General features: G+C 66.4%; 40 protein-coding genes and 2 pseudogenes (1 of these 42 running past the window's edge). 26 read left to right on the forward strand and 16 right to left on the reverse strand.

Features of this window, described 5'->3' with window-relative positions; genetic code table 11:
* The 5 genes from C8J40_RS07930 to cobA all read left to right on the forward strand — a co-directional run.
* On the forward strand, positions 1–1,372 hold the 3' portion of the coding sequence (locus C8J40_RS07930) for an MFS transporter (RefSeq protein ID WP_132896535.1). It extends 11 nt beyond the left edge of the window; only the last 1,372 of its 1,383 coding nucleotides appear in the window; its start codon lies beyond the left edge, outside the window; it ends in the stop codon at positions 1,370–1,372.
* Positions 1,373–1,410: 38 nt separating this feature from the next.
* Complete coding sequence (nirB, locus tag C8J40_RS07935) at positions 1,411–3,912, forward strand: nitrite reductase large subunit NirB (RefSeq protein ID WP_132896536.1); 2,502 nt, start codon at positions 1,411–1,413, stop codon at positions 3,910–3,912.
* Positions 3,909–4,247, forward strand: coding sequence for a nitrite reductase small subunit NirD (nirD, locus tag C8J40_RS07940; protein WP_175518279.1), 339 nt, complete (start codon positions 3,909–3,911; stop codon positions 4,245–4,247). The genes nirB and nirD overlap by 4 nt, the downstream gene beginning before the upstream one ends.
* A gap of 155 nt (positions 4,248–4,402) precedes the next feature.
* Positions 4,403–6,988, forward strand: coding sequence for a nitrate reductase (locus tag C8J40_RS07945; protein ID WP_132896665.1), 2,586 nt, complete (start codon positions 4,403–4,405; stop codon positions 6,986–6,988).
* Positions 6,978–7,769, forward strand: a complete 792-nt coding sequence (gene cobA / locus C8J40_RS07950) for a uroporphyrinogen-III C-methyltransferase (protein ID WP_132896537.1) — start codon at positions 6,978–6,980, stop codon at positions 7,767–7,769. The genes C8J40_RS07945 and cobA overlap by 11 nt, the downstream gene beginning before the upstream one ends.
* A gap of 190 nt (positions 7,770–7,959) precedes the next feature.
* Here the strand turns inward: cobA and C8J40_RS07955 are convergent, their stop codons facing one another.
* Entirely contained in the window at positions 7,960–9,288 is a 1,329-nt protein-coding gene (locus C8J40_RS07955; RefSeq protein WP_132896538.1) for an amidohydrolase family protein, read from the reverse strand.
* 34 nt (positions 9,289–9,322) lie between these two features.
* On the opposite strand from C8J40_RS07955, the gene C8J40_RS07960 reads away from it, so the two are divergent.
* Positions 9,323–11,506 (forward strand): penicillin acylase family protein, encoded by a 2,184-nt coding sequence (locus C8J40_RS07960; RefSeq protein WP_132896539.1) that lies wholly within the window; start codon positions 9,323–9,325, stop codon positions 11,504–11,506.
* A 39-nt stretch (positions 11,507–11,545) separates the two neighbouring features.
* Here the strand turns inward: C8J40_RS07960 and yghU are convergent, their stop codons facing one another.
* Positions 11,546–12,424 carry a glutathione-dependent disulfide-bond oxidoreductase gene (gene yghU / locus C8J40_RS07965; RefSeq protein WP_132896540.1) on the reverse strand — a complete coding sequence of 293 codons (879 nt, stop codon included), beginning with the start codon at positions 12,422–12,424 and terminating at the stop codon, positions 11,546–11,548.
* Between the two features lie 197 nt (positions 12,425–12,621).
* Complete coding sequence (locus tag C8J40_RS07970; RefSeq protein ID WP_132896541.1) at positions 12,622–13,092, reverse strand: nucleoside deaminase; 471 nt, start codon at positions 13,090–13,092, stop codon at positions 12,622–12,624.
* Between the two features lie 224 nt (positions 13,093–13,316).
* On the opposite strand from C8J40_RS07970, the gene C8J40_RS07975 reads away from it, so the two are divergent.
* Genes C8J40_RS07975 through pelF form a run of 8 tightly spaced genes read left to right on the forward strand, consistent with a single transcriptional unit; the run spans position 13,317 to position 25,622 of the window.
* Positions 13,317–16,712 (forward strand): cadherin domain-containing protein, encoded by a 3,396-nt coding sequence (locus tag C8J40_RS07975; protein ID WP_132896542.1) that lies wholly within the window; start codon positions 13,317–13,319, stop codon positions 16,710–16,712.
* Positions 16,713–16,736: 24 nt separating this feature from the next.
* Positions 16,737–18,134 (forward strand): exopolysaccharide Pel transporter PelG, encoded by a 1,398-nt coding sequence (pelG, locus tag C8J40_RS07980; RefSeq protein ID WP_132896543.1) that lies wholly within the window; start codon positions 16,737–16,739, stop codon positions 18,132–18,134.
* Positions 18,131–19,027: an endo alpha-1,4 polygalactosaminidase gene (locus tag C8J40_RS07985; RefSeq protein WP_243693269.1), complete on the forward strand. Its 897-nt coding sequence runs from the start codon at positions 18,131–18,133 to the stop codon at positions 19,025–19,027. Before pelG ends, C8J40_RS07985 begins: the two co-directional genes overlap by 4 nt.
* The gene (locus tag C8J40_RS07990) at positions 19,024–20,751 is read left to right on the forward strand and encodes a hypothetical protein (protein WP_132896544.1); all 1,728 of its coding nucleotides are present in this window, start codon (positions 19,024–19,026) and stop codon (positions 20,749–20,751) included. The genes C8J40_RS07985 and C8J40_RS07990 overlap by 4 nt, the downstream gene beginning before the upstream one ends.
* A complete protein-coding gene (locus tag C8J40_RS07995; protein WP_132896545.1) occupies positions 20,748–22,223 on the forward strand; it encodes a hypothetical protein in 1,476 nt (491 codons plus the stop codon). Before C8J40_RS07990 ends, C8J40_RS07995 begins: the two co-directional genes overlap by 4 nt.
* Positions 22,220–23,188, forward strand: a complete 969-nt coding sequence (locus C8J40_RS08000) for a hypothetical protein (protein ID WP_132896546.1) — start codon at positions 22,220–22,222, stop codon at positions 23,186–23,188. The genes C8J40_RS07995 and C8J40_RS08000 overlap by 4 nt, the downstream gene beginning before the upstream one ends.
* Complete coding sequence (locus C8J40_RS08005; protein ID WP_207901163.1) at positions 23,185–24,111, forward strand: hypothetical protein; 927 nt, start codon at positions 23,185–23,187, stop codon at positions 24,109–24,111. The genes C8J40_RS08000 and C8J40_RS08005 overlap by 4 nt, the downstream gene beginning before the upstream one ends.
* A complete protein-coding gene (pelF, locus tag C8J40_RS08010) occupies positions 24,084–25,622 on the forward strand; it encodes a GT4 family glycosyltransferase PelF (RefSeq protein WP_132896548.1) in 1,539 nt (512 codons plus the stop codon). The genes C8J40_RS08005 and pelF overlap by 28 nt, the downstream gene beginning before the upstream one ends.
* A gap of 304 nt (positions 25,623–25,926) precedes the next feature.
* Here the strand turns inward: pelF and C8J40_RS08015 are convergent, their stop codons facing one another.
* From C8J40_RS08015 to C8J40_RS08035, 5 genes and pseudogenes are all read right to left on the reverse strand, one after another.
* Complete coding sequence (locus tag C8J40_RS08015; RefSeq protein WP_132896549.1) at positions 25,927–27,522, reverse strand: TolC family protein; 1,596 nt, start codon at positions 27,520–27,522, stop codon at positions 25,927–25,929.
* On the reverse strand, positions 27,512–28,885 hold the full coding sequence (locus tag C8J40_RS08020) for an HlyD family type I secretion periplasmic adaptor subunit (RefSeq protein ID WP_132896550.1): 1,374 nt from the start codon (positions 28,883–28,885) through the stop codon (positions 27,512–27,514). The genes C8J40_RS08015 and C8J40_RS08020 overlap by 11 nt, the downstream gene beginning before the upstream one ends.
* Complete coding sequence (locus C8J40_RS08025) at positions 28,882–30,627, reverse strand: type I secretion system permease/ATPase (protein ID WP_132896551.1); 1,746 nt, start codon at positions 30,625–30,627, stop codon at positions 28,882–28,884. Before C8J40_RS08025 ends, C8J40_RS08020 begins: the two co-directional genes overlap by 4 nt.
* Before the next feature lie 380 nt (positions 30,628–31,007).
* Positions 31,008–31,526, reverse strand: a pseudogene (locus C8J40_RS08030) (hydantoinase B/oxoprolinase family protein); the annotation flags it as partial.
* Between the two features lie 10 nt (positions 31,527–31,536).
* Positions 31,537–33,581 (reverse strand): annotated as a pseudogene (locus tag C8J40_RS08035) (hydantoinase/oxoprolinase family protein).
* A gap of 75 nt (positions 33,582–33,656) precedes the next feature.
* On the opposite strand from C8J40_RS08035, the gene C8J40_RS20725 reads away from it, so the two are divergent.
* On the forward strand, positions 33,657–33,815 hold the full coding sequence (locus C8J40_RS20725) for a hypothetical protein (RefSeq protein WP_243693270.1): 159 nt from the start codon (positions 33,657–33,659) through the stop codon (positions 33,813–33,815).
* 23 nt (positions 33,816–33,838) lie between these two features.
* Complete coding sequence (locus C8J40_RS08040; RefSeq protein WP_243693271.1) at positions 33,839–35,011, forward strand: aldehyde dehydrogenase family protein; 1,173 nt, start codon at positions 33,839–33,841, stop codon at positions 35,009–35,011.
* 309 nt (positions 35,012–35,320) lie between these two features.
* Here C8J40_RS08040 and C8J40_RS08045 read toward each other — a convergent pair whose 3' ends face one another.
* A complete protein-coding gene (locus C8J40_RS08045; protein ID WP_132896553.1) occupies positions 35,321–36,223 on the reverse strand; it encodes an SDR family oxidoreductase in 903 nt (300 codons plus the stop codon).
* Positions 36,224–36,319: 96 nt separating this feature from the next.
* Here C8J40_RS08045 and C8J40_RS08050 point away from each other — a divergent pair, with 96 nt between their 5' ends.
* Entirely contained in the window at positions 36,320–37,156 is an 837-nt protein-coding gene (locus tag C8J40_RS08050; RefSeq protein WP_132896554.1) for a helix-turn-helix transcriptional regulator, read from the forward strand.
* A gap of 161 nt (positions 37,157–37,317) precedes the next feature.
* Here C8J40_RS08050 and C8J40_RS08055 read toward each other — a convergent pair whose 3' ends face one another.
* Positions 37,318–38,169 carry an alkaline phosphatase D family protein gene (locus C8J40_RS08055; RefSeq protein ID WP_132896555.1) on the reverse strand — a complete coding sequence of 284 codons (852 nt, stop codon included), beginning with the start codon at positions 38,167–38,169 and terminating at the stop codon, positions 37,318–37,320.
* 18 nt (positions 38,170–38,187) lie between these two features.
* Here C8J40_RS08055 and C8J40_RS08060 point away from each other — a divergent pair, with 18 nt between their 5' ends.
* From C8J40_RS08060 to C8J40_RS08080, 5 genes are all read left to right on the forward strand, one after another.
* Positions 38,188–38,373, forward strand: a complete 186-nt coding sequence (locus C8J40_RS08060) for a hypothetical protein (RefSeq protein WP_132896556.1) — start codon at positions 38,188–38,190, stop codon at positions 38,371–38,373.
* Between the two features lie 488 nt (positions 38,374–38,861).
* A complete protein-coding gene (locus C8J40_RS08065) occupies positions 38,862–40,082 on the forward strand; it encodes an MFS transporter (protein WP_132896557.1) in 1,221 nt (406 codons plus the stop codon).
* Positions 40,083–40,227: 145 nt separating this feature from the next.
* On the forward strand, positions 40,228–40,545 hold the full coding sequence (locus tag C8J40_RS08070) for a twin-arginine translocation signal domain-containing protein (protein WP_132896558.1): 318 nt from the start codon (positions 40,228–40,230) through the stop codon (positions 40,543–40,545).
* A gap of 25 nt (positions 40,546–40,570) precedes the next feature.
* Complete coding sequence (locus C8J40_RS08075) at positions 40,571–40,975, forward strand: cupin domain-containing protein (protein ID WP_132736742.1); 405 nt, start codon at positions 40,571–40,573, stop codon at positions 40,973–40,975.
* A 23-nt stretch (positions 40,976–40,998) separates the two neighbouring features.
* Positions 40,999–41,907: a LysR family transcriptional regulator gene (locus C8J40_RS08080; protein ID WP_132896559.1), complete on the forward strand. Its 909-nt coding sequence runs from the start codon at positions 40,999–41,001 to the stop codon at positions 41,905–41,907.
* Between the two features lie 325 nt (positions 41,908–42,232).
* On the opposite strand, the gene C8J40_RS08085 is transcribed toward C8J40_RS08080, so the two are convergent.
* The gene (locus C8J40_RS08085) at positions 42,233–44,713 is read right to left on the reverse strand and encodes a PAS domain S-box protein (protein WP_132896560.1); all 2,481 of its coding nucleotides are present in this window, start codon (positions 44,711–44,713) and stop codon (positions 42,233–42,235) included.
* 83 nt (positions 44,714–44,796) lie between these two features.
* The gene (locus C8J40_RS08090; RefSeq protein WP_132896561.1) at positions 44,797–45,369 is read right to left on the reverse strand and encodes a TetR/AcrR family transcriptional regulator; all 573 of its coding nucleotides are present in this window, start codon (positions 45,367–45,369) and stop codon (positions 44,797–44,799) included.
* A gap of 346 nt (positions 45,370–45,715) precedes the next feature.
* Here C8J40_RS08090 and C8J40_RS08095 point away from each other — a divergent pair, with 346 nt between their 5' ends.
* Positions 45,716–46,828, forward strand: coding sequence for an alkene reductase (locus tag C8J40_RS08095; protein WP_132896562.1), 1,113 nt, complete (start codon positions 45,716–45,718; stop codon positions 46,826–46,828).
* Between the two features lie 204 nt (positions 46,829–47,032).
* Here C8J40_RS08095 and C8J40_RS08100 read toward each other — a convergent pair whose 3' ends face one another.
* Positions 47,033–49,507, reverse strand: coding sequence for a PAS domain-containing protein (locus C8J40_RS08100; RefSeq protein ID WP_132896667.1), 2,475 nt, complete (start codon positions 49,505–49,507; stop codon positions 47,033–47,035).
* A 618-nt stretch (positions 49,508–50,125) separates the two neighbouring features.
* Positions 50,126–51,742 (reverse strand): M28 family peptidase, encoded by a 1,617-nt coding sequence (locus C8J40_RS08105; protein WP_132896563.1) that lies wholly within the window; start codon positions 51,740–51,742, stop codon positions 50,126–50,128.
* Positions 51,743–52,003: 261 nt separating this feature from the next.
* On the opposite strand from C8J40_RS08105, the gene C8J40_RS08110 reads away from it, so the two are divergent.
* Together C8J40_RS08110 and C8J40_RS08115 are read left to right on the forward strand one after the other, a co-directional pair.
* Positions 52,004–53,119, forward strand: coding sequence for a helix-turn-helix transcriptional regulator (locus tag C8J40_RS08110; protein WP_132896564.1), 1,116 nt, complete (start codon positions 52,004–52,006; stop codon positions 53,117–53,119).
* Between the two features lie 462 nt (positions 53,120–53,581).
* A complete protein-coding gene (locus C8J40_RS08115) occupies positions 53,582–53,968 on the forward strand; it encodes a hypothetical protein (protein WP_132896565.1) in 387 nt (128 codons plus the stop codon).
* 258 nt (positions 53,969–54,226) lie between these two features.
* Here C8J40_RS08115 and C8J40_RS08120 read toward each other — a convergent pair whose 3' ends face one another.
* Entirely contained in the window at positions 54,227–54,682 is a 456-nt protein-coding gene (locus C8J40_RS08120; protein WP_132896566.1) for a phosphate-starvation-inducible PsiE family protein, read from the reverse strand.
* Positions 54,683–54,766: 84 nt separating this feature from the next.
* Positions 54,767–55,321 (reverse strand): fasciclin domain-containing protein, encoded by a 555-nt coding sequence (locus tag C8J40_RS08125; protein ID WP_132896567.1) that lies wholly within the window; start codon positions 55,319–55,321, stop codon positions 54,767–54,769.
* Positions 55,322–55,794: 473 nt separating this feature from the next.
* Between C8J40_RS08125 and crtI the strand changes: the two genes are divergently transcribed.
* Entirely contained in the window at positions 55,795–57,459 is a 1,665-nt protein-coding gene (gene crtI, locus C8J40_RS08130; protein WP_132896568.1) for a phytoene desaturase family protein, read from the forward strand.
* The last annotated feature ends 212 nt before the right edge of the window (positions 57,460–57,671 follow it).

Here is a 57,671-nt window from a genome sequence, read left to right on the forward strand (position 1 = left end):
ATCACCAGGTATCGACATCGCCGCGCCGAAAGCCACCAGGATCGACCTGTTCAGCGCCGCCACGCCGCAGATGCGCGCGTTCCATGTGACGTGGCTCGCGTTCTTCGTGTGCTTTTTCGCGTGGTTCGCCGCCGCGCCGTTGATGCCGCTGATCAAGGCCGAGTTCGGCCTCAGCAAGGATCAGATCGCCAACATCAACATCGCCGCGGTCGCGGTGACGATCCTGGTGCGGCTGGTGGTCGGGCCGCTCTGCGACCGGTTCGGCCCACGCCGCACCTATACGTGGCTGTTGCTGCTCGGTGCGATCCCGGTGTTCGGGCTGGCGTTCGCGCAGACGTACGAGACGTTCCTGTTCTTCCGCCTCGCGATCGGCGCGATCGGGGCGTCGTTCGTCATCACGCAATATCATACGAGCGTGATGTTCGCGCCCAACGTCGTCGGCACCGCCAACGCGACCGTCGGAGGCTGGGGCAACGCGGGCGGCGGCGCGGCGCAGAGCCTGGTGCCGCTGGTCGTCGCGGCGTTGATTGGACTCGGCGTCGAGCACGCCTGGGGCTGGCGTGCGGCGATGTTCGTGCCCGGCGTCGCGATGGTCGCGATGGCGTTCGTCTATGCACGCTACACGCAGGACACGCCGCAGGGCGACATCGTCGATCTGCGCGCGGCGGGGATCGAGCTTGATGGCGGCAAGGCGACCGGGATGGCGATCTTCCGCCGCGCCGCCGCCAATTACCGGACCTGGATGCTTGCTGCGACCTATGGCGCGTGCTTCGGCGTCGAGATCTTCATCCACAACATAGCGGCCAGTTATTACGTCGACCGGTTTAGGCTTTCGCTGACTAGCGCAGGGCTGGCGGCGGGGATATTCGGTGGGCTGGCGCTGTTCGCGCGGGCGCTCGGCGGGATCGCCAGCGACCGGATCGCGCTTAGAAAGGGCCTCGACGGCCGCGCGCTGCTGTTGTTCGCGCTGATGCTCGGCGAAGGCGTCGGACTGGTGCTGTTCGGGCATGCCGGCAGCGTCACGCTCGCGATCCTGGCGATGACGATGTTCGGGCTGTTCACGCACATGGCGTGCGGCGCGACCTATGCGCTGGTGCCGTTCATCGACCGCAAGGCGCTGGGGGGTGTCGCCGGGCTGATCGGCGCGGGCGGCAACATCGGCGCGGTCGCGGCGGGGTTCCTCAACAAGGCCTCGGCCACCCCGCAGCAATGCCTCATCATACTCGGCTACGTCGTCGCAGGCACCGCGGTCTGCGCGCTCGCCGTCCGCTTCTCCGCCACGCACAAATCGGACGAGCGCGCGCTGCTCGACGCGGCGCTCGACGCACGCCGCACCAGCGACCGCTCGGTCAACGGCGCGCTCCCCGCATGACCCTCCCTTCCCCGGCTCCAACCCGACTGGACGATCTGATGGAACACCAGACTATCACCCCCGACACCCCCTTTTCCAAGAGGCGCGAGCATCTCGTCGTGATCGGCAACGGCATGGCCGGCTGTCGCGCGGTCGAGGAACTGATCGCGCGCGATCCGACCCGCTACCGCGTGACGATCTTCGGTGCCGAGCCGCACGTGAACTACAACCGCATCATGCTGTCGCCGGTGCTGGCGGGCGAGAAGACGTTCGAGCAGATCGTCATCAACGATCACGCCTGGTACGCGACCAACACGATCGAACTCGTGACCAGCGACCCGGTACAGGCGATCGACCGCGTGGCCAAGACCGTCACCGCGCGCTCCGGGCTGACGGTATCGTACGACCGGCTGCTGATCGCGACCGGCTCCGATCCGTTCATCATCCCCGTCCCCGGCAAGGACCTCCCCGGCGTCATCTCCTTCCGCGACATGGCGGACGTCGATCACATGCTGGAGGCTGCGGGCAAGGGTGGCGCCGCGGTCGTCATCGGTGGCGGACTGCTCGGGCTGGAGGCGGCACACGGCCTCACGTTGCGCGGGATGAAGGTCACGGTGATCCACCTGATGCCGACGCTGATGGAACGGCAGCTCGACGAAGCGGCAGGGTGGTTGCTCAAGTCGGCGCTAGAATCGCGCGGCCAGGTCATCCTCACCGAGGCGAACACCGCCGAGATCGTCGGCGATACCCGCGTCGAGGGCGTGCTGCTGAAAGACGGCACGCTGATCCCCGCGAGCCTCGTCGTCATGGCGGTCGGCATCCGACCCTCAGTGGCGCTCGCGCGTGACGCCGGGCTCGATATCGGCCGCGGAATCAAGGTCGATGACCACATGGTCACCAGCGACCCGTCGATCCTCGCGGTCGGCGAATGCGTCGAGCATGACGGCAACGTCTACGGCCTCGTCGCGCCGCTGTGGGACATGTGCCGCGCTCTCGCCGACGGATTGGTCGAGCAGCACAGCGGCTATCGCGGATCGGTGACCTCGACCAAGTTGAAGGTCGCCGGGCTCGACGTATTCTCGGCGGGCGATTTCTCCGGCGGTGCAGGCGCAGAGGACATCGTCCTGCGCGATGCGTCGCGCGGCATCTACAAGCGCGTCGTGGTCAAGGACGACCGGATCGTCGGCGCGGTGCTGTACGGCGACACGACCGATGGCGGCTGGTATTTCGATCTGCTCAAGCGCGGCGAGGACATCTCGGCGGTGCGCGACATGTTGATCTTCGGCCAGTCGTTCGCCTCGGGAGGAGGCGCGGCGGACCCTAAGGCGGCCGTTGCGGCGCTCTCCGACGATGCGGAGATCTGCGGCTGCAACGGCGTCACCAAGGGCAAGGTCGTGGCGTGCATCGGCGCCGGCAATACGACGCTCGACGCGGTCCGCGCGACCTGCAAGGCGTCGGCATCGTGCGGATCGTGCACCGGCCTCGTCGAGACGCTGCTCGCGGTCACGCTCGGCGACGAATATTCGGGCGAACGTTCGGTGAAGACGGTGTGCAAATGCACCAGCTTCGGCCACGACGACGTCCGCCGCGAGATCGTCGCGCAGGGCATGCGCTCGATCCCCGAAGTGATGCAGAAGATGAGCTGGTCGACCCCCGACGGGTGTTCGTCGTGCCGGCCTGCGCTCAATTACTACCTGCTCTGCGCGCTACCGGGCGACTACAAGGACGACCAGCAGAGCCGCTACGTCAACGAGCGCGTGCATGCGAACATCCAGAAGGACGGCACCTATTCGGTCGTGCCGCGTATGTGGGGTGGCCTCACCAACCCGCGCGAGTTGCGCGCGATCGCCGATGTCGTCGAGAAATACGACGCGCCGATGGTCAAGGTAACGGGCGGCCAGCGGCTCGACATCTTCGGCATCAAGAAGGAGGACCTGCCCGCGGTGTGGGCCGATCTGAACGCCGCGGGGATGGTCAGCGGGCATGCGTACGGCAAGTCTTTGCGGACGGTGAAGACGTGCGTCGGGTCGGACTGGTGCCGGTTCGGGACGCAGGATTCGACCGGGCTCGGCGTGAAGGTCGAGCGGATGACCTGGGGCAGTTGGATGCCGCACAAGTTCAAGATCGCGGTCAGCGGCTGCCCGCGCAACTGCGCCGAGGCAACGATCAAGGATTTCGGCGTGGTCTGCGTAGACTCGGGTTACGAACTGTCGGTCGGCGGAAATGGCGGGATCAAGGTCCGCGCGACCGACTTCCTGTGCAAGGTCGCGACCGAGGAAGAGGCGATGCATTACTGCGCCGCGTTCATTCAATTATACCGCGAGGAAGCGCGCTATCTGGAGCGGACCGCGCCGTGGATCGAGCGGATCGGGGTCGAATATATCCGCGAGCGGATCGCCGAGGATCCCGAGGGCCGCGATGCGCTGGCGGCACGGTTCCTGTTCTCGCAGCAGTTCACGCAGGACGATCCGTGGGCGGCGCGTGCGGCGGGTGAGCACCGTGAGCAGCATGCGCCGATGGCGCGGTTTACGCCTCTGGATGCAACGCGAGAAATGGCATGATCGGCGAATGGCTTGATATCGGCTGGGTCGACGAGATCCCGGTGCGCGGCAGCCGCACGGTGCAGGTTACCGGCGGCGACGACATCGCGGTGTTCCGCACCGGTGACGGCAAGGTGTTCGCGCTGGCCGATCGCTGTCCGCACAAGGGGGGACGGTTGTCGCAGGGAATCGTCCACGGCGGCGCGGTGGCGTGCCCGCTGCATAACTGGCGGATCGCGCTGGATACGGGCGAGGCGCTGGGCGAGGACAAGGGGTGTACGCCGGTCATTCCGGTGAAGGTGTCGGGGGGGCGGGTGCTGCTCTGCCGGACGTCGACGATGAAGGCGGCCGCGTGATCCTCCCCGGCACGGGGAGGGGGACCGCCGCAGGCGGTGGAGGGGGGCCTCCACGAAGCAAGACGCCTGCGGAAGGGACTCCACGAAGGGGGACGCCTGCGGGAGCCCCCCTCCACCATCCTTCGGATGGTCCCCCTCCCCGTGCCGGGGAGTATATCCGCACGACCTGCGCGTATTGCGGCGTCGGGTGCGGTATCATCGCGACGCCGACCGGCGAGCGGTCCGTCACGATCAAGGGCGACCCCGATCACCCCGCCAATGCCGGCAAGCTCTGCTCGAAGGGCACCCATCTCGGCGAGACGGTCGGGCTCGAAGGCCGCCTCCTCACCCCGATGATTGGCCAGCGCCGCGCATCCTGGGACAAGGCGCTCGACCTCGTCGCCAAACGCTTCCGCGACACCATCGCGCAGCACGGGCCGAACAGCGTCGCGTTCTACGTCTCCGGGCAACTGCTCACCGAGGACTATTACGTCGCGAACAAGCTGATGAAGGGCTTCATCGGCTCGGCCAACATCGACACCAATTCGCGGCTCTGCATGGCCAGCGCGGTCGCCGGGCACATGCGCGCGTTCGGCGAGGATATCGTCCCCGCGAGCTACGACGATCTCGACGTCGCCGACCTGATCGTGCTGGTCGGATCGAACACCGCCTGGTGCCACCCGATCGTCTATCAACGCATCCGTGCGCGCTGCGACGCCGGCGTGAAGCTCGTCGTGATCGACCCGCGCCGGACCGAGACCGCGGACGAGGCCGACCTGCACCTCGCGATCCGCCCCGGCACCGACGTCGCGCTGATGAACGGATTGCTCGCGTGGTGCCGTGACGCAGGCGTGGTCGATTACGACTATCTCGCCGCGCACGTCGCCACGCCCGACGCGTTCTGGGACCAGATCGGCGAGGGCAGCGACCTGTGGTCCGTAGCGCGAACCTGCGACGTTTCGCCGCAGGATCTCAGGCGCTTCTTCGAACTGTTCGCCGCGACGCCCCGCACAGTGACGATGTTCAGCCAGGGCGTGAACCAGTCGCTGTCGGGCACCGATCAGGTCAACGCGATCACCAACCTACACCTCGCGACCGGCCGCATCGGCAAGCCCGGTGCCGCGCCGTTCTCAATCACCGGCCAGCCCAATGCGATGGGCGGGCGCGAGGTCGGCGGGCTCGCGTCGAGCCTTGCCGCGCACATGGACTTCGCGCCTGAGAACATCGCCCGCGTCGGCCGGTTCTGGGCCGCGCCGAACATGGCGACCAAACCGGGGCTGAAGGCGGTCGACCTGTTCCGCGAGCTCGGCAACGGCCGGATCAAGGCGCTGTGGGTGATGGCGACCAACCCCGCGGTGTCGATGCCCGACGCCGGCCATGTCCGCGAGGCGCTGGCGGCGTGCCCATTCGTCGTCGTTTCGGACGTAATCGAGACGACCGACACCTCGGTCCACGCGCATGTCCGTCTCCCCGCCGCAGCGTGGGGCGAGAAGGACGGCACCGTCACCAATTCGGACCGTACGATCAGCCGCCAGCGCGCGTTCTTGGTGCCGCCCGGTAAAGCGAAGCCGGACTGGTGGATCGTCACGCAGGTCGCGCGGCGGATGGGGTGGAAGACGGCGTTCCCCTATGATCGCCCCGCCGAAATCTGGCGCGAGCATTGCCGGCTGTCGGCATACGAGAATGACGGCGCGCGACTGTTCATGCTCCCCGGCCATGCCGCCAAGGGCAATGCCGAGTATGACGCGATGCCGCCGTTCCGCTGGGGTGGCACGCCATTTGCGAACGGCCGTTTCTCGACGCCCGACGGACGCGCGTGGCTGGTGCCGGTCATGCAGAAGCCCGTCGTCGCCCCGCTCGCGAAATGGCCGATGACCCTCAACACCGGCCGCTACCGCGACCAGTGGCACACGATGACCCGCACCGGCCTGTCGCCGAAGCTCGCACGGCACCGTGAGGAGCCGCTGGTCGAAATCCACCCCCATGATGCCGAACGGCTCGGAATCGTCGATGGCAGCCTCGCGCGCGTGTCGACGCCGCAGGGAGAAAGCAGCTTCCGCGCGAGCGTCGCCCTGACGCAGCGGATCGGCGAACTGTTCGTGCCGATCCACTGGACCGACCGCACGGCGACCGGTGGGCGGACCGGCCTGCTGCCCCGCCCGCTCGCCGATCCGATCTCGGGCCAGCCGGGCTTCAAATCGACTCCCGTGCGGATCGAGCCGGTGGCAACCGAGTGGCGCGGCTTCGTCGTCGTCCGAGGCGAACTGGCAAGCCGCCCGGACTGCCTGTGGGCGACACGCGTCGCGGTGCCGGGTGGAACGACATGGGACATGGCCGGCAACGGCGACGCCGCAGCGCTCGACGCGCTGCTGCCAAAGGGCCAGCGGGTCGAGGCTGTCGATGCAGCACGCGGCAGTCGACGGATAGCGATCCTTGATGGCGGCAGGCTCGCGGCCGTCCTGTTCGTGACGCGCGACGGCACACTCCCGCCCCGCGACTGGCTCGTCGCGCAACTGAGCGAGGACGTTGCCGCCCCGACCCTGCTCGCCGGCCGCGCACCGGGCGTGCAGATCGACCGCGGGCCGATCGTCTGCGCGTGCTTCGACGTCGGGTTGAAGACCATCCTCGCCGCGATCGCCGACCAGCAGCTCGCCGACGTACCTGCGATCGGGGCGGCACTGAAAGCCGGCACCAATTGCGGATCGTGCCGCCCCGCCCTCGCCAAACTCCTCGTCACGCAAGGATCAGCAAATGTCGCATGATTTCCCGCCCGGTTCGGTCTGGCTGGTCGGTGCCGGCCCGGGCGATCCCGACCTCCTCACGCGCAAGGCCGAACGCCTGCTCGCGGCGGCCGACATCGTCTTCTACGACGCGCTCGTCGGCCCGGGCGTCCTCGCTCTCGTTCCGGCGGGAACCGAGATGGCAAGTGTCGGCAAGCGATCGGGGCGCCATTCGAAGGATCAGGTCTCGATCAACGTCCTGCTCGCCGACGCTGCGCTCGCAGGCAAGCGCGTCGTCCGGCTCAAGGGCGGCGATCCGTCGATCTTCGGCCGCTCGACCGAGGAGCTCGACCACCTCGCCGCCAGCGGCATCACCGTTCGCATCTGCCCCGGCATCACCGCCGCCAGCGCCGCCGCGGCCTCGGGCGGCGCCTCGCTGACGTTACGCGGCCTCGCGCGGAAGCTCACCTTCGTCACCGCGCACGCCCGCGCGGGCGAAGCGCTCGATCTCGACTGGACCGCGCTCGCCGCGCCCGACGCTACGATCGCCGTCTATATGGGCCGCGCCGCCGCCGGCGAAGTGTCACGCGAACTGATCGCCGCCGGGCGCGCGCCCGACACGCCGGTGATGGTCGCGGTCAACGTCTCGCTGCCGACCGAACGTATCCTGCGCGGGCGACTGTCGGCGCTGGCGTTCCTGGTGGAGACGATCAGCGACAACGATCCCTCGCTGCTGCTGATCGGCGATGCATTGGCAGTATCGTCGATCGCGGCCGTAAACACGATGGCGCAAACGCGGGGCTTCGAGGTTGGGGTGGCATAAGGCCGAAGACGCAAGCTTGTTGGCCAGCGAACATGTGCTCGCCCTAGTCTGGAGCGAACCGCTGCGAGTTTGCCGGAGGCTATAAGTTTCGCGCCACGCTGGCATATCGACGTTGTCGGCGGCAGTATGATGCTGTTCCTAGGGTTCAACGGCATCCGCCGCGCGGTTGCCCCTCCTCGACGCCATACGCTCATTCACCGTCTGATCCCGGATGGAGAGACGGTTGCGCATCGTTCGAGGACGGGTCCGGGACGATGGTGCCGCCCTTCATGACCATCCGAACGCGACGGAGCGCGGCTATATTTAACGTCGGATCGCCCGACACCGCAACCAGATCCGCCAGCAAGCCAGGTTTCACCGTACCTCGCGTGTCGCCAAGATGGAGCGACCGCGCGTTGCCGGAGGTCGCGGCCATCAGGACCGCCGCGCGGGGCATCCCCGCCGCTACCAGCAATTCCATCTCGCGCACGTTCTGCCCGTGCGCGAATACCCCCGCATCGCCGCCGACGCAGATCGGGACGCCTGCCTCGAGCGCCAGCTTGAGGCTTGAACGACTGAGTGCGACGGCGGGCGGCGCTGGTTCGCTACCGTTCCAGCCGCGATAGCGTGCGGTCGCGTCGGATGCGGCGAGTGTCGGACACAGCGCGATGCGCTTGGTCGCCATGTCTGCGAAGATCGCGGGCGTACCGCCATAGCCGTGCTCGATGGTATCAACGCCCGCGGCGACCGCGCGCCGCATACCCTCGGCGGTCGCGGCATGGACGGCAACCGGGCGACCCGCATCGTGCGCCGCCGCCACCGCCGCCGTCATCTCGGCGAGGCTCAACGTCGCACGGCTCTCCTCGCCGGGTCGCCAGCGATAATCGGCATACAGCTTGACCCAATCCGCACCGGCCGCGATCTGGCGGCGCACCGCGGCCACCATCTGGTCGACGCCCGACACTTCCTTGGCCCCCTGCGGCACCGCGACGCCTGGCTCGAAACCCTTCGGACCATAGGCGCCGAGCGCGACGATCGCGCGCGTCGCGACCGATAGTCGCGGGCCCGGCACGATGCCCTGGTCGATCGCCGCCTTCAGCCCGACGTCCGCATAGCCGGCGCCCTCCGTGCCGAGATCGCGTTCGCTGGTGAAGCCGGCGAGCAACGTCGCCTTTGCGTTCGCAACGGCGCGCGCGGTGCGGAGCGCGAGCGGCTCGTGCAGGACCTGATCGTCCCAGCTCGTCTCGTTATACGGATGCAGGAACAGATGCCCGTGCCCCTCGATCATGCCGGGCATCAGCGTATCGCCGGCAAGCTCGATAGTCTGCGTGTCGGTGGGCACCGGTAGATTGGGACCGACTGCGACGATCCGGTCGCCCGAGACGAGCACCTGCCAGCCGGCATGGACGATACCATCCGCGCCATCGAAAACGCCCGCGGGTTTCAGCAGCGTCGATCGGGGGTTAGACGCCGGCACCGCGGCTGCGGGTCCGAGCAGAACCGCCGCGGACGTCAGCACTATCGTCGTCAGCCACCGCATGGTCTTTCCCTCGTTCCCGCCTTACGCTGCCACCATGGATAAGCTCCTTCGGCGTGCGCGCAATCCGGTGATCCTGTTGGCCCTGCTGACGGCTGCGCCCAGTCCGCCACCAACCGACATAGCGCGGTGGCAGGTGCAGGCCGCGCGCGTCACGATCACGCGCGACGACTGGGGGATCCCGCATATCCGTGGGCGATCCGACGCGGATGCGGTGTTCGGGCTGATCTACGCACAGGCCGAGGACGATTTCGCGCGGATCGAGGCGAATTACCTGACCGCGCTCGGGCGTAGCGCCGAAGCAGACGGCGAGGACGCGGTCTGGGCCGATCTTCGCCAGCGGCTGTTCGTCGATCCTGCAGACCTGAAGCACCAATATGCTGCCAGCCCCGTCTGGTTGCGCGCGCTCATGCAGGCCTGGGCGGACGGGCTGAACTATTATCTGGCGACGCATCCGCAGGCCAGGCCGAAGGTCCTCACCCGGTTCGAACCATGGATGGCGCTGAGCTTCACCGAAGGCAGCATCGGCGGGGATATCGAGCGGATCTCGCTCAGCGATCTGAAGACGTTCTACGGCAAGCCCACCCCGCCCTCGCCGGAGGAACGCGGCATGGTACCCCGAGAGCCGTCGGGGTCTAACGGCATCGCGATCGCACCCCGCCTCACCGCGAACGGCCGCGCGCTGCTGCTGATCAATCCGCACACCAGCTTCTATTTCCGCTCCGAAGCGCAGATGACTAGCGACGAAGGGCTGAACGCGTATGGCGCCAGCACCTGGGGGCAGTTCTTCGTGTACCAGGGCTTCAATGCCAAGGCCGGCTGGATGCACACCTCCGCGACGGTCGACAATATCGACGAGTTCGCCGAACGGATCGCGCGGACCGGCGAGCGCTATGCCTATCGCTACGGCAGCGAAGTCCGCCCGGTCACCACGCACACCGTCGTCCTGCGCTATCGCCGGGCCGACAGCGCGATGGGGGAGCGGCGCTTCACCACCTACGCCACGCATCACGGGCCGATCGTCGCGATCAAGGCCGGGCGCTGGATCGCGACCGCGTTGATGTGGAAACCCGTCCCCGCGCTCGAACAAAGCTATCTGCGGACCAAGGCGACCGATCTGGCAAGCTATATCGCGGTCGCCGAGCGGAAGGCGAATTCGTCGAACGACACGCTGTTCGCCGACGATAAGGGCGAGATCGCATTCCTGATGCCGCAGTTCATGCCGATCCGCAGCGACCGGTTCGATTACACGCGTCCCGTCGACGGCAGCGATCCCGCGACCGACTGGCACGGGCTCCACACGCTCGCCAGCCTGCCGAGCGTCGCCAACCCGCGGACCGGCTGGGCGCACAACACCAACGACTGGCCGTGGAGCGCGGCGGGGCCGGACAGCCCCAAGGCGGCGGACTATCCGAAGTACATGGACCAGGTCGGCGGCAATGCGCGCGGCGTTCATGCCGACCTGCTGCTGACCGGCAAACGCGGTTGGACCCCGGACACACTGCGTGCCGCGGCGTTCGATTCCTATCTGCCCGCCTTTGCGCGATTGCTCCCCGGTCTGGTCGAGGCGTGGGACGCACTGCCTGCCCACGATCCACGGCGGGCGTCGCTCGCGGAGCCGATCGCGATGCTGAAGCAATGGGATCACCGCTGGAGCTACGACTCGGTCGCGACCAGCCTCGCGGTGTTCTGGGGTGACCAGTTGTGGCGCGAAGTCGGCAGCTTCGCCCAGGCCGAGCGGTTGAACGTGCCCGACTACATCGCCGCGCGCGTGTCGCCCGAGGCCAAGCTTACCGCGCTGTCCGCCGCGGTCGATCGCCTGACGCACGACTTCGGCGACTGGCGCACGCCGTGGCAGCAGATCAACCGATTCCAGCGGCTCGACGATGCGATCCAGCCGCATTTCGACGACGCGCGCGCCTCGATCCCGGTGCCGTTCACCTCGGCACAATGGGGCAGCCTGGCGTCGTTCGGCGCCAAGCCCTGGCCCGGCACGAAGCGTTATTACGGCACCAGCGGCAACAGCTTCGTCGCGGTTGTCGAGTTCGGCCCGCGGGTGAAGGCAATGGCGGTCATGGCCGGCGGCCAAAGCGGCGATCCGGCATCACCTCACTTCGCCGATCAGACGCAGCGCTATGCGGAGGGCAGACTGCGCCCGGTCTATTTCTATCCCGACGACCTCAAGGGACACGTCGAGCGCAGCTACCGACCCGGCGGGTGACGTCGCGCCTTTCCGGCCACTACGTCACCGCGCCTGAATTTACGTCGGAGTGGCGTCGAGCTTGTCCTGTGTCCGTGTGTCGAAGTCGCCGGCATCGTGGCGTTCGTGGAGCTGGCTGGCAGGATCGCCCATCACGCGGTTGACCATCCGGCCGCGCTGGACCGCCGGTCGCGCGCCGATCAGGTCGGTCCAGCGCAGGACGTTCTTATAGTCGCTCACCTGAAGGAACTCGGCAGCATCATACACCTGGCCCGTCACCAGCGCGCCGTACCAAGGCCACACCGCCATGTCGGCGATCGAATAGTCGTCACCACCTACATATTCGCTCTCGGCCAGCCGGCGGTCCAGCACGTCGAGTTGGCGCTTAACCTCCATCGCGAAACGGTCGATCGCATATTCGATCTTCACGGGAGCATAGGCGTAGAAATGCCCGAAACCGCCCCCCAGCATCGGCCCTGCCCCCATCTGCCAGAACAGCCACGACAGCACTTCGGCGCGCTTGGCGGCATCGGTCGGGAGAAACGCACCGAACTTCTCGGCAAGATAGAGAAGGATCGATCCGGATTCGAACACGCGGATCGGCTCCGCGCCGCTGCGGTCGACCAAAGCGGGGATTTTCGAGTTAGGATTGGCCGCGACGAAGCCGCTGCCGAACTGGTCGCCGTCCATGATCTTGATCAGCCAGGCGTCGTATTCGGCACCCGTATGACCGGCGGCAAGCAGCTCCTCGAGCATCACCGTCACCTTGACGCCGTTGGGCGTTGCCAGCGAATAGAGCTGGAGCGGGTGCTTGCCGACGGGCAGGTCCTTGTCGTGCGTGGCGCCGGCGATCGGGCGGTTGATGCTGGCGAACCGGCCTCCGCTCTGCTTGTCCCAGGTCCAGACCTTGGGCGGCGTGTAGTCGGCGGTCTCGGTCATTCTGGCTCTCCGCTATCTCTACTCTGCGTCGGCGAAGTGCGCCGTTGTGCGGCTATGCGCAAGGCCCGAGCCGACGTCGCTCGGTCGAGCGTGGCTTGCTAGAGCCGTAAGGTATCAGCCGCGTCCGTAACGTGAATGTTCGAATACCCCATCGTCACTCTCGGTCCCCCTCTTCGCACGCGATCAGCGATCTCGGGTCAGTTGCCCGCACGTGCGTGGAGCGTACGGACCTCGTCGGCGAACGCTGGCACCGGGCCCGCGACGACCGCATCGGGTACGACGTCGGTGATCCGCAGCGGCACGATGCCGAGCGATGGCTTGCCGAATTCACGCAGCCATTCATTCAGCTGGATCGTCGACGTCGCGTAGACGATCCTTCCCATCCCCACGAGCCCATGCGCCGCCGCGCACATCGCGCAATGCTCACCCGAGGTATAGACCACGGTCTGTCGCCGCTCCTCCGGCGACAGATGCTCGGCGGCCCAACGCGCGATCGTGAACTCGGGATGACGCGTCGGATCACCGCCGCCGGTTCGGTTTCGGTCCTCGAACAGCACCTCGCCGTCGCGCGACACAAGGATCGAGCCGAACGGCTGGTCGCCCGCGTCTACGGCTTCGGTCGCCAGCTCGACGCACCGCCGCAGATGGCTCATGTCGATATCGTTCATTCCATTTCCTCAAAGCTCATTGTGTCGACGCCTTGCAAACGTTCAGCCCTCCATCTGGCTGCCGAGTTTGCAACGGCCAATCCCGTACCACGCTGATACAGGTTCGGTGCAAACTGACCATCTAAGCTGTTCGAAAGGCTGGCTGTATTCGCTAGGGCACGGTCAGTTTCATGGCGGGCAGCCTCAGCCCGGCCGTGAGGCCTGTGGCGAAACGGGGACGAACGATGGCGAACGCAGCACCGATAACGGTCGATGGCAACCTGAACGACTGGACCGCCGGCGACCGCATCGATCGCGGGCTCGGCACCGGATACGCGATCTATGCGCGCAGCGACGGCGCGGACTTCGCGTTCGCGATCACCGCCCCCACCGCGATCGGCGCGAACACCACCGCGTGGCTTAACACCGATCGCAACGCGACCACCGGCTACCAGGTGTTCGGGTTTGCCGGTGGCGCCGAGTACAACGTCAACTTCGCGGCCGACGGCACGGTGTCGCTCTACAGCGGCGCAGCGGGTGAGACCCTCGTCGCGAGCGGTTTGCAGGCGGCATGGTCGGCGGATCGCTCCACCGTCGAGTTCAAGGTGCCCAAGGCGGCGATCGGCAATCCGCAGGCGATCGACACGATCTACGACGTCAACGACACCGCGTTCCTGCCCGGCAGTTATTCGAACCCCGCGTTCACCGTCTTCAACGACACCGGCATCGTCGCCGATCCGTCGCACCGGATCGCGATCGTCTGGTCCGATTCGACCGCCAACGCCTATTTCAGCAAGACCGCCTATTCGCAGCTGTTCATGGCCGCGCAGAGCCAGGCGATGCAGGCCGGCGTGCCGTTCGACATCCTGACCGAAGGCGACCTGACCAGCCTGGCGACACTCGCCAAGTACGACACGATCGTCTTCCCGTCGTTCCGCAACGTCGAGGCGGGCAAGGCAGACCTGATCGCGCAGACGCTGGAGCAGGCGACCAAGCAGTTCGGCATCGGCCTGGTCGCAGCGGGCGAGTTCATGACCAACGGCGCCGACAATACCGCGCTCGCTGGCGATTCATATTCGCGGATGAAGCTGTTGTTCGACGCGACGCGCGTGACCGGTGGATTCCCCGCCGACGTGACGGTGAAGGCGAGCGATGCGTCGCACCTCGTGCTCGACGGCTACAGCGACGGCCAAGTCATCCGCCAATATACCGGCGTCGGCTGGAACGCGTTCACCAGCGTCAGCGGCACGGGCACGACGATCGCGACCGAGACGGTCAACGGCCAGACCTACAGCGCCGCGATCGCCACGCAGACCGGCGGGCGCAACGTGCTGTTCTCGAGCGAAGCGGTGATGGCCGACGACACCCTGCTCCAGAAGGCGATCGACTATTCGGTGCACGGCGACGGCCTGTCGGTCGGGTTGCAGATGACCCGCCAGACCGGGCTGTTCGCGTCGCGCGTCGACATGGACCAGAGCAAGCAGATCGAAGAGGTCAATCCGGCCGGCACCGCGCCCGGGATCTACGACAAGTTGCTGCCGATCCTGACCGAGTGGAAGACCGCATATAATTTCGTCGGCAGCTATTACGTCAATATCGGCAACGATCCGGCAAACGGCGAGGCGACCGACTGGGCGGTATCGCTGCCGGTGTACAAGGCGCTGCTCGATGCGGGCAACGAGATCGGCACGCACAGCTACACGCATCCGATGGACACCAACCTGCTGACCGATGCGCAGATCGCATTCGAGTTCGGCCAGTCGCGCGCCGAGCTGGAAAAGCAGCTGAGCGCGTATCTCGGCAAGACCGTAACCGTCGGTGGTGCCGCGGTACCGGGCGCACCCGAGCAGATCGCGACCAGCCAGGAGATCCTGAAATACGTGACGTATCTCAGCGGCGGCTATTCGGGCGTCGGCGCGGGCTATCCCAACGCGATCGGCTATATGACGCCGCAGAACGCCGCCGACGACAAGGTCTATCTGGCGCCGAACACGTCGTTCGACTTCTCGCTGATCGAGTTCCAGAAGAAGACCGTCGCCGAGGCCAGCGCGACCTGGGCGAAGGAATTCGGCGCGCTGACCGCGAATGCCGATGCGCCTGTCATCGTGTGGCCGTGGCATGACTATGGCCCGACGATGTGGGCCAGCGACGGCGCCACCAGCCTGTACACCAAGCAGATGTTCACGACCTTCATCGCGCAGGCCGCCGCCGCCGGCGTCGAGTTCGTGACGCTCGCCGATCTCGCAGGGCGAGTCAGCGCGTTCCAGAATGCGACGATCACCTCGACCGTGGTCGGCAACACGATCACCGCGACGGTCGGCGCGACCACCGGGACCTTCTCGCTCGACGTCGATGGCCAGAGCAACGGCCAGGTCATCAAGAACGTCGCCAACTGGTATGCCTATGACGCGGACACGGTGTTCCTGCCCAAGGCGGGCGGCACCTATGCGATCACGATGGGCGCGGTCGCCGACGACGTCACGCACATCACCGCGCTGCCGATGCGCGCGACGCTGACGTCGCTGAGCGGAGACGGCCGCGATCTCGCGTTCACGGTCGAGGGCGAGGGCAAGGTCACCGTCGACCTCAAGGCGCCGGGCACCGACTGGACGACGCTGAGCGGTGGCAAGATCGCGAGCCAGATCGGCGAGATCCTGACGATCGACCTCGGCGCGATCGGCGTCCACGACGTCAAGATCGGCCATCAGGCCAATGTGGACCCCGTGCTAACCTCGTTCGGCGGCGGCACCACGGGCGCGCTGTCGATCGCGGAGAACGGCACCGCGCTGACCACGATCACCGCGACCGACGCGAACATCGACTGGGGCGATTCGATCAAATATTCGATCGGTGCCGGCGGTGATGGCGTCAATTTCTCGATCGACGCGACCACCGGCGTGCTGAAGTTCGTCACCGCGCCCGATTACGAGGCACCGACCGACCTCAACCGCGACAATATCTACGGCGTGACGGTCGTCGCGACCGACGCACGCGGCGCGATCGACACGCAGACGCTGACGATCGGGGTGACCGATATCGTCGGGATCACCAAGACCGGCACGATGGTCGCCGACACGATCAACGGCACCGGCGAGCAGGACGTGCTCGATGGCGGCTGGGGCAACGACGTGCTCAACGGGCTAGGCGGCAATGACAAGCTTACCGGCGGGCTCGGCAACGACACGCTCAACGGCGGTGCAGGCACCGACACGCTGATCGGTGGCGACGGCAAGGACATCCTCCACGGCGGCGATGGCAACGACATCCTGATCGGTGGCGACGACATGGACACGATGACCGGCGGCGCGGGCGCGGACATCTTCCGCTTCGAGGTGAAGGGCGACAGCCTGACGTCGTCGTCGCGCGACGTCATCACCGACTTCGTCGTCGGGCAGGACAAGATCGACCTGTCGATGATCGACGCCAACAGCTCGCTGTTTGCGCGCGGCGACCAGGCGTTCAGCTTCATCGGCACGACCGCGAAGTTTTCCGCGCCGGGTCAGCTACGCTACAGCTACCAGATGATCGGTGGGAAGGAATTCACCGTCGTCGAAGGCAATACCGACAGCGGTTCGGCCGCCGATTTCTCGATCGCGCTGACCGGCCATCATGTCCTGACTGCGAACGATTTCTTCATGTAGTTCGCGACATAGGCCGGCAGTGTTATGGCGGGCATAGGCTTCCAATTAGCGAAAACCGCGCGTGAGGGCGGCGTCGGCGGGATCGTCGGCGCCGCCGCGTTCGGCGCGGTGATCAGCGCCGGGCCGTGGCTGATCACCGCGGTCGCGATGGCGTTGCTCAACCACTGGTCGGGCACGCATCTGGGCACTGGCGGCGCGCGGACCGTGCAGACGATCCTGGTCTACGCGTTCAGCCTGTCCGCGCTCGCCGCCGCGCCGGTCGGCATCCTGGCGACGCGGATGGTCGCGGATCGCATTTTCGCACGCGATGCAGGCGGCGTGTCGGGGATCATGCTGGTCGCGCTCGCGGTCGGCGGCGCGATCGCGCTGGGCGTCGGCGCGGTCGTGTACGGCATGCTCGCGCGGCTTCCCCTCGGCGAGGCGGCGCTCGCGACGCTGATCCTCGCGTGGCTGACGCAGGTCTGGATCGCCGCACCGCTACTCACCGCGCTTCGCCGTTACCGCGCGATCCCCCTCGCCTATCTGCTCGGCATCGGTTTCGCGACACTACTGCTGGCACTGTTGCCCAAGCTCGACGTCGTCACCGTGCTCGCCATCATCGCCGGCGGCATCGGCCTGACGCTGGCGGCGATCATGGTGGTGATCCGCCGGCATTTCTCCGCCCCGCCCGTCCTGCCGACGCGCGATGCGATGACGCCGCGGCTCGCCTGGATCGTCGCTACGGCCGGGGTCGCCGGGGTCGCGGCGATCTGGATCGACAAATGGTTGTTATGGCTAGGGCCCGACAGCCTCCGCGCGATCGGCCTGTTGCGGCTCAATCCGATCAACGACCAGGGCAGCTTTCTCGGGCTGCTGACGATGGTGCCCGGCCTCACGCTGCTGCTGATCGTGACCGAAACGCGCTTCGATCGCGCGTTCGGCGACCTGATCGTGCGGTGTACCGGCACCTCGACGCTGCAACGGATCGAGGAGGCGCGCAGCGAGCTCGCGCGGACGATGTTCGACGGGCTGCGGATCATGCTGCTGGTGCAGGCGCTGGTCGCGGCGCTCGCCTGGGTGTTCGCGGTGCCGCTGTTCGACCTGATCGGGGCGGACGCGCGCGCGATCTTCGCGTTTCGCCAGACCTCGCTCGGTACGGTCTTTCACCTCGTCGTGATCGCGGCGACCGTCGTGTTGGCCTATTACGACCTGTTCGGCCGGATCCTGCTGACCTGGAGCGCCTTCGCAATCGGCAGCGCCATCGCGACACTGCTACAATGGCATGCGGGGTTTGCCGCGTTCGGCTGGGGCTATATGGCGGGTGCGGTGGTCGGAGCGTCGGTCGGCATCGCGCTGGTCGCCGAAGCCACGGTGAGCCTCACCTATCTGCTGTTCGTCGGCAACAATCCCTCGGTCGTGGGGCACGGAGGGCGTCTGTTATGACGGGATCTGATGAGATGGCACGCCGGACGATCTTGCAGCGAGTGCTCGCGATGGGAGCGATCGGGCTGACGATCGGCGCGCGATCGCGGTCGCAGGCGGCACCGAGACCGTCCCCGGACACGGCGCTACGCTGGGGCATCGATTACGGCGCCACCACCGATCCCGCGCTGGCGCGGGCGTGCGCGCTGCTGGTGCTCGAGCCGCATCATGCCCGGCCGATCGCACCACTGCGAGGCCCCGGCAGCATTCTGCTCGGCTATGTCAGCTTCGGCGAGGTCGAGCGCAGCCGGCTGTATTTCGCCGCGCTCGACAAGGCCGGCGCGCTCAACGCCGCCAATCCCAACTGGCCCGACGCACGGCTCGCCGACTTGCGCCACCCGGCATGGCGTGCGGCGGTGCTCGACCGCCTCGTCCCCGCGATCCTGGCGCTCGGCTATGACGGAATCTTCATCGATACGATGGATAACGCCGAAGCGATGGAACGGCAGGATCCGGTCGCCAACACGGGCATGGTGGCGGCAGGTGCGACGCTGATCGCCGCCGTGCGCGCGCGCTTTCCCAAATTCCGCATCATGCTCAACCGCGGCTACGCGCTGCTGCCCGACGTCGCGCCCAAGATCGATTATCTGCTTGGCGAGGCGATGGCGTCGCGGTGGAACTTCGCTGCCAAACGCTATGAACTGCTCGGCGAGTCGGACTGGGCGTGGCAAGCGGGTCGCCTGCGCGCCGCGCGAGCCCGGAACCCGGCGTTGGCGTTGATGACGCTCGATTACTGGAATCCTGCCGATACGACGCAGATCGCGGCGTTATATGCGCGTGAGCGCGCGGCGGGGTTCAGCCCCTATGTTGCGACGCTCGCGCTCGACCGCCTGATGCCGGAACCGACCGGATGAGGATCGACCGCCGACGCGGACGTCTCGCGATCGTCCTGCCCGCGCTGGCGGGGCTTGGCCTGCTCGCGGGCGGGTTGATGCTGCTACCGAACGCGCGCGAGATTCGTCACGCCGAGCGTCGCGCGCAATTGGTGCCGACGCCGGTGCCGGCGAGTTCGATGCCGGCCGCCCCGGTACCGCCACCGGTGCTGCCGCCCCTGCACCCGACGATCGCGGCGCAGATCGCGACCGCCGACGCGGCGGCACTCGCAGCGCTCACCGTACGGCTGATCGCGGAGGGTCAGCCGGTGTCGACGCTGCAGGTCACCTATGATCTGGTCGCGGCGAAGAGACCGGCGGTGGCGCTCGACTATCTCGCGATCCGGTCCGATGGCGCTACCGCCGCGACGTGGCGGTTGCGTGTCGACCTTCTTCGCCGAGCCGGGCGGACCGCGGATGCAGCCGTGCTCGTCACGCAGGCGACGCAGAAGCGCGGACCGGTGGCGGCTGAGGATATCGTCGCGGCGGCCTATGCGATCGATCGGCCCGACCTCGTGATCGCGGCGGCGGCGAACCATGTGATCCCGCCGCCCGATGCCACGCTGTCGCTCGATCTCGCGCGCCGCGCCGACACGGCCGGACGCGGCGACCTGATCGCGCTCCTGGACAAGGCGACGGCCGCGAACTGGCGGGCGGCGGATCCCTGGCTCGCGATCCGCGTGGCGGCGCGTGCGAACGATACCGCGGCAGGGTTGCGGGCGGCCGACTATCTCCCGGTCGCGCAGCGTTCGGCCGCGCGCGAGGAAATCATGACCAAGGCGGGCGACCGCGAGGGTCTGCGGACCGAATTGCTGGCCCGTGCTGCGGCGCCGGGCGCACAGCCCGAGCGGGAAGCGGAACGCTTGCTGGCGGCGGGTTATCGCGCCGATGCGATCGCCGTCCTGCGCCGGGCGGCGAGCGGAATGCCACCCACCGCGCCGGTAGCGCAGCGCCTGCTGTACTTGATGGGCCCACGGCCTGGGTCCGAGGATCTCTCCTGGCTGAAGCAACAAGCGCTGCAGGGCACCGCGAGCCAGCAGCGTGGCTGGCTGGTACGCTATGCCGAGCGGGACCGGCCGGGCGAGGCGCTGGCGTTCGTGACGCGGCATCCGCTCGCGAGCCAGACCGACATGCTGCTGATGCGGCTGTCGCTGGCCCGCGCGGCGGGCAATGATGCCGCCGGTCGCACGCTGGTGACGTCGCTGCTCGACGGGCGCGCACTCGATCCGGCGCAGCTCGGCGCGCTGTCGGCCGCCGCCCCCGCACGGATCGATTCGACCCAAGCGGCAGCAATCGCGAAACGCCGCGTCGCAGCCGGAGTCGCGGCACCCCGCGATCAGCTCGACCTCGCCTGGACCGCCTGGAATGCGGGCGATGCCAAGGGCGCGGCGGCAGGGCTTGACGAACATCTGGCGACCGCGCCGACCGACCTTCCGGCGCTGCGGCTGATGGCCGACGTGCAGGCGCGGCTCGGCGGCGAGCGGGCGGCCCGCCCCTGGCTGGACCGCGCGCTCGCCCAGACTCCGGCCGACAGCAAGGCACGCGTGGAGATCCTGGAAAAGCTCGGGCGTCGGTCCGAGGCGGTAGTGTTGGTCGAAACACTGCGGTCGGAGATGCCGCGTGACCGATCGCTCGCCGCGCTGCACGCCCGCCTGCTCATCGCGCAGGGCCAGCCGGGCCGGGCGCGGACGGTGTTGGCGCAATGATCGCGCTGTTGCTCTGCCTGACGGATGCACCCGTGCTGACCGTTCCCCGTACAGTCTTCGCGGACAGCCGGATCGCCGCGCCCGAGACCAGGCTCGCCTGGCCCGACGCGGCCGTGGTCCGCATCGAGGACCGCGACGGCGAGCTGGTCGCGCGGTTCAACCAGCCGATCACGCCCGACCGGATCGCCGCATTTCGTGACGCGGCAGGCGATGCGATCGGCGATCTGCGCTGGAACGACGACAGCCTCGTGCTGCGTCCCGCCGCCGGCTGGACGATGACGTGGCGGCAGGCGGGACCGGTGGTCGCGCTGGCCTTCTCACCGCCCGTCTCGAGCGAACCGCTGGCCGACAGCACCGACGACACCGCCTCCGATGCCGCGCTGGCCGCGATCGAGGCGGACGCCGCGGCGGGCTATCCGGGGCCGGCACGACGCGCCGCGACAGCCTTGGCGAAACGCTATCCGACCGATCGCCGCGCCGCGCGCATGCTCGCCGACACGCGGCTCGCAGACGGCGACGTGCGCGGGGCGGCGCGCGAGTACCGCGCACTCGCGGCCGACGACCTGACCGCACGGCGCGCGATCGCCGCCGCACCGGGCACGGCAAGCATCGGCGTCACCGCGCGCGACGGCAGCGACCTGTCGCAGGCGGAGTTTGGGGCACGGATCGACTCCGCGGTCGGCAATACGCTGGTCGCCGGTGGCGGCCTTCGCCATGTCGTCAGCCGCGTCGGCACCGATGCGCCGACCATCCACAGCGGCGAGACCATCCTCGACGCCTCGCTGGCCGCCGCGTTCGACGGCGCCGTCCGCGTCCAGCTGCTCGCCTCCGCGGCGCTCGACGACGGCGTTACCGGCGGTGGTGCCAAGGCGGTCGTGGGATCCGCCGATGCGCAGTTTCGCGCGACGCTGACACGGCACATGCCCGACTACTCGACCCCGGCGCAGGTGCTGGCGGGCGGATATCTCTCACGCGCACTGATCGGCGTTACCTACCGCCTGACACCCGGCCTGCTGGGGCAGGCGGATATCGGCGTGAACCGGTATGGGCTCGCCGGCAGCAACGGCGCGAGCGACACCATCGTCGCGAGCGGCGGGGTGGATTATCTCATCCGTCGCCAGTTCCCCGCACTTGGCCTGACCTATCGGTTCGAGGCCGAATATGTTCAACGCCAACAGCTGGGCGTGAACGGGCTCCCGCTCATTCCGCTCGCCACCCGCGAGAACCATACCGTCCAGGGCCTGATGAGCGGCGCGGTCGGTGCCGTCCAGATGACCGCGCTGGCAGGGTGGACGATCGACCGGTTCGGCGGCGACGGCCCGACCGCCAGCCTGGGCATAACTGCGCCGATCGCGGTGGCCTGGCGGGTCGAGGGCAGCGGCGGCATCACCTCAATCGCGCGCCCCGGCTTTTCGGGACGCCAACTCTACGCGCGGGCGCTGCTGACACGCAGCCTTGGGGATACGCAGTGACTCACGACGACCATCGCCCCCAAACGCCGACCCGGTGGCAACGCCCCGCGCGCATCGCGGTGGAGATCGCGATCGCCTTTACCGCGCTGGCCGCGCTCGACTGGTGGCTGACCGGCGGCACCGGCTTTGCGCGTGTCCAGCCGAACCCCTATTGGCTGCCCGTGCTTGTGATGGCGCTCGCCTACGGCACCGGCCCCGGCGTTCTGGCCGCCGCGATCGCATCGGGACTGTGGCTCGCCCATGTTCACGACAATCTGGGCGAGCGCGACTATCTCGACCACCTGTTCCATTTGTCGCTCCAGCCATTGATGTGGTTCGTCGTTGCCGGGGTCATCGGCGAAGTGACGATCATCCGCACCGGGCGTCACGATCGGCTCGAGACGCGCGGCCGTGTCGCGACGCGTAATCTCGCGCGACTGACCGAGGCCTTTGCAACACTGTCGCAGACCAATCGCCAGTTGCAGGTCCAGATCGCAACCGAAGCGCATACCGTCGGTCATGCGATCGAGACCGCCGCGCGGCTGTGTTCGCCGGACCCCGCCGAACGGCGCGGCGCGATCGCCGAGCTGATCGCGCTTGCCGCGCGGACCCCCGACTTCACCTGCTACCGCGTCACCGGCGACGAGGCACGCGCCTGGCTTCGCGGGCCGATCACTGCGGGACGACGCGACGTCCTGCCCGCCGCGCTCATGGAGCGGATCGAACGGCATAAGCGGGTCCTGCATGTCGCCAAGCGCAGCGATCGCCACGTGCTCGACGGTATCGGCGTTGCCGCCATCGCCTTGCCCGATCGGAAGACCGGTGAGGTCGTCGGATGCCTGGTCCTCCATACGCTGCCCTTCGAGGCGCTGAACGCCAGCCGTACCGCCGAACTCGCCGAGATCACCACGTGGCTGACGCCCCTGCTCGCGGATATGCCGAACACGACACGGCCGTCGGTGCGATCCGCCGGGCTGGTCGCATGATCCTCCGCCTGATCGCGCTGGCGATCGTCGAACTGCTGATCCTGACGGCGTGCCAGATATTCGGCGTCGCGGTCGGCTGGGGCCTCGCTGCGCACGCCGCGGTGAGCGCGTTCGGGTTCGGCGTGTGGCTTCGCGGTGGCACTGCGACCGGCTTTGCGGCGGCGATGCTTGGCGTGCTCGGACCGTTCGGACTGCTCGTCGCGCTCCTCCTCGCCGGGTCGCTCGGGCGTTTGTCCCGGCCCACGACGCAGCGCAGCGACGACGCCATGTTCGGCCCGATTGCCGGCGGGTCCGCGCAGCGCGGCGCGCGTCTCGCGGTCGCGCGGATGCTCGATGGGCGGGTGCATCATGCGACCCCCGATACGCTGAGTTCGCTGGTGACGATCATGCGGCACGGTGCAGTCGCCGAGCGCCGACGGGCGCTGGAGACCGTGGTGCGATCGTTCGAGCCGGCGCTGTCGCCGCTCATCGCGCTGGCGCTCACCGACGGCGACCAGACGATCCGCGCATTGGCCGCCGCCGCGTCGTCGCGGGTCGCGGAGAACCTGGTGCTGGCGCGCGCGCGGCTGTCGGCGCGGGTTGCCGAGGGCATCGATCCGGATGCCGCGCTAAGCCTGGCCACGCTGCTCGGGGATCATGCCCGCTCGGACGTACTGCTGTCCGATTCGCAACGCCGTCACCTCCGCGAAGACGCGGTCGCGATGATGGTTGCTTCGGTACCTGCCGGGGCGAACGACCCGCGATCGGAAACGCGCGACGCGTTGATGATCGAGGCACTGTGGGCCGCCGGCGATTATGACGCGATCGACCGGATGGCGACCACGATCGAGGCATCGTCGGAGCAGGACGACGCTCCCGTCGACGGTAGCGACCGCGGCGCGACGACGCTGGCGACATGGTGGCTGACGGGAGCCGCGGCGTGATCGCGCTGTCGGCCCTGGCCGACGACCGGTCCCGGCCCGCGTCGCGCGACATCCCCGATGCGGACATCTGCCTGATCGTCGAGGGTGCGTATCCCTATGTGATCGGCGGCGTGTCCGGCTGGCTGCAGGATCTGATGACGCATCTGCCCGACGTCCGGTTCGTGATCGTCGCGATCAAGCCCGGCGCGGATATGCTGCCGTTCCAGCTGACCCCGCCGCCCAACGTCGTCGGGATCGTCGAGATCGGCCTCGCGCCCGCGCCCGCCGTGCCGCGTGCGATCCCCGATCGGATCGCGGTGCCGATCGCCGATGCGCTGGTCGCGTTCGTCGCGACCGGCGGCGCGGACCGGCTCGCGACGCTGATTGACCTGATCGGCGGCAACGCCCGGCCGCTGGCGCCCGGCGACATCCTATCGCACCCAGCCGTCTTCGCGCGGCTCAGGCGGCATTACCAGGCGATGTTGCCCAAGGCATCGTTCCACCATTATTTCTGGGCGATGCGCGTTTTGCTGGGCGGGCTGCTCGCGGTGCTGACCACGCCCCTGCCGCAGGCGAAGGCGTATCACACGATCTCGACCGGGTTCGCCGGGCTGTTGGCGGCCCGCGCCGCGCGCGAGACCGGACGTCCGGCGTTCATCACCGAGCATGGCATCTACCTGCTCGAACGCCAGATCGAGGTGATGATGGCGGACTGGATCGGCGATCAGGTCGATACCGGGCTCGAACTCGAACGCAGCGTCCGCGATCTGCGCGATCTGTGGGTGCGCGCGTTCACCAGCTATGCGACAGCCTGTTACGACAGCTGCGATCCGATCGTCGCGCTGTACGGTGAGAACACCGCGGTCCAACGCCGCCTGGGCGCCGCCGCGGACCGGGTCCGCGTAATCCCCAACGGCATCGACTCGAAGCGGTTCGCAAGCCTCCCGGATCAGCGCGATCCGGCGCATCCGCTGGTCGCGCTGCTCGGCCGGGTGGTACCGATCAAGGATGTGAAGACGTACATCCGCGCCGCCGCGATCGCGCATGCCGAACGCCCCGACCTGCGCTTCGTAGTGCTCGGCCCCGAGGACGAGGACCCCGAATATGCTGCCGAATGTACCCGGCTGGTCGAGGATCTCGCGCTGGGTGCGGTGTTCCGCTTTGCCGGCCGCGTGCGGATCGAGGACTGGATGGCGAGGATCGACCTGCTCGTGCTGACCAGCCTGTCCGAAGCGCAGCCGCTGGTGATCCTCGAGGGCGGCGCGTGCGGCATCCCGGTGGTCGCGCCCGACGTCGGTAGCTGCCGCGAGATGATCGAGGGCCGCGGCGGCACGGACTCGGGACATGGCGGGATCGTCACGCCGCTGGTCAACCCGGCCGCGACCGCCGCGGGCATCCTGGCGATCGCCGGCGATCCCGCGCTGCGGACGGCCATGGGCGAAACGATGCGCGAACGGGTGCGGCGCGATTACGATCACGGCACGATCATCGGCGCCTATGCCGCGTTATACGGGTCGCTGATGGCGGCATAGATGGCCGGCTCCGAACCCGGTTCACGAGCGCTCAAGCCGCATGATCCTCCCCCGCCAGGGGGAGGTGGCTGACACCTTTGCCAGACAGAGGGGGAGGAAACGATACCGCGCGTTCCGTGTCCACCCCCTCCGGCGCCTTTGGCGCCACCTCCCCCTGGCGGGGGAGGGTTGCGGGCGCGCGGGACCGGCGCCCCTCCCCGCTCCGTCATCCTGACGAAAGTCAGGGCCCAGGGTCGCGGGCGGCATCCTTTGGTACTCTGGGTGCTGACTTTCGTCAGGATGACGGAGGATGTCGCGCGGCTGCTCAGGCCCCGCCGGTCACGACCGCGTCGCTCAGGTCGGCGCTCGCCGGGGTCGCCAGTACGGGGATCGTTGCGATCGGGAGGGTGGTGCCGAGCGGGCCGGGCAAGGCCTCGACGATCGGGGGGCGTATCCGCGTATCGGTGGCGGGGGCGACGATCGGCGCCGCAGGCGCGCGGCTGCTCGGCACCTGCAGGCGGTCGATCGGCGCGAGGATCGGGTCGAACGGGCCGAACGTCTGCGCACGCACCCGCCGCGTGTTGCGCGCGGGATCATACGCCGGCACGCCTTGGTCGATCGCTGCCGCCTGGAGCCGGCCCAGCGTCGCCAGCAGCCGCGCTTCCGCGGCATAGGCGCCGTAGGTCGCGTTGACGAAGACGAGTTGCGCGGTGAGCAGGCGCTGTTCCGAATCGAGCACTTCGAAATTCGAGCGAAACCCTTCCGAAAAACCGCGCTGGACACCGGTGAGCGCGGACTCCGCCGCCTCGGTCGCGTGCTGCCCCGCGGTCATCTGCTCGCCGCCCGCGACCGCCTGGTTCCAGGCGTTCTGCGCGTTGGCGAGCGCCGCCCGCCGTGCGGTCTCAACCTCGAAACCGAGCTGCTGGCGTTCGGCGATCGCGGCACGGACGCGCGATCCGATCACGCCGCCGCTCAGCAGCGGCATCGTCAGCGTCACCGCGCCGCTCGCCTGCGCGCCCAGATCGCGCACCTGATAGGTATCGGGGCTGCCGTAACCATAGCTGCCCGACAGCGCGACGATCGGTGCGCGCTCGGCGCGCTGCGCGGCGATCCGCGCATCGCCCGCCCTGGTCGCGAGGATCGCCTGCCACAGGCTCGGGCTTTCCTTCTCGGCGACCGCGAACGCGGCATCAAGCGAATTGGGCAGCCCCGGCAGCGTCGGCGGCGCGAGCAGCGTCCCCGGATTGCGCCCGACCGCCGCGGCGAACCGCCCCCGGCTCGCCTGGAGATTGACCGTCGCCTGCGCCAACTGCGCGCGGATGATCTCGCGTTGCGCCTGCGCCTGCGCGATGTCGGTGCGGGTCAGGTCGCCGCCGCGTTCGCGCGCGATCGCCTGCGTCACCTGCCGCCCATAGGAGTCGAGCGAGCGTTGCTGGATCGCTACCAACGCCTGATCGCGGCGCACCGATACATAGGCGTCGACGACCTCGTACAGGATCGCGTTCTCCGCCTCGCGCAGTCGCTCGCGGCCGGCCAGCACGGTCGCCTCGGCGGCGGAGACCTGCGCCGCGGTCCGCCCGCCGTTGAGCAGGATCTGCGACGCGGTGAGCGTAGCCCCCATCGTCCGCCCGCGCGCGACCGCAAAATCGCCGAGCAGCCCGCGCTGGTCCTGCGACTGGTATTGCAGCGTCATGTTTACGCCCGCGGTCAGCCGGTAGGCCGCGCCGGCCTGGACGATCTGTTCGTCGAGCCCGCGGAGTTGCGCCCGCTGCCCCTCCAGCGACGGGTTGGTGCGATAGGCATCGGCGATCGCCTGGCCGAGCGTTTCGGGCGCGGCGACCTGCGTTTCCGGCGCGGTCTGCGCGACTGCCGGGGTTGCGAGGAGCAGTGCGCCGGCGAGGCGGATCATGTCAGCGTTCATGGAGCGACCTGGAAAAGGCTTCGGTCAGCGGATCGAGCAGATAGTCGAGCGCGGTGCGTGAGCGGAGCTTGACCAGCACGGTGACGGGGACGCCTGCGCGAATCCCGGTATCGCGACCGCGGACCGCCTCGATCTTGGCGATCTGGTCGCGCGGCACGGTGATCTCGGCGCTGAAATAGCTGTGACCGGTCTGCTCGTCGCGCAGTGAGTCGGCGGACACAGTGCGGACCGTGCCGAGCAGGATCGGCAGGTCGCGTTCGTGCAGCGACAGGAACTTCACCTCCGCCTCGCGCCCCGCGAACACGCCGTCGATATCGCTCGGCGAGAAGTTCGCGCGCACCACTAGCGGCGCGGCGTCGGGGACGATGTCGAGGATCGCCTGCCCCGGCTGGATCACGCCCCCCACGGAGAAGACGCGCAAGCCGACGATGCGACCGGTGACCGGCGCGCGGATGATCGTCCGCGCCAACTGCTCGCGGGCGGCGGCGAGTTTCGGCATGACCTCGTTCAGCTGGAACTGCGTGTCGCGGAGCAGCGTGGCGCTGTCCTCGACATATTTGCGGCGCGTCTGGACGCCCTCCGCCCGCGTCTGGCCGATCTGTTCGCGCGCGGCCGCCGAGCGCGAGACATAGTCGGCGTCGGTCCCTTCGAGCTGCTGGATCGAGCGTTCGATCGCGCGCACAGTGTTGCGCGAGACATAGCCTTCGTCGGCGAGCGCGCGCGTGCTCTCGAGTTGCTGGCGGAGCGAGGCGCGCTGGCGGGCGGTGGCCTGCGCCTGTGCGTTGAAGCCGTTGGTCTGCTGCGCGACGGTCGCCGCCTGCTGGCGGAGCACCGCGCCGTTCGCCGCCAACGCCGCCGAGCGCGCGGTGCGTTGCGCGATCTGGAGCGACTTCGCGCGATCGACAAGGCGCCGGTCGTCGCCTTGTGCGGAGGCGAACTCGGCGGGCCAGACGATTGCGCCGCCGCGAACGTCCGCCTCCAGCCGCGCGCGTTGTGCCTGGAGGTCGATCACGCTCGCCGCCAGCGCGCGTTCGCTTGCGGTGACTTCCGCGCCTTCGAGCCGGAACAGGATGTCGCCGGCGCGGACGTGCTGGCCGTCGCGCGCGGCCATCGCCGCGACGATCCCGCCCTCGCGGTGCTGGACGGTCTGGCGATTGCCCGCGACGACCACCTGCCCCTCGCCCGCCGCCGCCGCATCGAGCCGCGCGAACGCCGCCCAGCCGAGCCCGACGACGAAGAACAGGATCGCGACGATCCCGCCGACGAGGATGGCGTGACGCGGCGAGTCGTCGAGGCGGAGGCGATCGGCGAGGCTCGCACCGCCCGCGGCGGGGACCGGGCTGGCCAGTTCGGCGGGGATCATCGTACGCCTCCCGCAGCGGCGACATGCGGCCGGACGACCTTCGCACGTTCGTCGAACAGCTGGATCGTGCCGCCGCGCAGCACCATGATCTTGTCGACCGCCTGGAGCAGCCCGGTACGATGCGTCGAGACGATCACGGTCGCGCCCCGCGCGCGCAGTGCCGCGAGCGTCGTCACCAGCCGCGCCTCGCCATCGCTGTCGAGGTGCGCGTTGGGCTCGTCGAGGAACAGGATCGTCGGCGTCCCGAACAGCGCGCGCGCGAGCGCGACCGACTGGTTCTGCCCTGCCGACAGCCCCGATCCGTCCGCCATGCTGAGCATCGTCGCATAGCCATTGGGCAGGCCGAGGATCACCTCATGCGCGCCCGCCGCCTGCGCCGCCTCGACCACCGCGGCGTCGAGCTGTTCGCTCTCGCCCGCCAGCACCGACTGGAACCGCGAGATGTTGGTGTGGACCGAGGTCGGGAACAGCGACGGCGATTGCGGCATGTACCCGACGTGACGGCCGAGCTGTTCGCGGTTCCAGTCCGCCAGGCTCGCGCCGTCGATCCGGACCTCGCCCGTATCTGGTGACAGCGCTCCCGAGAGGACGCGGAGCAGCGTCGACTTGCCGGCACCGCTCGGGCCGACCAGCGCGACGATCTGCCCGGCTTCTACCGAGAAGCTGATGTCCGACAGCAGCGCGCGGTCGGTCCCCTCGGCGCGCACGGTGACGCCGCGCACATCGATCCGCCCGACCGGCGTCGGCAGCGTGGTCGCATCGATCGACGGCCCCGGCAGCGCGCAGAACGCGTCGAGATCGCGGTAGGCGTTGCGCGCGGCGGCGAGCGGCTTCATCGCGCCGAGGATCTGCTCGACCGGCTGGAGCGCGCGTCCGAGCAACAGCGACGCGGCGAAGATCGCGCCGCCCGAAATATCCTGGCGGATCGCCAGCAGCGCGCCGAGCGCAAGCGCGAGCGATTGCAGCAGCAGGCGGAGGAATTTGGTGATCGCGAGGAACTGCCCCGCGGTGCCGGCGAGCGCGGCCTGGCGGCGGACCAGTTCGGCGCGCTCGAGCAGGTGGCGGGTGATCAGCGCATTGCGCATCCCCATCACGCGCGCGACCTCCGATCCGTGGATCGACACGTCCTGCTCGCGCGTGGCGAGCACCGCGCGCGCATGCGTGTCGCGTGCGGCGTGCGCCGTGACGCGGTCGCTGAGGATCGCAATCCCGCCGAGCAACAGCGCGCTGACCAGCGCCAGCACGCCGATCCACGGGTGAAGCAGGAACGCGATGCCGATATAGATCGGCGCCCAGGGCGCATCGAACAGCGCGACGATCGTCGGCCCGGTCAACGTGCCGCGCACCGTATCGAAATCGCGCATCGCCTGGCTGCGCTGGCCGATCGTCGCGCCGTCGGTGCCGAGGATCCGCAGCAATATGCCCGGCGCGGCTTGGCGTTCGAGCCGCATGCTGGCGCGGAGCAGCAACCGCATCCGCACCGCATCGAGGATCGCGAACACGATCAGCGACAGCACCAGGATCAGCGTCAGCAACAGCAAGGTCGCACCGCCGCGCGTCGGCACCACACGGTCGTACACCTGAAGCATGAAGATCGACGGGACGAGGTACAGGACGTTCACCAGCCCTGAGAACACCGCGGCGAAGACGAGATGGCGTCGACACCCCCGAACGGCGTTGGCCAGGGCATTCTGGCGATGCCCGGACGTTGCCGTCGCAGGCGCGGAAGAGGACGTCGGCATGACCGCCGCTTAGCCGCGAAAGGTTAAACGAACGGTTTCGCAGACACTTGCAGCTAGCCAACACGGCGCATTTCGATTGCGTTTCACCGACCTACCGCCGCCTAGTACCCCAACGACCTACGCAAAAGGTATGATAACGCAGCGCGGCAAACCCGATGCCACGCGCCGGCCGGGTTTCGGCAGGCAAGGGTTTTTTGCAACCATTCCATACGCCCAGCCGCTGCTGGAGATTGGGCATGTCTGAACCGATCAACGCCAAGCGATATTCGGCAGTTCGACAATCCTGCGTTCTCACGTCGGAACGTGTCCCCCGGTAGGCTGCCATGGCCAACGGCAACCGAGCAATGTTGGAAGTAGTTGAAACATCGCGGGGGAGGCTAGAGATCCTCGGTGTGCACGCGCTGCTTCCACAGCTTGACGGGCGGGATGCGGACGTCCTCCTGGAAGATGCTGGTCGCATCGATCGGCATCGATCCCGGCACCTTGCCGCCAACATCGCTCATATGCCCGAACATCGAGGTACAGGCGACGACCCGGCCGTCCTTGAACACCGGCATCAGCACGAGCCAGTCGTTCAGATGGCTGATCGCGCCCTGCACCGAATAGGGATCGTTGAGGAAGATCAGGTCGCCGTCCTCGACGGTGCCGTCATAGCTTTCTAGGAACGGGCCGATATACGAGCCGAACTGGCCGACGGTCCTGCGGCCCTTGCTGTCGGCGATCAGCGGAAAGGCGTCGCCCTGTTCGCGGATGCCGGGCGACATCGCAGTGCGGACGAGCGTCGCGTCCATCTCGATGCGGGCGTTGCGGAGCGCGTTTTCGATCACCTCCAGCGTGACGGGATCGATCGGCACCGTCTCGAACGGTGTGGCGTTGGCCTGGATGATGCGTGCGGGCATGATGGTCCTCTCAGGCCAGATTGATCAGGATGTTGCCGACCGAGTCGACGACGCCGATGCAGCCGCCTTCGATCAGCGTCGTGGAATCCATCTCGACGATGATCGCCGGGCCGGGGATGACGTCGTTAGCGCGCAGTTTCGACCGGTCGTAGATGACCGCAGGCCGCATCGCGCCGTCGGTCCAGAGCTCGTGATCGCGCAGTTTCGCGGCGATCGGGTCGCCGTTGCCCTCCTCCAGCACCGGCGCCTTGAGATCGAGCAGCGGCCCGAGTGCGACCGCGCGGAGGTTCACGAGTTCGTGCGCGGTTTCCATATTGAAGGTGAACAGCCGGTGGTGCTCTTCGTCGAACCGCGCGGTGACGCCGGCGAGTCCGTCGCGCGCCAAGGTCTCGGCATCGATCGACAGCGGCACCTCGAACGCCTGGCCTTCGTAGCGGACGTCAATCTCGAACAACGACGTGATGTCGGCGTCGGCGATGCCGTCGGCAGCAAGTTCGGCACGCGTTTGTGCAGCCATCTCGTTGAGGATCGCCTGGACCTCGGTCTCGTCAGTCTCGCTGAAGCGGCGCGAGAAGCTGCGTGCGGTCTCGGTGCGCATCTGCGTGGTCGCATCGCCGAGTGCGCACAGCCCGCCGGGCGAAACCGGCGACACCGCGGGCCAGCTGTCCATCAGCCGCGCGACCGCGTTGACGTGGAGTGGCACCGCCCCGCCAAAGTCCATCAGCGCAAAATGGCGCGGGTCGTAACCCTGCTGGACCGAGATCATGCGGAGCGCGCCGAACATGTTCTCGTTGACGATATCGATGATCCCGCGCGCCGCCTGCATCAGGCCAATGCCGAGCTTGTCGGCGATCCCCTGCACGGCAATCTTGGCGCCCTCGCGGTCGAGCTTGAACGCGCCGCCGAGCAGCGATTCGGGCAAATAGCCGAGCACGACATTGGCGTCGGTCACGGTCGGCTCGACGCCGCCTTTGCCGTACGCAACCGGCACCGGCACCGGGCCCGCGGACCGCGGACCTACCCGCAGCGCGTTGGTCAGTTCGGGGACGTAGGCGATCGAGCCGCCGCCAGCGCCGACCGTCTTCACGTCGAGCGCGGACGTTCGCACCGCCAGATGGCCAACCTCGGTAGTGCGTACTCGGCGCGCCTCGAGATTCTCGATCAGCGCAACGTCGGTCGACGTGCCCCCGACGTCGAGCGTCAGGATGTTGCGGATGCCCGCGTTCTTGCCGACCCACAATGCGCCGGTCACGCCGCCCGCTGGCCCCGACATCAGCAGCGACACCGGATGCTCCTCAGCCTTTTCCGACGACATCAGCCCGCCATCCGAGCGCAGCAGCGACAGGCTCCCCGTCATGCCGCTGTCGCGCAGCTTGGTGCGCAGGTTGCGGACATAGTTGCGCATGATCGGGCGGACCGCAGCGTTCGCGACGGTCGTCAGCGTGCGCTCATATTCCTGCATCTCGGGCAGCACGACATGGCCGAGCGACAGCGGCACGTTGGGCAGGATTTCCGCCGCCAGTTCGGCCACGCGCAGTTCGTGCGTGCCGTTCAGATACGCGTTGATCAACGACAGTGTCAGCGCCTCGATCCCTTGCGCCTTCAACGCCTCCAGCGCAGCGCGGATATCGGCGTCGTCGATCGGACGGACTTCATTGCCCTGCGCATCCATCCGCCCGGCGATCTCGACGGTATCCTCCAGCGCGGCGAGCGGCTCGGGCTTCGGCCAGACGATCCAGCCGGCAAGGCGCCCGGGCACGAAGCTGCGCGCGATCTGCATGATCTGGCGATAGCCCTCGCTGGTGACGAGACCGACGCGCCCCCCTTGCCTTCCAGCACCGCGTTGGTCGCGACGGTCGTGCCGTGGAGGAAGAACTCGACCTCGGCAGGCGAGATGCCCGCCTCCGCGCAGATCGCGTCGACTCCGGTCAGTATGCCGACCGAACTGTCATGCGGCGTCGACGGCGTCTTGTGCCGCCAGAACCCGCCGCTCTCCTGATCCAGCAGCAGGTCGGTGAAGGTCCCACCGACATCGACGCCCAAACGATAAGCCATGATGTTCCCGCTATGATGATCGCGCGGCCACCATCCGGGCCGGCGCTTTTGCTGGGGCCTTCCTAGAACCGCCCGATGATGCGATTGGCCCGCGTCACCGCGACTATCCGCTGTGCGACTTTTCAGGCGTGGCGATTGGTCACGCGCGGCGACGTTCGCCACGGTGCCAGCCTTGCAGGAGAAGCCGTCATGATCGTCCGCCCGAACTTCGTGCCGATACGCGCGCCTTCCTAGATCGCCGCGCGACCGGGTCCGGATTGCCGCTGTTCGTCGCGCGCTGGGCGGAGATCCCCCGTGCGATCAACCAGTTCCGCTTCTTCGCCGGCCAGGCGATGGCGATCGGGGGCAACACGATCGAGAGCTCGATCGATTACCAGCCCGCAGGCAAGCAGGTCTCGACCTGGACTCTCCGCGAACCCGTCGGCGTAGTGGCCGCGATCGTGCCGTGGAACTCGCCGCTGGTGCTGACCGCGATGAAGCTCGCACCGGCTTTGGCCGCGGGCTGTACGATCGTCCTGAAGCCGGCGGAGGACACCTCGCTCAGCGCCCTCCGGCTCGGCGAACTAATGACGCAGGCGGGGCTGCCCGCCGGCGTGCTCAACATCGTCACCGGGCCCGGCAGCGAGACCGGCGCCGCGCTCGCCGCGCACCCCGGCGTCGACAAGATCGCCTTCACCGGCTCGACCCAGACCGGCCGCGCGATCCTCGATGCGGCGAAGACCAACTTCAAGCGCGTCACGCTCGAACTCGGCGGCAAGTCGCCCGCGATCGTCCTGCCCGACACCGATCTCGATCTCGCCATCCCCGGCGTCGCCAACGCGATCTTCTTCAACGCTGGCCAAGTCTGCATCGCCGGCTCGCGACTGTATGTGCACCGCTCGATCCACGACCAGTTGATCGAGAGTGTGGTCTCCTATGCCAAGGGCCGCGCGATGGGCCACGGCCTCGACCCCGCGACGCAGATGGGGCCGCTTGTGTCTGCACGCCAAGCCGAGCGCGTCGCGAGCTTCGTCACGGGCGCGCGGGACGAAGGCGCGACCGTGCTGACCGGCGGCGACCGCTCAGGCGAGGCCGGTACGTTCGTTGCGCCGACCGTCGTGGTCGACGTCCGCCCCGACATGACGATCGTCCGCGAGGAGGTGTTCGGGCCGGTGCTCGTCGCGCAACCCTATGACGATCTCGACGAAGTGATCGCCGCGGCGAACGACAGCCAATACGGGCTTGCGTCGAGCATCTGGACGCAGTCGCTCTCCAACGCGCACCGCCTCACCGGCCAGCTGCGCGCGGGCTCGGTGTGGATCGACTGCCACGCGATGTACGACGCGTCGCTACCGATCGGCGGGATGAAAGCGTCTGGCTGGGGTCGCGATAGCGGCAAGCAGGCGATGGATAGTTATCTCGAGTGGAAGACGGTGTGTGCGGTCATTTGAACTCCACTATATCCGAGATACAGCCGAATACGTCGCCCGCAACCTCAGTCTGCAATTCGCGGCTTGGCCTGATTTAGTGCCCAAAAGCTGTGTACCGCGGCCAGTCATGGACTTCGAAATGCCCGCCTCCCAATTATTGCACAGTGGGTTATGCGGGCTGATCGTGTTGTACCAACTCCTATACCGGTAGCGTGCATCGATGACCTGTATTTGACAGGCAGGCATCGGTTTGGCCTCTCCTGAAGCAGCAGCACGAGTCGCTGCCCGTCGGCACGACGTCCTGGTCAGCCAGCGAGCAACGACAGTCGGTCAGGCTTCGGAGGGCGCCGAATAGTCCATCGCGGCTAGGTCGGTAAGCAGGTCGGGCCCAGTCGGCTCCCACCCCAGCCGCGCCCGCGTCCAGGCGTTCGACGCGGTCATATCGAGCGCTGCGAACGGTGCCATCCAGCCGAAATAGCGCTCTACCTCGTCGGCCTCGATTGCGCGAACCGGCAGTCCGGTTCCTTGTCCGATCGCCTCGGCGATCGCGCGCGCAGTGACGCCCTCCTCCACCGACGCAATATATCGGGCACCTGGCTCGCCCCTTTCCAATGCGAGAACGTAGAGCTTCGCCACATCGCTGACGTGCGCCGCCGACCAACGGGTCCGCCCCTCGCCGACGTACGCCACGGCCCCAGCACGGCGCGCCTCGGCGACCAGCGGCGTGATCAGCCCGGCCTTCATGGTGTCATGTACCTGCGGCAACCGAATGGTGCGCACGTCGATGCGTCGGGCGATCAGCGCCGCGCCGGCAAGCTCGGTGGCGATCCGGGGATTGGCATGCCGCGGGTTCAGCACGTCTTCGGTTGCAGGACCTCCATTGATCGGTGTGCCGATCCCGACGCCCGAGGTGATCAAGATCGTCTTCTGCGTCCCTTCCAACGCCGCGCCCATCGCCGCGATGTTGCGTTCGTCCTTCTTGGTATTCTGGAAAAAAGTCGCAAAATTGTGATCGAACGCGCAGTGGATCACCGCGTCGGCCGCTGCGGCGCCGCTCGCCAGCGTCTCGGGCTGTTCCAAGTCGCCACGATGCACTGCGACACCGGCGTCCTCGAGTCGACGAGCACCGGCGTCGGAACGGGTCAGGCCAAGTACCTGATGCCCGCGATCAAGCAGCACTGGAATGACGTACGAGCCGATGAAGCCGGTCGCCCCGGTGAGGAATACGCGCATGTAAAATCTCCTTCTTGCGAAAGCGACGTATCGCGGCACATCCAAAGGTATTAAAGTAGTGCCTTTATCGTGGTATAGGTTTTAATAGGATCGATCATGGCCGGCGAAGCAGCCAATCAACTCGGAACCTATCTTCGCGATCGTAGAGCACGTCTCGATCCCGTGGCATTCGGGTTTGACAGCGGCCGGCGGCGTACCCCGGGGTTGCGTCGCGAAGAGGTGGCAAGCCGCGCGAACATCAGCCCGACTTGGTACACATGGTTGGAACAAGGTCGTGGTGGTGCGCCTTCGGCGGACGTGCTCGATCGCATCGCCAAGGGGTTGATGCTGACCGAGCCCGAACGCGAGCACATTTACATGCTAGGTCTGGGCCGTCTCCCCGAGGCCCGCTACCAACCGGTCGACGGCATCAGTCCCCGGCTTCAGCGGGTATTGGACGGGATGTTGCTGAGCCCGGCGATCATCAAGACGGCGATGTGGGACGTCGTTGGCTGGAACCGGGCGGCTGCGCTGTTGCTCACCGACTACGCCAAGCTTCCGCGCGAAGGACGCAATATCCTTCGCCTGATATTCGGCAGCGACCATATCCGCGCCCGGAACGAGGATTGGGACGACATCGCCCGGTATGTCGTGGGTGCCTTTCGCGCCGACGTCGCGCGGGCGGGCGCCAACAACAGTGCGGCAGCCACCACGCTGATCGCCGAACTGTCTCGCCTAAGCCCCGAGTTCGCGACGTTATGGGAGGACAACAACGTGTCCGCTCATACCGAGGGGGTGAAACGTATCCATCATCCTGACGCGGGGCTGCTGGCAATGGAGTTTTCCTCGTTCGCGGTCGAAGGGCGACCGGAACTCGGGATGATCATCTACAACCCAGCGTCGCCCGAAGATGCAGAACGGCTACGCGGGCTACTAGACGTCAGGCAAGAGTGACTGGACGAAAGCTAATTGTCGACTTGACGATCAGACTCCTGCGGAAGTGATGGTGCCGGATGGCGTCATAGTCTCGACCGTCACTTGCCAGAAAAACCGTTGCGCCCGTGGAGGTGAAACCAAACATCAGGCACTTATTCATCATTGTACGCATTAGACCGTCAGGCTGATTGCGGGCCCGGCTGTTTGGGATCTACCGCGAATGTCGCCAGCGTCGAGATCGATCCGCCGGGCCGATCGACCTGGTCCATCACCTTCACTTCGGCGAGCCAGCGATCCGGCGTCACGGTGAAGAGCTGATAGCCGCGCTGATTGTTGAGCAGCTTTACGTTCGGGTTGTTGTCCAGCGTGCGGTTTTCGCCTGGATAGTGCAGCCCGCCGGTGCCGCCCGAGGAGATTGAGGCCGCCAGAAACTCGGTGGCGATCGCGGGGCCGCCGACGTCTTCGGCGGTCCGGGGCACCGATCCGATGACGTTCTGGTGAAGATTGCCGCTACCGATCACGACATTGGTCAGGCCCCGCCGCGCGATGCCGTCGACGAGCCGCTGGCGAGACAGCGGATAGCCGTTCCAATTGTCCTTGCCGACGATCGGCGTAGTGTCGCCGTCCTTGCGCGCGTCATAAGGCATGAACAGCACTTGTTGCGCGACGAAGTTCCAGTGGGCATCGTTGGCGAGTCCCTGGTCGAGCCAGCGTTCCTGTGCCGCCCCCAGCATCGTCCGCTCCGGCCGATCGACGGGAACGCACGCGTCGAGCTGCGCGCGCGGCAGTCCGGGGCGCTCGCAGAGCCGATCGCTGCGGAACGAGCGTGTGTCGAGAACGTGCATCCGCGCGAGCGTGCCGTAATCGAGCCGGCGATAGGCGTGCGTGCCGTTCGTCCCGGGCCGCTGTGCGCGACGGACGGGCACATGCTCGTACCAGGCCTGCAGCGCCGCCGCCTTACGGTGCGCGAAGATCTCGGGCGGGTTGCCATCCTTGTCGAACTCGCCCGCCCAATTATCGTCGAACGACATGATGGAGGCGACCGCGGCATGCGCCGCCTAGAGATCGGGCTCGCGGGGACGTGCGCAAAGGCGGTGAAGAAGCCCGTCTCGAAATCCTGGCAGCCCAGCATCGCGAGCCGCAACCGGTCGAGCGATGCCCCACCCGCCGGCGCGGTCCGTGCGGTGTCGATCGGGCTCGCGCCGGCGCCGGCAACGAGGAAACGGCACCAATAGGGACGACGCGGCCGCAGTCCGTCGCCATCGGCATGGACCGAGTGCGCCAGCGCCGCTTCCACCACCGCCACCGCCACGCCGATGCGGACGATCTTGCGAAAGCCGGCATTTTTCGGCGACCTCCCACTCGCCCGACCGGTCATAATTTTCGCTGAACCGCCCCCGGTGGGGACGAACGCGAGCAGCTGGGGGCGCCGGTGGCGAACGAGCCCCGAAATCAAGGGCGATATTTTCGCCAAGGCAATCACGCTTGACCGGAGGTTGAGTCCCGCGGGGCTTGTCCGACAACGTCTGCGACCGATCGATGTCGCAATGATGAGTACAGCTCATCGCTTCATCAACGACGCGGCGAATTGTTCGAGCCTACCAGACGGACTATTTTGCGACCTCGCCGTACAGCCGGTCGTCGCCGACCGCGCTCGAGAGAACATATGAGCCTGCGCGTACATCGTCCGGGCACTCCCCATCCGCCGGAAGGACGCGCCGACATGGCCACCCTCGTTGCTACTCCAGCGACTCGCTTCGATGCGACGCAAGGCAGTGCCAGGCCGGCACGCTGGGGCGCCGTGTATGCGATGGCGCTATGCAGCTTTGTGCTCGTCGCATCCGAATTCCTGCCGGTCAGCCTGCTCAGCCCGATCGCGGAGACGCTGCGCCTGACCGAGGGGCAGGCCGGTCAGGCGATCGCGATCTCCGGTGTGTTCGCGGTCGTCACGAGCCTGTCCTTCTCGGTGCTGCTCGGGCGGATCGACCGCCGTCGCGTCGTGCTCGCGCTGATAGCCATGCTGATCGTGTCGGGTGCGATGGTCGCGTTGGCGCCGAGCTATCCCGTGTTCATGACGGGGCGTGCGCTGCTCGGTGTCGCGATCGGCGGGTTCTGGTCGATGTCGGCGGCGATCGCGATCCGGCTGGTGCCCGAGGAATCGGTCGGTAAGGCGCTGGCGATCATGAGCGGCGGCACTGCGCTCGCGACCGCGCTTGCCGCCCCGCTCGGCAGCTTCCTCGGCAGCCTGATCGGTTGGCGTGGCGCGTTCTTCTGCGTGGTGCCGGTAGCGGTCGGGGCACTCGCTTGGCAGGCGATCGCGTTGCCCAGGCTCCCCGTCGCGGAGCATCAGTCGGCACGCGCGACGATCGGGTTGCTGCGAAGTCGCGCCGTGCTGCTCGGGCTGTTCGCGGTTGCAATGCTGTTCGTCGGCCAGTTCGCGCTGTTCACGTATCTCCGCCCGTTCCTCGAACAGGTCACGCACGTCGGCGTCGTCATGCTCTCGGTCATGCTGCTGATCGTCGGCGCCTCCGGGTTCGTCGGGACCGTCGTGATCGGTCGGGTCATCGTCAAGCGCCTGTTCCTGGCGCTCTGGGTACTGCCCGCGGCGATGGCGGCGGTCGCGGTCGGTCTCGCGCTGTTCGGCGGATCGACGATCGCGACGGCTGCATTGCTCGCGATATGGGGCTTTGCGGGGACCGCGGCGCCCGTCGGATGGTGGACCTGGCTCGCCCGGACCCTGCCCGAAGACGCCGAAGCGGGGGGTGGCTTGATGGTAGCGGTGGTCCAGTTGGCGATCACGCTCGGCGCCACCGTTGGCGGCGTGGTGTACGATACCGCCGGTGCCGTGCCCGAGTTTCTCAGCAGTGCCGCGTTGCTCGGCGTGGCGGCAATTGCAGCGCTAGCCGTCGCACGACATGACCGCACCACTGCTGTCGATCAATGAGCAATTCTCACCGCTCCGTTGAGCCACGCCACCGACACGAAAGCCGCGGCGCTGCGTTGGTATCCAGTGAACATACCCTGTCTTGGGCCAAAGCCTGCAATCTTTGTGGCGCGGCGCAAGCCGGTCGGGAAGGAAATTGAGTTTCATGTCGGACGCCCCCGAACTCGAAGTATCGCGCCGCGGGCTGCTCGCCGGTAGCGCCGCGACGGCCGTCGTCGCGGCGACGCCTGCCCCCGCCGCCCCTCCCCAGACCAAGGCTGCGCCAATGATGCCCGTCAGTTTCGCGGTGAACGGCAAGCGCGAGACGCTGTCGCTCGACCCCCGCACCACCTTGCTCGATGCACTCCGCGAGCATCTCCACCTCACCGGCACCAACGCGGTCTACAACGCCACCGGAGTTCGCGTGCGCGACTATCCGGTGACGCTCGACAAGCATTTCGCAGAATTGCCCGACCTCGTCTGACACTCAGCCTCAAAGGAGTACGACCATGGAATTGAAACGCGCAGGATCGCAGCCGTCGCAAAAGGGCCCTGCCGACTGGTTTACCGGCACGGTCCGCATCGATCCGCTCAACACCGCGAAGGAGCCTGCGCGTCACAGCTGTGCGGCGGTGACGTTCGAGCCCGGCGCACGGACCAACTGGCACACGCATCCGCTCGGCCAGACGCTGATCGTCACGGCCGGCTGCGGCTGGACCCAGTGCGAGGGCGAGGCGATCGTCGAGATCCGCGCCGGCGACGTGATCTGGTGTCCGCCCGGCCACAAGCACTGGCACGGCGCGACGTCGACCACCGCGATGACGCATATCGCCATCCAGGAAGCGTTGGACGGCAGCCCGGTCGACTGGCTGGAGCCGGTGACCGATGCACAGTACCTAGGTTCGGCCGCGTAGGGCTCTGGGATACATAACAGGACATGGTCACGAGCCGATCCGATTTCGCCGACTTCAGCTACTTCCTGGCGATCGCGAAGCACCGCAGCTTCCGCGTCGCCGGGTTGGAGCTCGGCGTCAGCGCGTCGGCGCTGAGCCATGCGCTGAAGGGGCTCGAGGGTCGGCTCGGCGTGCGGTTGCTCAACCGGACCAACCGCAGCGTGACGCTAACGGCGGCGGGCGAGGAACTGCGCGATGCGATCACGCAGCCCTTCGCGGCGATCGACCAGGCAGTCGAGGATCTCAACCGTTACCGCGACGCACCGACCGGTCGCATCCGGCTGAACGTGGTCGTCGATGCAGCGACGCTTCTGCTCAGCCAGGTCCTGCCCGAATTCACCGATCGCTATCCGGACATCGACCTGGATATCGTCGCCACCGACCGCATGGTCGATATCGTCGGCGGCGGCTTCGACGCGGGGATCCGGCACGGCGGCACCGTGCCCGAGGACATGGTGGCACAGCGCATCTCGGCCGATATCCGCTGGGTGGTCGCGGGATCGCCCGCCTATCTCGACCGGTTCGGCGAGCTGCAGCATCCCGACGACCTCCAACAACACCGCTGTCTCGGCATCCGGCTAGGCGACGACCGCATCTACCGGTGGGATTTCGAAGGCCCCGATGGCGAGTTCGCAGTCAGCGTACCCAGCAAGATCTACGTCAACGAAGGCCGCGCGATGCTCGGGCTAGCACTCGGTGGCGCCGGGCTGATGTACGGCCCCGAACCGCTGTTCGAACCCTATTGCGCGCGCGGCGAACTGCGCATCGTCCTGCGCGATTGGGCGACGACGGGCCACGGGTACCACGTCTATTATTCGAGCCGCAGACAGGTACCTGCCGGCCTCCGCTTGCTGATCGAACTCATCCGCGAACTGCATCCCTTGGGACTGTAGTGGGAAGGAGACCCGAAACATGTAGCGAAGCGGTGTTCTGGTCCGGTCAATCGCCTACCGATCCGGCTTTGCAATCTAAGCCGCTCGTTTACCGGCATCGGCGCCAACCATAAATGGAAGCAGCAGCTTTACCTCCGCCGATGTACCCAACAGCGCTCACTCAACGTACTAGAGCTATGCGCTGGAGCACGCGTCGAGCACGTCTTGCGATAGCGTCCGACGATCGTAGTTGGCGGTAGCATGCAAAAGCGCTCCATCACCCCGGACTGGTTCGGGGTGACGGTGACCGAGGGGGCCTGGCGGATCCAAACCCAATGGCGCCCGCCTATCGTCGCCGGTACCGCGCAACCTTCTGGATCGCCCTCGACAGCGCATCGATCGAGTAAGGTTTGTGCAGCAACTCGAAGCCGTGCGTCCCGCTCTGCGCAAGCACTTCGCTGTAACCGCTGGTGAGCATGACCGGCAGCGTGGGATATAGGCGGGCGATTTCCTGGCCGAGTTCCACGCCCGACATGCCGGGCATCATCACGTCCGAAAACACGACGTCGAACCGTTCGACGCCGGTCGCCAGTTCCGCCAGCGCCTTGGCCCCGTTCATCGCCAAGACGGTGTTGTAGCCCAGCTCCGCCAACGCCTGCGTCGCGAACATCCCGACCTCTGCATTGTCTTCGACCACCAGAATGCACGCGCCCTCGCCTAGCTGTAGCGATGTATCGCCCGCTTCGACCGCGACGTCGCCGAGACCCTCCACGCGCGGCAGGTACATGGTGAAGGTGGCGCCTTCCCCTTCCGTGCTTTCGACGAAAATGTCGCCACCCGATTGCTTGGTGAAGCCGAACACCTGGCTGAGGCCGAGGCCGGTCCCCTCGCCCACGCCCTTGGTGGTGAAGAACGGTTCGAAGATCTGGTCGATCCTGTCCGTCGGGATGCCCGGCCCGCTGTCGGTGAGGGAGACCGCGACGAACGCGCCGGATACCGCCGGATGCGTGCGAATGGCGGGCATCCGGGACGCCTCCGCCACCGTGATGGTCAGGTCGCCCTCGCCTTTCATGGCGTCGCGCGCATTGACCGCCATGTTGACGATCGCGGTATCGAACTGGCTGCGATCCGCGTCGATATGGCAAGGCTCGGACGGCAGCCGGACCGACACCTTGATGCGCGATCCGGTCAGCGTCCGGACCATGTCGCTGATCGTGCGGACGCTGGCAGCGGCATCGAACACTTCGGGCGTCAATGATTGACGCCGAGCGAAGGCAAGCAACTGCCCGGTCAGCTTCGTGGCGCGATCCGCCGTATCGGAGATCGCATCGATATAGCGTTGCCGCCGGTCGTCGGACACACCGGGACGACGAAGCAGGTCGACCGAGCCGCGGATCACCGTCAGCAGATTGTTGAAGTCGTGCGCGACGCCGCCGGTGAGCTGACCGATCGCCTCTACCTTCTGCGACTGGCGCAGCGCATCCTTGGCCTTCATCAGCTCGCCGGTGCGCTCGGCAACGCGCTGCTCGAGGTTTTCGTTAAGCGCGCGCAGCGCCGCGATCGCGCTGTCGCGTTGGGCTGCGACGGCACGCCGCTCCTGCACGTCGATCAGGACTCCGGGGAAGCTCGACGGCGTGCCGTCCGGCGCGTGATCGACACGCCCGTTCGCCTCGATCCAGTAATAATTCCCGTCGACGCGGCGAACCCGGTACTGGTGCGCATAGGCCCCGCCACGGGCGATCACCTCGTTGATCGCCTCGGCCAGTCCTTCCTGGTCGTCGGGATGGACGGTCGCCACGATCTGGGCGAGCGGAATGCCACTCCTGCCCAGCGCCGGGTCCAGACCGAAGGCGCGCGCGAACGCCTCGTCGATCGTGAACTGATCGCTGGGCAGGTCCCAATGCCATGTCCCGACGATCGCACCGGCGGCCAGCGCGAGTTGCACGCGCTCGACATTCTCGCGTGCCAGCGCTTCGCTGGCACGGAGCCGATCTTCCGCCTCACGACGTTCGGTGACGTCGTTGAACAGGATCGCGACCTGAAGCTCGTCAGGATCGCCGACCGGGACGGCGCGCACGTCGAACCAGCGCGCAAAGCCCTCGGCATAGCTTTCGAAATTGGCCGGCTCGCGCGTTCTGGCGACGCGCCCGTACGTCTCGAACCAGAACCGTTCGAGGTCGGGTGCGTGCTCCGTCACCCATTTGCCGCGCAGGTCGGCCCCTGACTGACGCGCGAAGGCGGGGTTCGCTTCGATAAAACGATAGTCGACCGGCCGATCATCGGCGTCGAACTTCAGCTGTATGATCGCGAACGCGGAATCGACGGTCTCCAGAATGGTCTGGAAACGCTCCTTGGCCTGTTTGAGCGCGACGCCGGCGACATGCTCGTCAGTGCGGTCGCGCAGGATCTTGACGAAGCCCAGATGCACGTTGCCGCCATCATGAAGCGGCATCATCTCGCCCGAGGCCCAGAAGCGTTCGCCGGTCTTGCGCACATGCCAACGCTCGTCCGACGCGCGGCCGTCCTCCAGCGCTCGGGTCATTTCGTGGTCGACACGCCCGTTCGCGACGTCTTCGGGCAGGAAGAACCGTTCGGCATTGTCGCCGATCATCTCGTCGGCAGCCCAGCCCATCACATGCTCTGCGCCGGGGTTCCAATCGGTGATGATCCCGTTCGGGTCGGTGATGACCATCGCGAAGTCGGTCGAACTGTCGAAGATCGCGCGCTGCCGCGCCGCGCTGGCGACAAGCGCGTTCCGGCTGCTCTCCAGCGTCGCCACCTGTGCGCGCAACCGCGCATTTTCCGCTTCAAGGTCTTCTCTGGTCATCGAAATCGGGGCCACGCACTTACGGATATCTGTCGATTGTCGGGGGTCGGTCGTTACAGACTAACCCCGCGGCGATTGCGCTATCAAGCCGGCAGGAGTCCGGCCGACCGGTAGCTGTCGATCATCGTGTCGAACAGCGCGATATCCGAACGGCCCCTCGCGAAGAGCTGCGCCCCTGCGACGGCCGCGTAGATGGCCCGCGCCCTGGTCTCGCTCTCGGCCGACCCGACGATCCTGGCGTCGACGAGGAGCTTGCTCAGCCAGGCGACGTTGACGTCGGCAAAGCCCTGGACTTCAGTTTTCACCGGGTCCGGAAGATCGTCATATTCCGCCGCCATGAAACTCGACAGACAGATGCGGTTGTCGTTCGATAGCGATTTTCGGAAGATTTCCGGATAGCGGTGCAGCGCCTCGAGCGGATCTGGCGTCTCGTCCGAAATCGCCGCTAGCTGCGCGACGGTGTCCTCCCAATAGCGCCGCGCGACCGCCGCGCCGAGATCGGCCTTGGTCGCGAAATGATGATAGATGCTCGGCGCCTTGATCCCGACCTCGGCTGCGATGTCGCGAAAATTCAGGCCGTTATAGCCGCGCGCCATCGCGCTGCGCCTTGCCGCGGCGAGCACGGCTTCCCGGGAGTTCGACGTCGCCAATCGCATTACCCATCCTGCAAACCAACCAAGTGGTAGATAGACCTTGACGCGTTGGACGCAAGCCCATATTTAGCCAGTTAGCGATCACTTGGTAGAGGTCCGCACATGCAGCGCCGCTTGAAGAACGGGATGTGCATGCCGACGCGTTCTGGCAGCGCTTACAACGCCGCCTGACGGTCCTCGCCGCCTACGCCAACCGAAGCAGCGGTGTGCCGGAACTCAACAACCGTCGCTAACCTGCACGCTGCCCGAAACTTCGACCGTCTCGGCGTCGCGTCGGGATCAAGTAGCAGCTCGCGCGTTACACCCTCGCCCCGCCCGAATTCTCCCTGATTCTACGGAAGATACCGCCATGTCCGATCAGCTTGCCAGCCCCGTCCTGCAACCCGTCACGATCGGTGACCTGCACCTGCAAAACCGTATCGTCATGGCGCCGCTCACGCGCAGCCGCTCGAACGAGGAGGGCAAACCGCCCACCTTCGCCGCCGATTATTATGCGCAGCGCGCGGATGCCGGCCTCATTATCACCGAAGCGACGAACATCTCCGCGCAGGCGCGTGGCTACGCGCTGACGCCCGGCATCTGGTCCGACGCGCAGGTCGCAGCGTGGAAGCCGATCGTCGCGGCGGTCCACCGGCGTGGTGGCAAGATCTTCCTTCAGTTGTGGCACACGGGCCGCATCTCGCACCCCGATCTGCACGGCGGTGCGCTTCCGGTGGCGCCGTCCGCGATCGCGCCGGAAGGGCAAGCCTTCACCAATGACGGCCTGAAGGATTTCGTCACGCCGCGTGCGCTCGAAACGGACGAGATTCCCGCGATCGTCGAGGACTATCGGCATGCCGCCGAACAGGCAAAGGCCGCCGGCTTCGATGGAGTCGAAGTCCACGCCGCGAACAACTATCTGCTCGAGCAATTCATCCGCGACAGCACCAACCAGCGCACCGACGACTATGGCGGCTCGATCGAGAACCGCCTGCGTTTTCCGCTCGACGTGGTCCGTGCCGTGGTCGAGGTCTGGGGCGCCAATCGGGTCGGCATCCGCATCTCGCCGGCGACGACCGAGCCTGGCAAGACCCCGCTCGATAGCCAGGTCGGCCGTACGTTCGACACATTCGTCGACGCGCTGTCCGAGATCGGGCTGCTCTATATCCACGACATCGAAGGCGTGACCCAGCAGACGCGCGACAAGCCGGAAGGTGTCGACTTCCAGGAGCTGCGCAAGCGCTTCTCCGGCGCCTACATCGCCAACAATCAGTATACGCTCGATCTTGCTAAGCAAACGCTGGCGGATGGCAACGCCGATCTGTTCAGTTTCGGCCGGCCCTTCCTTGCCAACCCCGATCTCGTCGAGCGGCTGCGCACGGGCGCCCCGCTGGCCGAAGCGCCGAAGGATTATTGGTATGGCGGCGGCTCCGTCGGCTACTCAGACTGGCCCGGCATGAACGGGAAGATTGAGCTTGCGTAACACGGCGCGACAAAGCGCATGATGTGACCCTGGGACGAGGACAGGCGGCAATTACCCTGCTCTCGTCCCCTCGGTCGACACCTTGCGCGACCTGCGACATTGAGCCCGATTTTGATCCGTACTTTCCGGAAGATGCCGTACGCTGATTTGGTCTGGTAGCACTGCCCCCAACCAAAGACAGTCAGCCGGTCAGCACTAGTCGCCCTATCTCGCCAACATCGCGGCGACCTTCGACGACAGCGCCTCCAGCGTGAACGGCTTCGTCAGAAGTTCCATACCTGGTTCCAGATGGCCGTTCCCCACGGCCGCATTCTCGGCAAACCCGGTGATGAACAACACCTGCAATCCCGGCCTCAGCCGTCGCGCTTCGTCGGCAACCTGGCGGCCGTTCATGCCGTTGGGCAACCCGACATCGGTAATCAGCAGGTCGATCCTCGCCCCGGACTGCAGCACCTTGATGCCAGCCGCACCGTCGCCCGCGCCGATGACGGTGTAACCAAGATCGTCCAGGACCTCGTCGATCAGGTGCCTAATGGTCGCCTCGTCGTCGACGACCAATATCGTCTGCCCGTTTCCACCATCGACCAGCGCGCTGGTCTGGGTGTCGATGTCGAGCAGCGCATCACCGTGATGCCGCGGCAGGTATATGCACACCGTCGTGCCCTCGCCGATCTCCGAGTAGATGCGTACCTGGCCGCCGGACTGCCGCGCGAAACCGTAGATCATCGAAAGGCCGAGTCCGGTGCCCTGACCGATCGGCTTGGTGGTAAAGAAGGGCTCGAATGCGCGCTCGATCGTCTCCGCGCTCATGCCGGTGCCGGTATCGGTCACGCACAGCGAGATATACTGGCCCGGCGGCAGATCACGTTCGCGGCTGGTGCGATCGTCGATCCACTTGTTGGCGGTCTCGATCGTGAGCTTACCACCGTCGGGCATCGCGTCGCGACCGTTGATGCACAGGTTCAGGATCGCATTCTCGAGCTGGCCCGCGTCGATCTCGGCGGTCCATAGCCCGACTGCGCCGACGATCTCGATATCGGTCGTCGCGCCAACCGTACGCTGGAGCATTTCCTCGAGGCCGAAGATCAGCTTGTTCACATCGGTCGGCTTCGGATCGAGCGTCTGCCTGCGCGAGAAGGCAAGCAGCCGCTGCGTCAGCGACGCGGCCCGTCGCCCTGCCCCCTGTGCCGCATTGACGAACCGGTCGAGGTCGTCGTGCCGCCCGCGCGCGACACGCAACTGCAACAGCTCGAGGTTGCCCATCATCCCGGTCAGCAGGTTGTTGAAGTCGTGCGCCAGCCCGCCGGTCAGCTGCCCTACCGCCTCCATCTTCTGGGCTTGGCGCAGCGCCTCCTGAGTCTCGGCGAGTTCGGCGTCCGCGCGAAGCCTGACCGATATGTCCCGGGCGTAGTGAAACGCGCCTATCACAGTCCCCGCTGGGTCACGCAGTGGTGAATAGGAGACCTCCCAGCAGGACTTGGCGAGATCGGGATCCCCGAATTCCTGGCTTACCGTATAGCTTTCACCGGCCAGGGCGCGCGCCATGAAACGGCGTATGATCGGCGCCTGATCGTCTGAAAACAGGTTGGGAAAAACCTCTCCAATCTGAACGCGATGGCCGTAGATCCGGTAGAAATCGTCGCTGTGCGCCTGGTTGAACGCAATGAGCCGATAGTCGGTGTCGAACGCGCAGATCGGATCGACGCTGGCCTCAATGATGTCCTGCGATAGCTGGAGCTGCGCCGTCCGGCTGGCCACCTCCTGCTCCAGCCGCTCGTTCAGGCTTCGCAGCGCGTCCTCGGCGCGACGACGGGCGGAAATGTCGTTGAACAGGATCGCGATGCGCCCATCATCGGCGCTGCCGACCCGGAACGCGTAGACGTCGAACCATCGGCCTAGAACGTCCGAGCCTTGCTCGAAACGGATTGGATCGCCGGTGCGCGCGACGCGTCCGTATGTCTCGTACCAATGCTCCTCGAGATCGGGGACGGCTTGGCGCAACCAATGTCCGCGAATGGCTTCGGGGAACCCGGTTTGTCGATAGAATGCCGGGTTTGCATCGGTGATGCGGTAGTCGACCAATCCCGCCGAATTATGCTGCACGACCTCGGCCAGGCAGAAGCCGGATTCGATGGATTCGAACAATGTCCGGTAGCGCGCCTCGCTCTCCTGCGCCGCCGCATATTGCCGTTCGCGCTCGCGATCGGCTCTCCGCAGGTCCAGTTGCGCCATGACCTGACGCGACAGAACGCGTAGCGTCTCCAGTTGAAGCGCGGTCAAATCTCGCGGGCGGTAGTCGAGCACGCATAACGTGCCGATCGGTACGCCTTCCGCCGTTTTCAGAACGGCGCCCGCGTAGAACCGGATATGCGGCTCACCGACGACCAGAGGATTGCGATCGAAGCGACTATCCTGCGTGGTGTCCGGCACCAGCAGGAACTCATCCTCCAGAATCGCCTTCGCGCAGAACGAGCTGTCATAGGGCGTCTCGCGTACGCCGAGACCGGTCTCCGCCTTGAAGAACTGACGCTCGTCACCGATCAGGTTCACGACCGCGATGGGCGTGTCGCAGAGCTTTGCGGCCAGCTCGGCGAGCTCGTCGAACGAGGGCTCGCGCGGTGTATCCAGAACCTCATAGCAGGCCAGTGCGGCAAGCCGCTGGGCACCGCGCACATCCATCTCACTCACGCCAGCCATCCCGGTTCAGTACACTACACGCGTTGGCATATCCGTGATGGTGACTCGAGGACACAAATTTAGTGTTCAACCGCTGACCGATGCGTAGGCTGTTGCCCTTCCTTGCCTGTCTGATGCTCGTCCTGACCGCCTGGGTAGGATCCGTCACCGACAAGCACGCTACGCGCATGCGGAGCGGGTTCCAATCGATCCTGAAGCGGCATCGGATAGACACTACCTACTTCAACGAGCGCATATGATGTCCGCGCTGCACGGCGCCCGTCGCATGGGTTTGCGCGTGGCCGATTAGAGACCGTGAAACGGTTATGGCGTCGGGCTGAAGGACAGCACGCGAGGCGCATGGGTAAGGATGATGCCCATCTCCTGACCGGTTCGTCAACGAGTGGGAACTGGCCACCGAGCCGATCAGTCCTGCTCGGTGACGCAAAAATGTAAATCATGGCTTGCTGTCGATGCTGGCGTCGAACCAGCCCTTAGAGGTGCTTCTCGGCCCGAGCATAGACTGGCAATACCTAGTACCGGAATTAAACGCGACTTTCCGCGCTTCCCCCTGCCGATTATACGGCGCAGGCAAACGTGGCTGCAAGAAGTCCCATTTAATCAAGGCTGTCGGGCTGCCTGCGACTTTGCTCTTTCCGCTGCAAACGGCTCGGCCGCGGACCAGCTAGGCCAACTACGTCCCGTGGCGATCTCGCGACCGAGCTCATAGGCAACGCTGCCCTCCTGCGCGGCCCCCGTCATGTCCCAGCGGGGATCGAATTCGTCGCAAGTCTGATGATAGCATGCCGCGTTGTAGCGCGCTCGCTCCCGCTCGCCGGCAACGAGACCACCATTGACGAGATCGCGGCCCGCACGGAAATACACGCCGGGCACGCCCTTCTGTGCCAAGGCGTAGTGATCAGACCGGTAGTACCAGCCTGCCTCGGTGTTTTCCTCGGGCACGATCTTGAGCCCTTGCGCAGCAGCGACGCGCGCTAGGTCGGTTTCCAGCGGCGTCCTACCGACACCGATCAGTTCGAGATCATGCGTCCGGCCCAAGACGACATGCGGATCGAGATTGAACTGCGCCGCCGTGATTGCGAGCGGCAGCGCAGGGTGTTCGGCATACCAGCTTGCGCCGAGCAGCCCCTTCTCTTCTGCCGTCCACAGGGCGAACACTACCGAGCGCCGGGGTCGCTTCGCACTCACGAAGGTGCGGGCGATCTCCAACAGCGTCGCGGTCCCAGTACCATTGTCGATTGCGCCATTGCGGATGCGGTCCGCGGGCGGATCGAACGCGTTCTCGCCATACGCATCCCAGTGCGCGCCGTAGAGCACACTGCCGGCGGCTGGATCCGTGCCGGGCAGGATACCGACGATGTTGTGGCTGACGACACGGTCAAGAGAGACAGTCGTCGACGCGGTGAGATACGCGCCTTTGAGTTCGACTGCCCCAAAGTCGGCCTTCTGCGCGGCGAGCTTTGCGGCGGCATAGTCGAGACCACCCTGTTTGAGCAGCGCGATGCCGATGTCATTGCGCAGGGTTCCGCGCAAACCGAATGCAGCCGGCACGCTGCCGGTGTCGAGCGCATATCCCGGGACGGCATCGCCCTTTGCAAGTTGAAGCCATGGGTAACTCGACGGGAACGTGTCGTGGATCTGGAAGAACGCGGCAGCACCGCGTTTCTGCGCCTCAGCAAGCTTTGTGCGTACCGCGGGGGATGAGGCCCGGCCGCCGAAGCCGAGATCGCGCCCCGCCTCGACATCCGGATCGCCCGCGAGCGCCACGACCACCTTACCGCGCACATCCACGCCGCGATACGGATCATAGCCGAGGCGCGGTTCGACAACGCCATAGCCAACGAAGACGATGGCTGCGTGGTCCAACCCGGCGGTACCGACGATCCGGGAACTCGCCGCGACGTCGGTGCCGGGTGTAAGCGCCCGCTTGGCGCCCCCCAGATCAAGCGTGAAATTGGCACGATCGCGAGTCCAGCGGAGCATCGGTACCGTCTGACGATATCCCTCATCGCCGCCCGGCTTCAGACCAAGCTGCTTGAACCGAGCATCAAGGAACGCGAGGGTTACCGCTTCGCCGACCTGCGTCGGTCCACGGCCATGGAAATCATCGGCGCTGAGCGTGCGGACATCGGCCTTGATCCGAGCGGCGGACAGAATCGGTGGTGCCGGATCGGTCGCCGCGGTGAGGAGGAGGACGAGGGGAAGCAAGCGTTTCATTACAACAGGATGACCGCGAACCGGCATTGACACAAGCGCGATACGACAATCGATCGGACTGCATCACCACGCCGCTCGTTCGGCACATGAACTTCGCAAGGTATGCAATTATGGACTAAACCAAACTCGGTACCACCGGCCTCGACGTATCGCGGTTGTGTATCGGCAAGCGCGGAATGCCGCCGGAACGGGCTGGTACCCAGTCAGAGTACTAGAGCGGTACCAGACGCCATGGTTGGTACTTTCTCCCTAGGCGTTACCATGGCCGGCATGAAGACAGACAAGATCGACGACAGCATGCGGGCCGCGATCCTGCGCCTGACGACAGGTGAGCGGGAGTGCTTGAAGCGTTGTCTGGATCATCAGACGGCCAAGGAGATGGCGCTGGATCTGGGCGTCTCTCCTCACGCTGTCGAAAAGCGCCTTAAGATGGCGCGAGCCAAGCTGGGCGTGTCGTCCTCGCTTGAGGCGGCAAAGCTGGTGGCAGCAGCCGACGAGTCCAACCGCTTGGTACCCCAAGCGTCCGGCCTTTCCGGAACCGGCACGATCGTTGAGGAGGTTCCCGCCGCCATTCCGCACCCGCCGATCACGCGGGGTGAGCAGCGCCCCTCCACCTACGTGATTTCAGGAGCGATCCTTATGATCTTAGTCGCGGCAGCCGCCCTCATCGTCTGGCTCCAGGCCTCTGGCCCTGGCGGCCAACAGGCATTTCCACCCGCCGTCGCCAATGCGGCGCCGGCAACGTCAGCGACCGCAGCGCCAATACCAGGCACCGAAGCTGTGCTGCGGCAGCTTGTCGCCGGTCTCGCGAGCGGCTCACCTAATTACGAAAAACTTTCGCCTGGGTTCGCTGAGGTCGTTCGCCGCGACCTGCCCATGACCCACCCCATGTTCAAGGCCCTCGGCGAGCTCAAATCTATGACGTTTCGCTCACGCGGCATGAAGAACGATGACATCTACAACCTTGTCTTCACCAACGGTGAGGTCCTGATGTCGGCCACGCTCGATGCCGAGGGCAGAATGGCGGGCGGCATACTGCAACCAGGCAACCGCATTCCTTCCTCGGCGGCGCCATCCCCTGGCACTGAAGCTGCAGTAAGGCGCCTTGTCGCTGGTCTGGCGAGCGGCTCCCCGGACTATGACAAGCTTGCCCCGAAATTCGGCGATCTGGTGCGCAGTGATATGCCGATGTCACAACCCATGTTCAAATCCATGGGCGAGTTGAAGTCGATCACGTATCGGGGGAAGGGCAGAATGGGGGACGACGTCTACAATCTGGTTTTCGCCAACGGTGGAGTATTGATGTCTGCTTTCCTCGATGCGAACGGACGAATGGCCGGAGGGTTCATCGCTCCGCCGAGCACACCGCTTCCCTGATCCTGCAAAAGTGGCGGACCGGAGAGCTGCCTCCATGACGCAAATGTTCACACCGCGGGAGCGAGGTCACGTCTTACAACTGCCCCGTGACCTCGCTCAATCGCCTGAGTCAGAGGACCGCTGAGTGCGCTCTGTTGCGGTTTTGGATGCGAGAAAGCGGCCGCTTTTCCAGTGCAGCGACGACCCATTTTTCGTCGTTGAGCCTTTTGGTAATTTAGGTGATCGGCTGAGGCTGTTCAAAATACCTTACTCTTAGCCAACGGTCGTCGAGCGCGAGCTCCAGCAAAAATATACAAATGATCGCGTTCCCCCATCTCTTGATCCAGACCATCAGCAATGCGACGCGCCGCAAGTGGAAGCGGACAGTGGAGGCGAAGGCAGCACAAGGGATCCAACAAAAACTGTCGTGTTTGCCGAGCGCCTCACCTACAGACCGTCAGGCTTACGCAAGGAAACCTAGTGATGAGGCGCTGGATCACATTTGGAACCGTGGTGCTTGGGGTGGCGCTAGTTGCTTGCCTTGCCATTATGCTGCCGAATTCCGCAGTGGGAAAGGGCGAGAACGGGACCTTTGTCAACGACTACTGCGGAACGATCACGCTTACCGATGGCGAGATGTTACTGAACGGCCAGCGCAAGATCCGCTATACCGTAGCCCAAGACGCGGATGGGCCGTACATACTGCCACAGGTATATGTTGGCGCCGTTCCGGACATCGGGTTCGACGTAGACGGTACCCGCTCAATCTTGAAGCTTCGCCTCGACCGGCTCCCGGCACCGACCAGAATCGTCCTCCACGAAGGTCTTACGCCCTATGTCTTCACTCGACATGCACCGAGCCTCCGTTAGTTGCGGTCTCGAGGCCCCCCATGGCGTGGTGAGGGAACCACTCCAATGGTCTCGCCATGAAAATTCTTCCTGACCTGCCTTCGAATTCGACAAATCGGCGGTCGGCCCTACCATCTTCTGGCAGACCATAAATGTCCGTCGCTAGCCGGCCAGACGCGCTGCGCCGTTTTCGTCCTTCACGTGGCGTGAGCGGCTAAGGCCGCTCAACAACCCGCCCTCGTCCCTAGCCATGAAACGCCGCCCCATCCATCGCTCGATTTAACCCGTCGATCGACTGAGGCGCGTCATCGCCATCGCCGCCACCGCAAGCAGCAGGATCGCGCTCGCCTCGAACACGATATTTTCGGGCGCCATGTCCTTGCTTTGCAGCACGATGAGCCGCGCCAGCGCGGTGATCGCGATGAATATCGGATAGATGAAGGTCGCGCCCTTGCCGGTGTAGAACACATTCACCATGCCGATCACCTCGGTGTAGAGAAACATCAGAAGGATATCGGCGAGATTGATCGAGCGGGTCTGGTAGATTTGATAGATCTCGGTCGCGGCACCGCAGATCGTCATCAGCGCGACGAGCAGGAGTAAAATGCGTTCGACGACATGAAAGCCGATCGACGCGACAGTGTGCTCGGTTTCGCCCACTGTCGGCTTGAAGGACCGATCGGCGACGATGTCCTCCTTCGAGGCGCCTGCCTGATCTTCTCCGAAAGACTTCATGCAAGGCCCTATGCAACGCGTATTGTAACTACTGCCGGGGGCAGAGTGGACGTGGCGCCGGACACACCGGCGCCACGAATTACGTCACGGCATGAGCACCGTGTCCACCACGTGGACCACGCCGTTCGACTGCATCACGTCTGCCGTCGTCACGGTCGACTTGCCGCCCTTGGCGTCGGTCAGCACGATCTTGCCGTTCGTGACGCGCGCCGTGAGCGCCTCGCCCTGCACGGTGGTGAGCGTCGCCTTGCCGCCCCCGGCCTTGATCGCGGCCAGCGCATCCTTCGCAGTGATCTTCCCCGGCACGACGTGGTAGGTCAGAATACCCGCAAGCTGCGCCTTGTTCTCGGGCTTGAGGAGCGTCGTCACCGTGCCGGCGGGCAGCTTCGAAAAGGCCGCGTTCGTCGGTGCGAACACCGTGAACGGGCCTGGGCCGGACAGCGTCTCGACGAGACCGGCGGCCTTCACGGCGGCAACAAGCGTCGTCAGGTTGCTGGCGGCAGAGGCATTCTGGACGATGGTTTTGCTGGCATACATGGCGGCACCGCCAACCTTCGGGTTAGCCGCGACCGCAATAACCGGCACCGCAACCGACAGTGCGAGGCAGACGCCCAATGTGCGCGCGATCCGTGATGTCATCTTGGTTCTCCTAGCATCATACACTCCCGTCTGCCGGCCACCGACAAGCGTTCGGGATCCTGAAACGACGGGCCTGAAGGGGAGTCACAGCGCCTTTTCGGGGCGCGCAATCACTCACCATCAGCCCGTCTGCGGTCTCGGCACTAGGCGTTCGCCAGGCAATACGGACCAAAGGACGGGTCCGACCTACCCCGATTGGCAATGCGATCCCCGATACGCTGCCGTGCGATCATATCCTCTCGTCGAGCGACGCGACGCTGGCCGGCACGGGATACGGCCCAAAGTCCGTATCGTGACACGATTGACGAGAGCGTAGCGAAACCCACCCGCGGGTCTGCCCCCACCAGCACCGATCGGGCGTTGCAGCCGTTCGCCCCTGTCGCGGTGCCGCATCCGCGGTTATCGCACGGGATCGAACGACCGCTCGTGGAGCGCCGCAGATCCTCTCCCGACTCCCAGGAAAGACGACCGTCATGACCCGCCAGCGCGCTATCGTAATCGGATCGGGGATCGGCGGCATCGCCTGCGCGATCCGCTTGCAGAGCCTCGGCTTCGATACGCAGATCGTCGAGCAGCTCGGCGATGTCGGCGGCCGCGCCTATGTCCGCCGCGTCGATGGCTTCGTCTTCGACATGGGCCCGACCGTGCTGACCGTTCCGCATTTCATCGAGGAGCTGTTCTCGCTCGAGCGCGACGCGGCGATGCTCGACGAACCGGACTTTCCGCCATCGGTGCTCGCCGAGGGTAGCCGCATCGTATCAGGCGCAAGCGGCGGCCCCAACACGCAGCGCTACGTCGACATCGTGCCGATCCTGCCATTCTACCGGATCTATTTCGACGACGGCAGTTTCTTCGATTACGATGCCGATCCGGTCAACGTGCGGGCACAGATCGCGCGGTTGGCCCCTGAGGATCTCGACGGCTACGAACGCTTCCACGAAGCCGCCCGCGCCATCTTCGAGCGCGGATTCCTCGAGCTCGGCTACACCTATTTCGGCTCGCTCGGCTCGATGGTCGGCGTCCTTCCCGACCTGTTGAAGCTCGGCGCGATCCAGCCGCTGTTTTCGCTGATCTCGAAATATTTCAAGAGCGACAAGATGCGGCAGGTGTTCAGCTTCGAACCGCTGCTGATCGGCGGCAACCCGCTCAAGGTCCCCGCAATCTACGCGATGATCCATTTCGTCGAAAAGACCTGGGGCGTGCATTTCGCGGTCGGCGGCACCGGCGCGCTGGTCAAGGCGATGGTCCGCAAGTTCGAGGAACTCGGCGGATCGGTGCGGTTGAACGCCAAGGTCGACCGGATCGAGGTGGAGAAGCGCGGCCGCAAGCGCGTCGCGACCGGCGTGACGCTGGCGAACGGCGAGACGCTGGCGGCCGATCTGGTCGTCTCGAACGCCGACTATGCGACCACCTATCTGAAGCTTGTCGACAAGGCGCACCGGCGGATCAATCGCGACGCGCTGGTCAAGTTCCGCAAGCAGAGCATGTCGCTGATGGTGATCTATTTCGGATACCGGATGCAGGACGGCGACCCCGACCTGCGCCACCACAACATCATTCTCGGCCCGCGCTACGAGGAGCTTCTGACCGACATCTTCGAGCGCAAGATCCTCGCCGACGACTTCTCGCAATATCTCCACATCCCGACGATCACCGACCCCAGCCTCGCGCCGGCGGGGCACCACGCGGCGTACACGCTGATCCCGGTCCCCAACAACCAGAGCGATATCGACTGGGATGCGGTCGGCGAAGGCTTTGCCGACACGGTGCTGACCTTCCTCGACGAACGCGGTTACATTCCCGGCCTGCGTGAGCGGATCGTCCATCGCAGCTTCGTGACGCCGGACTATTTCGAGGAGGTGCTGGGATCGCATCTCGGCAATGGCTTCGGCGTCGAGCCACGGATGACGCAGACCGCGTTCTTCCGCCCGCACAACCGTAGCGAGGATGTCGCGAACCTCTATCTGGTCGGCCAGGGCACGCAGCCCGGCGGCGGCACGCCCTCGGTGATGATGTCCGCCAAGATGACCGCGCGCGAAATCGCGCGCGACTTCGCGATCGATCCGCGGATCGTCGGCGGCGTGCCGTCGAAGGTTGGCGATGATCGAGCGCTGGCGATGGGGCTGGCGGGGGTCTGAACGGCCCGCGCGCGGCATGCGCGCTACGCGGCTGCCAGCATCTGCTCGGCAAGCTGCCGCCCGGATCGTGTGGCACCGGCAGCGGGCCAGCGCGTAACCACGCGAGCGCTGATCAGCCGTGCATAGCCTCGACGAACGCGTGATCGCTCATGCGCAGGATAGGCCTCCAATGCCGGCAAAGACGATCGTAACCGTCCCGCATGTCTTTAACC

The sequence above is a fragment of the Sphingomonas sp. PP-CC-3A-396 genome, from assembly GCF_004343105.1.
GTDB lineage: Bacteria > Pseudomonadota > Alphaproteobacteria > Sphingomonadales > Sphingomonadaceae > Sphingomonas.

Excerpts from the sequence above, each read along its gene's own strand:
- nirB (WP_132896536.1), top strand. The coding sequence starts at position 1,411 with ATGGAACACCAGACTATCACCCCCGACACCCCCTTTTCCAAGAGGCGC.
- nirD (WP_175518279.1), top strand. The coding sequence starts at position 3,909 with ATGATCGGCGAATGGCTTGATATCGGCTGGGTCGACGAGATCCCGGTG.
- cobA (WP_132896537.1), top strand. The coding sequence starts at position 6,978 with ATGTCGCATGATTTCCCGCCCGGTTCGGTCTGGCTGGTCGGTGCCGGC.
- C8J40_RS07955 (WP_132896538.1), bottom strand. The coding sequence starts at position 9,288 with ATGCGGTGGCTGACGACGATAGTGCTGACGTCCGCGGCGGTTCTGCTC.
- C8J40_RS07960 (WP_132896539.1), top strand. The coding sequence starts at position 9,323 with ATGGATAAGCTCCTTCGGCGTGCGCGCAATCCGGTGATCCTGTTGGCC.
- yghU (WP_132896540.1), bottom strand. The coding sequence starts at position 12,424 with ATGACCGAGACCGCCGACTACACGCCGCCCAAGGTCTGGACCTGGGAC.
- C8J40_RS07970 (WP_132896541.1), bottom strand. The coding sequence starts at position 13,092 with ATGAACGATATCGACATGAGCCATCTGCGGCGGTGCGTCGAGCTGGCG.
- C8J40_RS07975 (WP_132896542.1), top strand. The coding sequence starts at position 13,317 with ATGGCGAACGCAGCACCGATAACGGTCGATGGCAACCTGAACGACTGG.
- pelG (WP_132896543.1), top strand. The coding sequence starts at position 16,737 with ATGGCGGGCATAGGCTTCCAATTAGCGAAAACCGCGCGTGAGGGCGGC.
- C8J40_RS07985 (WP_243693269.1), top strand. The coding sequence starts at position 18,131 with ATGACGGGATCTGATGAGATGGCACGCCGGACGATCTTGCAGCGAGTG.
- C8J40_RS07990 (WP_132896544.1), top strand. The coding sequence starts at position 19,024 with ATGAGGATCGACCGCCGACGCGGACGTCTCGCGATCGTCCTGCCCGCG.
- C8J40_RS07995 (WP_132896545.1), top strand. The coding sequence starts at position 20,748 with ATGATCGCGCTGTTGCTCTGCCTGACGGATGCACCCGTGCTGACCGTT.
- C8J40_RS08005 (WP_207901163.1), top strand. The coding sequence starts at position 23,185 with ATGATCCTCCGCCTGATCGCGCTGGCGATCGTCGAACTGCTGATCCTG.
- pelF (WP_132896548.1), top strand. The coding sequence starts at position 24,084 with ATGGTGGCTGACGGGAGCCGCGGCGTGATCGCGCTGTCGGCCCTGGCC.
- C8J40_RS08015 (WP_132896549.1), bottom strand. The coding sequence starts at position 27,522 with ATGAACGCTGACATGATCCGCCTCGCCGGCGCACTGCTCCTCGCAACC.
- C8J40_RS08020 (WP_132896550.1), bottom strand. The coding sequence starts at position 28,885 with ATGATCCCCGCCGAACTGGCCAGCCCGGTCCCCGCCGCGGGCGGTGCG.
- C8J40_RS08025 (WP_132896551.1), bottom strand. The coding sequence starts at position 30,627 with ATGCCGACGTCCTCTTCCGCGCCTGCGACGGCAACGTCCGGGCATCGC.
- C8J40_RS20725 (WP_243693270.1), top strand. The coding sequence starts at position 33,657 with ATGATGCGATTGGCCCGCGTCACCGCGACTATCCGCTGTGCGACTTTT.
- C8J40_RS08045 (WP_132896553.1), bottom strand. The coding sequence starts at position 36,223 with ATGCGCGTATTCCTCACCGGGGCGACCGGCTTCATCGGCTCGTACGTC.
- C8J40_RS08050 (WP_132896554.1), top strand. The coding sequence starts at position 36,320 with ATGGCCGGCGAAGCAGCCAATCAACTCGGAACCTATCTTCGCGATCGT.
- C8J40_RS08055 (WP_132896555.1), bottom strand. The coding sequence starts at position 38,169 with ATGTCGTTCGACGATAATTGGGCGGGCGAGTTCGACAAGGATGGCAAC.
- C8J40_RS08060 (WP_132896556.1), top strand. The coding sequence starts at position 38,188 with ATGCGCCGCCTAGAGATCGGGCTCGCGGGGACGTGCGCAAAGGCGGTG.
- C8J40_RS08065 (WP_132896557.1), top strand. The coding sequence starts at position 38,862 with ATGGCCACCCTCGTTGCTACTCCAGCGACTCGCTTCGATGCGACGCAA.
- C8J40_RS08070 (WP_132896558.1), top strand. The coding sequence starts at position 40,228 with ATGTCGGACGCCCCCGAACTCGAAGTATCGCGCCGCGGGCTGCTCGCC.
- C8J40_RS08075 (WP_132736742.1), top strand. The coding sequence starts at position 40,571 with ATGGAATTGAAACGCGCAGGATCGCAGCCGTCGCAAAAGGGCCCTGCC.
- C8J40_RS08080 (WP_132896559.1), top strand. The coding sequence starts at position 40,999 with ATGGTCACGAGCCGATCCGATTTCGCCGACTTCAGCTACTTCCTGGCG.
- C8J40_RS08085 (WP_132896560.1), bottom strand. The coding sequence starts at position 44,713 with ATGACCAGAGAAGACCTTGAAGCGGAAAATGCGCGGTTGCGCGCACAG.
- C8J40_RS08090 (WP_132896561.1), bottom strand. The coding sequence starts at position 45,369 with ATGCGATTGGCGACGTCGAACTCCCGGGAAGCCGTGCTCGCCGCGGCA.
- C8J40_RS08095 (WP_132896562.1), top strand. The coding sequence starts at position 45,716 with ATGTCCGATCAGCTTGCCAGCCCCGTCCTGCAACCCGTCACGATCGGT.
- C8J40_RS08100 (WP_132896667.1), bottom strand. The coding sequence starts at position 49,507 with ATGGATGTGCGCGGTGCCCAGCGGCTTGCCGCACTGGCCTGCTATGAG.
- C8J40_RS08105 (WP_132896563.1), bottom strand. The coding sequence starts at position 51,742 with ATGAAACGCTTGCTTCCCCTCGTCCTCCTCCTCACCGCGGCGACCGAT.
- C8J40_RS08110 (WP_132896564.1), top strand. The coding sequence starts at position 52,004 with ATGGCCGGCATGAAGACAGACAAGATCGACGACAGCATGCGGGCCGCG.
- C8J40_RS08115 (WP_132896565.1), top strand. The coding sequence starts at position 53,582 with ATGAGGCGCTGGATCACATTTGGAACCGTGGTGCTTGGGGTGGCGCTA.
- C8J40_RS08120 (WP_132896566.1), bottom strand. The coding sequence starts at position 54,682 with ATGAAGTCTTTCGGAGAAGATCAGGCAGGCGCCTCGAAGGAGGACATC.
- C8J40_RS08125 (WP_132896567.1), bottom strand. The coding sequence starts at position 55,321 with ATGACATCACGGATCGCGCGCACATTGGGCGTCTGCCTCGCACTGTCG.
- crtI (WP_132896568.1), top strand. The coding sequence starts at position 55,795 with ATGACCCGCCAGCGCGCTATCGTAATCGGATCGGGGATCGGCGGCATC.